Here is a 56223-nt window from a genome sequence, read left to right as displayed (position 1 = left end):
GCACAAACAGCTTTTTCATTGGATAGCACCGCTAAATCAATCAATTAAGAACCCGGCTTTACTTCGTCAGCCCTGCGTGGACATCCATATCACCACAGGAACGAAGAAGGTTGATGATACACTTTCTTCGGAAACAGAGGGAGCAAAGTGAACAGCACGATTATGCGGAATAGTTAAATTTAAAGGGCAATGTCGTAAAAAAGCCTGCATTTTGCAGGCATTAATAATGATGGATTGTAATTTTTCTCATTCTGAGTGAAATAAATGCTGTGTTGTTAACCGGACTAGTGACAGAAAATATTATAAATATTGTTTGGCAGCATCAGATATTTCCTGAGAGGTAAGTTCCCTGTCTGAAGCAACATAGATAGAATTATGATCTCCCGTCAACGACGGAAAGCTTGCAGTCATGATCTGAAGATTAATTTCTTCACCATCCGGATATGTCTGGCGTACAGACGTTATGCCCTTAAGCACGATAATGACTTTGCTGGGGTTGGCATTAAAAAAAATGATCACCTTTTTCATATATCACTCTATATCTCTTTGTGATTGTGCAAGGTAAGAATGTTCCATAAGCGTGGCTCCTTTCTATTTTTTGCTCTCTTTGGGAAATAAAAGCAAGCAATATCCTGCCTTAACGTGTATGGTGGCAATCCTTTTCATTCAGGAGCAGCCTATGTCGGGACGTAAAAACTCGCAACTTCGTCGCAATTATTTAGTCAAATGTTCATGTCCAAACTGCGCTAAAGAGTCAGAGCACAGTTTCACTCGCATACAAAAGGGGGCCCAACTTGTCTGTCCCTACTGTAGCGCTTTGTTTAAATCCTCTCAGCGTCTCTGAAGAAATACTCATACAAGAAGTGGAAGAGACGATGTTTTTCGCGGTCGCCTGACCTCAATAACACTTTGCTGATTTACAAGCAGTTAGCATCGGATTGTAGACTGCTTGTGCAGTCCACGAGCCAGAAGCAACATCATCGTCAACGCGGCTGTGTGCTGATATTATTTATCGCAAAGCGTTACATTCGCAGCAGCAGGGCCTTTATCGCCGCTTACGATGATAAATTCGACTTTCTGACCTTCAAAAAGTGTTTTGAAGTTCTCTCCCTGAAGGGCAGAGAAATGCACGAAAACATCTTTGCTGCCATCTACAGGGGAGATAAAACCAAAGCCTTTATCTTCCTTAAACCACTTAACCAGACCTAAAATTTTTGATGACATAAAGACTCCATTTGAACATTTCCGAAGTGATATAAAAGCTAATAAACATATAATGCTAAGGTGTGGACTCAAAAGGAGGGGATATCAGCGATAGCGCCTGGTTATGAGAATTGTCATGCAACTTGTCCAACTATTATTGGATCGGACTAACGAGACCATTAATGCACGGGCAGGGTTAATTAGCAATTTTTATTTTAGCCTTCCGGATGGCTTGCTTAAAATTGCACAATAAAAATTAATTTGGTACAAGAAGCCAGAGTTGCCAGGCGTGACTACAGCCCAAATGTCCCCACAGGAGCATTTGGGCTGTAGTCACGGAGATTTATCCGGACAAAGGCGGTGCAGCAGAAATATTAATTATCTTGATCTAAATATTTCCGATTTTCGCTAATGTCTGGATTTACCTGTGCTGACAATCAGTGGGTTGGTGGCAAACCCATGCGGGCATTTCCGCGCGTTGCAATGCACCGCGTAAGTGCATATCTCCTCGTGCTGGTTTCGATTGTATGGGCAGGCCATCTTGTTTTTAATTTCACTCCACAACATTTCGTTGTAAGGTGATATGTTGTATATCGATATAGGCTTGAAAACACCATTTATGAAGACGCCATTTTTTGTCGGATATATCCTGTCACCGGGGTACAAATAGACATCGCTTTCATACCAAATGATGAGTTTCAAGAACTTGAGTCCCAAGATGCTTGAATAAACGATTCCCGTGTTAGGACAAATTACCGAGCTAATGACTCTCCATGACATTGCTATACCTCTTTCATTAAATAATTGAGAGAGTATAAGGTTTAGCATGAGAATTAGATTTCTGCAAACACGTAAGCTATTGAAAAAGATCGATATTATTTATATGTTCGCCATTATCCCCTTTGTTTTCATAAGGATAAGATAATGATTAAGTCAATTGTAAAGATCATTTTTAGCCTAATGTGCATTTAAGTGACGGATTTTTGATCGATGATGGTGCCTGCTCTGCTGAATATATATTGTACTATAGCAATCAAATACATTAGCGCTACTTTTGTTTACGCGAAAAATGCACATCGAATAGAACTGGAGAGAGGAATCAGACCAGAGGATATGTCATAACTGACGATGCATATAATCGATAACTTTCGACGAATACCGATAACAATTCCGATGCATCGTCAGTTATTTTTTGAATATTCCAGTTGGCTCCTTTTTCAGGTTTCCCAGGCGTGCGGTGCAAACAGATAGCCCTTGTTGCGTACGGTTTTGATGCGGTAAGGTTCCGTGGCGTTATCCAACAGTTTTTTACGCAGTCGTGAAATCGCCACATCAACGCTACGATCCATTCCGTCGTAACTTACGCCGCGCAGATTTTTCAGCAATGCATCCCGGTCCATAATTTGTCCGGCATGGGTTGCAAGCTCCCACAGCAGGTCAAAATCTGCGGTTGAGAGCGCAATCAGCTCCCCGGAAAGCATAACCTGTCGGTTGACCGGGTCGATAGAAAGTGTGCCGAAACGCATCGCTTTATGCGGCGTTAAGGAGGGCGCAGGCGCTTCACGCTCAGCGCTGGCACGCTGACGCAGATGGAGGCGTAAACGGGCTAGCAGAACCGCCGGCGGCGTGGTTTTCAGGATGTAGTCGTTTGCGCCCATCTCAAGCGACAGAATATGATTCATATCGCTGTCGAGAGAGGTCAGCAGCACGATCGGGCCGTCCCATTTCGCGCGCAGATCCCGGCAGAGTGTCATACCATCTTTCCCGGGCAGCATGATGTCCAGCAACACCAGATCCGGATTTTCGCGGTTGACGACGTCTTCAGCGCGATCGCCACGAGGCTCGACAACCACTTCCATATCATGTTTACCCAGATAAGCGGCGATTAATTGCCCCACCTCGGGTTCATCTTCAACATAAACAATCTTATTCATACAACGTCTGTCATCGCGAAAAACGTCAACATACACCGCGCAACCTTAACCTTCCATTAATCTTTCAAAATTAGCCGGAGTTCCGTTATCCTGCACGGGAATGTTATTTGATTGTTAAGGGAAAAGAATGGGGCTGGTGATAAAAGCCGCGCTGGGTGCGCTGGTCGTGCTGCTGATTGGGGTGCTGGCTAAAACGAAGAACTACTACATTGCCGGGCTGATCCCGCTGTTTCCCACCTTTGCGTTAATCGCGCACTATATTGTGGCCTCTGAGCGGGGTATTGAGGCGCTGCGCGCCACCATTGTGTTCGGGATGTGGTCGATCATCCCGTATTTTATTTACCTGCTGTCGCTGTGGTACTTCACCGGTTTTCTGCGTCTGCCCATGGCGCTGGGCGGGGCGGTGGTCTGCTGGAGCCTCAGCGCCTGGGTGCTCATCTTCTTCTGGAGCCGCTTTCACTAGCGCAGGGGGCGGCCACCGTCCACGGCAAACGTTCGGCCCGTGACGTAACAGCTGGTCAGCAGATAATCGATCAGGTCGATCACCTCTTTCTCGCCGGGCGCAATTTTCATTAACGACTTGTTGAGCGCCTGCTGACGATACTCGGCATCATCGCCTTCGTTAAATAAAATCATCGCCGGAGCAATCGCGTTGACCTTTACCTCGGGCGCCAGCTTGCGTGCGAAAGAGCGGGTCATATTATCCAGCGCGGCTTTGCTGGCCGCATAGGCGATGTGTTTGTCGCTTCCTCGCTCCACCACGTAATCGGTGAAATGGATAATGTCTCCTGCGGCATGGCCGTGTCCGCGCAGCAAATCCTGTAGGGCATGGTTGAGCAGATAAGGCGCATTAACGTGGATCTGCATCATGCAGGCGAGCGTTTCGCTGAGTGAATGTCCTGCTTTTTCGGGAAGCCAGGTACTGGCGTTGTGAATAACCGCCCGCAGTCCGTGGGTGGTCGACTTCACTTTGTCCGCGAAGGCGAGAATACCTTCATCTGTGGAGAAATCCGCCTGAATGCAGACTGCTCCGGCATTTCGTAGCCCTTCAATGGAAGGATATTCTGTGCGGTAACTGACGATAACCGGATGGCGAAGATTGAGAAAGTGATGGGCGAGGGCGAGGCCAATGCGACGGCCAGCGCCAGTGATCAATATTGGGCGTTGCTGCGTGTGTCCCATCGTAATCTCCTTTTCAGTTCAACAATGGGACAGGCGGCGCTATCCCATTAACATCCACGTTGCCGGTACGGCAGCGACTAACAGCAAACCTATCAATGCCATTTCGCGGCGCTTAAGGGCATTATCAAGCTGATGTGTACGGCGAGCGTAGATAAACACCAGCAGGCCCGGCGCGTAGAGCACCACGGACAGCAGCAGATGCATCGGTCCGGAAGCATACAACAACCATAGACCGTAAATACAGGCGCCGACGCCTACCGCATAGTGTGCCGGGCGGGTCGCAATTTTTAACAGATATGCGCCCACTAAGAAATAGGGTACCAGAATCATCTCGGAGGCGATGGTCAGCAGCGTGTTATAGTCCGATCCTGTGAGCCAGATCAGCACCAGACAGACCTGCACGCTGATGTTGGTGAGCCACAGAGAGGCCGATGGCGCACTGTTTTTGTTCTGACGGGCAAACAGGCGCGGGAACGCTTTGTGCGTGGCGGCCAGGAACGGGACTTCCGCTGCCATAATGGTCCAGCTCAGATAGGCGCCGCAAACGGAAACAATCAGACCCGCCGCGATAATCACGTCCCCCCAGGGGCCCAACATTTTCACCATCAGCCCGGCCATGGACGGGTTACGCATTTCCGCCAGTTCAGGGCGGGCCACCACGCCGAGCGACAGCAGCGTCACCAGCAGATAAACGCCCAGCGCCGCCAGTACGGCCAGCAGCGTGGCGCGTCCCACATCGCGCTTGTTACGCGCGCGGGCAGAGACCACGACGGCACCTTCAACGCCGATGAACACCCACAGGGTGATCAGCATGGTATTTTTCACCTGTTCCCAGACGGGAACGCCCAGCGCAATGCCGCTGAAATCGAGCGTAAAGACATCAAGACGGAAGGCGAGGAAGGCCAGCACGACGAACAGGCCAAGCGGCACCAGCTTGGCCAGCGTCGCCACCAGGTTAATGCTGGCCGCGGTCTGAACGCCACGCAAAATCAGCCAGTGAACTATCCACAGCAGCACCGAGGCGCCGACGATGGACTGCCAGGTATTGCCGTCGCCAAACAGGCGCAGTTCGGGCGTGTCGGTAAAGAAGCTGAGCGCCGAGAAGACGATAACCAGATAGGAGACGTTGGCGATCACCGCGCACAGCCAGTAACCCCAGGCGGAGCAGAAGCCGATCAGCTCGCCGAAACCTTCCCGGGCGTAAGTGAATATTCCGCCGTCCAGATCCGGTCGGATACGGGTCAGCAGCAGCATGGCGAACGCCAGCAGCAAAATCCCGACACCGGTAATGCCCCAGCCAATCAGTAATGCGGCCGGGCTGGCGACGGCCGCCATGTTCTGCGGCAAACTGAATACGCCCGCGCCCAGCATTGAGCTCAATACAAGTGCAGTTAAAGCACTCAGGCCAAGTTTCTTTTCCATTGGCTTCCTGTTATGAAAAGTCCAAATCCAGAATAATTATTTCGCTAAGGCGCATAAAAATGGTGGATCACGCTAAGGCGCGGGATTTTACGGAGTGTGAAGGATGCATGCAATGACGTGTGGCAGAAATCAGAAAAAAAGTAACAAAAAAGGCGGCACTGCGCCGCCTTTATGAAACCGTTTTGTTACTTGTACAGATCGGCGCTGATGGTCAGGTTGTTACCACGTTCCTGCCACTGGCGGGTGATGTGGTAATACTTCGCGCCTTTCTTCGCAGCACGCTTCGCCACCTGATAGGAGATTTCCGTCATATTGCCATAGTTGCCCGTAAACTTGATGCTGTCGAACGGAACCATCTGCGCGGCAGTGGCTTTGTTCAGCTCTTCAATTTTCGTGCCGTCTGGTAACGTAACGGTATAACGTCCGCCTTTGGTGGATTGGGTTTCAAAGAAACGACCCACTTCAGCGCTTGGTGCCGCCGAGGTTGCAACGCCCGGAATTTCCACTTTCTTCGCTTCTTCACCGCCTTTCGCTAACGCGGCACGTCCCGCATCTGAATCCGCTGGAATGGCATCCGGGCTTTGTACTACGCGTTTTTTCGCATCTTGCTTATAGATGAAGGCGGTGATGCGCTGGTTTCCGCCCTGGTTGGCATCAACCTGACGCACGATATAGAACGCGTAAGCGCCTTTTTCTCTCGCGGCTTTGGTGATGGCATCGTTAACTTCAGGCTGGCTGCGGTAGAAGCCCTGAACGGTCACGGTGTCATACGGTTCCAGCTGAACAGCCTGATCTTTCGGCAGTTCAACAATGCCGTTAATCACGCGGTTTTTCTGTTCGTCTGCTTTTGGGGCATTCTCTTTGTACAGCGCAATCGTCACGCGCTGGTTGCCGCTGTTGCCCTGATCGGACTGGTCAACAACGTAAAACGAGGCAGCGCCGTTTTTATCGGCGGCTTTTGATGCGGCGGCGACGGCATCGCCAATAGAGTTATAGCGACCCACAATGACCGTATGGTCAAAAGGTTTTAACGCTGCCGCTTGCTCCGGCGTCAACTCTGTCGCGGCATTCGCAGACAGGGCGGTCGCGGAAAGAAGTGCGGACGCCAGGAGTGTGTTCTTAAGCTTCATAAAAATAATCCTTCGCCTTGCGCAAACCATGTACTGGTGTTGTTGTTAATTTGAGACGGTCCCGATTATGGCATTTAACACCCGTCGCTGTCTGCGGCATTTTTCACAGCCTGTGCTCACCAAAGGACCTGATTCGATAACATTTTGTGATATGTGGAAAAAACAGGCGTTTCACAAGCAAAACTGATTAAGCATATGACTTTTACAAGTTAATTTAATGTTAATGAGTTGTTCTTTTATGGCGCTATATCATGTTTTTACCGCTTCGCTTGCGCGATTTATCGGTCCTGAAGGCGAATTTAAGGTAAATATCTCTGTCAGTGACCCCGATCGCTTATTTTTCACAGATAAAGTAAGAAATAGTGTTTTCTGGCGGTAGATCACGGGCGCTATTTTCAGTAGGTTATAGAAAGTTTGTTACTGTTTTATTTTCCGGGGTTAATCATTCTCCGTCGATATCTCGATGGTGAAAATTGATACAAACCGTGGGCAATTATCGACAAACCATCATCAAAAACCGATGGAAGGGAAAACTATGCGTATTGGGGTACCAAAAGAACGGTTAGCCAATGAAACCCGCGTAGCGGCGACACCAAAAACGGTGGAGCAACTGCTTAAACTGGGTTTTACCGTCGCGATTGAAAGCGGCGCGGGCAAACTGGCGAGTTTCGATGACGAGGCCTTTACTCAGGCTGGCGCGGACGTAGTGGACGGTGCTGAGGTCTGGCAATCACCCATCATTCTGAAGGTCAACGCACCGGAAGAGAGTGAAATTGAACTGCTGAACGCGGGCACGACGCTTGTGAGCTTTGTCTGGCCAGCCCAAAACCCGGAGCTGATGGAGAAGCTGGCAGCACGCGGTGTCACCGTGATGGCGATGGACTCCGTGCCGCGTATTTCGCGCGCGCAGTCTCTGGATGCGCTGAGCTCCATGGCGAACATTGCCGGCTATCGCGCCATTGTCGAGGCTGCGCATGAGTTTGGTCGCTTCTTTACCGGTCAGATTACGGCGGCAGGTAAAGTACCACCCGCGAAGGTGATGGTGATTGGTGCCGGTGTGGCAGGTCTTGCCGCTATCGGGGCCGCAAACAGCCTGGGCGCTATTGTTCGCGCGTTTGATACCCGGCCGGAAGTGAAGGAGCAGGTGCAGAGTATGGGCGCCGAATTCCTTGAGCTGGACTTCAAGGAAGAAGCGGGCAGCGGTGATGGTTACGCAAAGGTCATGTCTGAAGCCTTTATTAAGGCGGAAATGGCGCTCTTTGCGGCGCAGGCAAAAGAGGTGGACATCATTGTCACCACCGCGCTTATTCCGGGTAAACCGGCGCCGAAGCTGATCACCCGTGAGATGGTGGATTCCATGCAGCCGGGCAGCGTTATTGTCGATCTGGCGGCGCAAAACGGCGGTAACTGTGAGTATACCGTGCCAAACCAGGTCACGACGACCGCGAACGGCGTGAAGGTGATCGGTTATACCGACCTGCCAGGGCGTCTGCCAACCCAGTCCTCTCAGCTGTACGGCACGAACCTCGTTAACCTGCTGAAGCTGCTCTGCAAAGAGAAAGACGGCAACATTACCGTTGATTTTGATGATGTGGTGGTGCGTGGCGTTACCGTGGTGCGTGAAGGGGAAATCACCTGGCCTGCACCGCCGATTCAGGTTTCCGCTCAACCTCAGGCTGCGCCGAAAGCGGCGCCAGAGCCCGCGGAGCCAGCAAAACCTGCGTCGCCGTGGCGCAAATACGCCATCATGGCGCTGGTTATTATCCTGTTTGGCTGGCTGGCGGATGTCGCGCCAAAAGAGTTCCTTGGCCACTTCACCGTCTTCGCGCTCTCCTGCGTGGTGGGTTACTACGTCGTGTGGAACGTTTCTCATGCGCTGCATACCCCGCTGATGTCGGTCACCAATGCCATCTCCGGGATTATCGTGGTCGGGGCATTGCTGCAAATTGGTCATGGCGGCTGGATCAGCTTCCTGAGCTTCATTGCGGTGCTGATCGCCAGTATCAATATTTTCGGTGGTTTCACCGTGACTCAGCGCATGCTGAAAATGTTTCGTAAAGGCTAAGGGGTAGCATATGTCTGGAGGATTAGTTACAGCCGCATACATTGTTGCTGCAATCCTGTTTATTTTCAGTCTGGCGGGGCTTTCCAAACACGAAACGTCTCAGCAGGGAAATAACTTTGGTATCGCCGGGATGGCGATTGCGCTGATTGCCACCATCTTTGGGCCGGACACCGGCAACGTGGCGTGGATCCTGGTGGCGATGATCATCGGCGGCGCGATTGGTATTCGTCTGGCGAAACGCGTTGAAATGACCGAGATGCCGGAGCTGGTTGCCATTCTGCACAGCTTCGTGGGTCTGGCGGCGGTGCTGGTAGGCTTCAACAGCTACCTGTACCACGAACCGGGCCTGGAGCCGATTCTGGTGAACATCCACCTGACCGAAGTGTTCCTCGGCATCTTCATCGGTGCGGTGACCTTCACCGGGTCGATTGTGGCGTTCGGCAAGCTGCGCGGGAAGATTTCTTCCAAACCGCTGATGCTGCCTAACCGCCACAAGCTGAACCTGGCGGCGCTGGTCGTTTCCTTTGTGCTGCTGGTGGTCTTCGTACGTACCGAAAGCGTAGGCTTGCAGGTGCTGGCGTTACTGGTGATGACCATCATCGCGCTGGCCTTCGGCTGGCATCTGGTGGCGTCTATCGGCGGGGCAGATATGCCGGTGGTGGTTTCCATGCTGAACTCCTACTCCGGTTGGGCGGCTGCGGCGGCAGGCTTTATGCTGAGCAACGACTTGCTGATTGTCACCGGTGCGCTGGTCGGTTCTTCCGGTGCGATCCTGTCTTACATCATGTGTAAGGCGATGAACCGTTCGTTTATCAGCGTCATCGCGGGTGGCTTCGGTTCTGACGGTTCATCAACCGGTTCTGATGAGGAAGTGGGTGAACACCGTGAAATCAGCGCGGAAGACACCGCAGAGATGCTGAAAAACTCGCATTCCGTCATCATCACCCCAGGCTATGGCATGGCGGTGGCGCAGGCGCAGTACCCGGTGGCGGAAATCACCGAGAAACTCCGCGCGCGCGGCATCAAGGTTCGCTTTGGTATTCACCCGGTGGCGGGGCGTCTGCCAGGCCACATGAACGTGCTGCTGGCGGAAGCGAAGGTGCCTTACGACATTGTGCTGGAAATGGACGAGATCAACGATGATTTCGCCGATACCGACACCGTGCTGGTGATTGGCGCGAACGACACCGTTAACCCGGCGGCGCAGGACGACCCGCGTAGTCCGATTGCGGGTATGCCTGTTCTCGAAGTGTGGAAGGCGCAGAACGTCATTGTCTTCAAACGCTCTATGAACACCGGCTATGCTGGCGTGCAGAACCCGCTGTTCTTTAAAGATAACACCCACATGCTGTTTGGCGACGCCAAGGCCAGCGTGGATGCGATCCTGAAAGCGCTGTAATTGCGCTTCATCCTGACAAACCGCCCCCTGGGGCGGTTTTCTTATTTCTGCGGCCAGCTTTTCTCCTCTGTCTATACTTTACCCTTTGTGTAATACGAGGAGGTGTAATGCGATTTTTGTCCCGCTTCGACATCATCGAGCTGATGATGACGCCATCTTTCTGGATCGGCGTCGCCACGGTGGTTTTTGTGACTCTGCTGGTGTACTGGCTGCTGACGCGTCTGATCGCCTTCGTTAAGAAAGGGATCACTACCTGGGGCGACAAGCACCCCACCACCAACCGGATGCGTTTTATCCTGACGGATATGCTTAACCGCACCAGCCGCTTCCTGCTTTTTGTCGTGGCGCTGTTGTTCAGCCTGCGTTTCGTCGACTTACCGGATCATCTCTTTGGTACCGTGAGCCACGCCTGGTTCCTGGTCTTCGCTATCCAGGTGGCGCTGTGGATGGATCAGGGGGTGGTGTCGTGGCTTCGTCACGTCATGCTGGCGCCGGGAAGCCATAAAAACCCGGTGACGCTGGTGATCACGGGGCTTATCCTCCGTGCCATAGTCTGGTCAGTGATGCTGCTGTCTATTCTTGCTAACGCGGGCGTCAACATCACTGCTCTGGTTGCCAGCCTTGGGGTAGGGGGTATTGCTATCGCCCTCGCGGTGCAAACGATCCTGAGCGACGTGTTTGCATCGCTTTCCATCGGTTTTGATAAGCCGTTCGAAATTGGCGATTTTGTGGTGTTTAACGATGTCGCCGGGACGGTAGAGCACATTGGCCTGAAAACCACCCGTATCCGCAGCCTGAGCGGGGAGCAGATTGTCTGCGGGAACGCCATTCTGCTGCAACAGACGCTGCATAACTACAAACGGATGCAAACGCGCCGGATCGTCTTTACCTTCGGGGTTGCCAGCGACACGGCGCCGGACAAACTGCGTTCAGTGGGTGATATGGTCAAACAGATCATTACCGACGTCGGGGAAACGAAGTTTGACCGCGCCCATTTCCTGGGCTTCGATCGCGATCGCCTGACCTTCGAGGTGGTCCATATCGTTAATACGGCGGACTACAACAAGTACATGGATATTCAGCAGGAGATCAATATCCGTATTCTGGAGGGGCTGAACCAGCAGGAGATCAAGCTGGCGCTGCCGAGCATGGTTCTGCACGCGCCCTGGATGAATGCTGGCGACGAGGCACCGACGCAGCGGTTGAGCGAAGCGTAACAAAAAAAGCCCGCCGTTACCGGCGGGCTTTTATTTTGGGGGTCAATCGTCTTCCTCATCGTCCAGTTCAACCGGCGTTTGATACTGATCCGGTTTGATGACCAGAAGGTCGCAGCGCAGATGGTCGATCACCTGCTCGGCGGTATTTCCCAGGAACGCGGCAGAAATACCGGTCCGGCCAATGGTGCCCAGCACCACAATCCCGGCCTGCAAATGCTCCGCCAGATCCGGAATAACCTCTTCCGGTAACCCTTTTTCTACGTGCGTCATATTCTCATCGATACTGAATTTCTGGCGCAGCGCTTTCATGGCCAGCAGATGCTGACCGCGAATCGCGTCGTTATACACGCTCGGGTCAAATTCAGGCAACTCGATGGCGATATTGATTGGCGTAACCGGATAGGCACCCACCAGATGGACTTCGGTGTGGTTAACCTGGTCGGCAAGCTGGATGGTTTCCTTCACCAGCTTCTCGTTCAGCGAATTGTGATAATCCTCTTCGCTGGCCAGATTCACCGCCACGACGGCTTTCCCGCCCTCAGGCCATGGCTGATCTTTCACCATCCATACCGGGCAAGGGCATTTGCGTAGCAGGTGCCAGTCGGTTGGAGTGAAAATCACAGATTCCAGTTTGTCATGCTGGTGCGCCATTTTCAGCAGCAGGTCATGCCCACCGGCCACCACTTCCTGAATAATGGCTTCGAAAGGTCGGTTGTGCCAGACCACTTTGATATCAATCGGTACGCCCGCTTCCAGGTAATATTTCGCCTGCTCGCGGATCCACGCGGTACGCTGGCTGATCACTCCCTGACGCATAGCGGTGCGCTCGTCAGGCGACAGAAGGGTGGTCATCTCGTATGAGAAGTCATAAATCGGCAAAAAGGCTTTAATTTTGCCACCAATCCGTTGATGTAAATACACAGCACGTCGTAATGCCGGCTGATCGTCCTGATTAGGATCGATAGCCACCAGCATGTTTTGATACTTTGCCATACAGGTCTCCTTACTACTGTCACCACAGTCTGTAAGTAAAAGAGTAACCTATATATCTTAAATGAAACAGGGGGGAAGTTTTTGCCAGATCAATAATCATGAAAATTTATCGACCTGGCATAAGATATCCGGGAGAGTTATGCCACGTTACGTGAGTGACCCGCCAGAATGGCCAGCGCTTCACCGTTTTCGATGGTGATGTACTTACCTTTAACCGCCAGCATTCCGCTCTTCTGGAAGCGACCCAGCAGACGGCTGATGGTTTCCACGGTCAGGCCCAGATAGTTGCCAATATCGCCGCGCGTCATGGTCAGACGGAATTCACGCGGGGAGAAGCCACGCTCCGCGAAACGGCGGGAGAGGTTATAGATAAAGGCGGCCAGACGCTCTTCGGCATTCTTTTTGGAAAGCAGCAGGATCATATCCTGATCGCCTTTGATCTCACCGCTCATCAGACGCATCATCTGCTGACGCAGGTTCGGCATCTTACCGGACAGATCGTCCAGCGTCTCAAACGGGATTTCGCAGACCATAGAGGTTTCCAGCGCCTGAGCAAAGCTCGGGTGATGGCCACTGCCGATGGCGTCAAAGCCGACTAAATCGCCTGCCAGATGGAAGCCGGTGATCTGCTCGTCGCCCTGTTCGGTAATGGTGTAGCTTTTGATAGTGCCAGAACGGATAGCATAGAGCGATTTCAGTTCGTCTCCCGCCTTAAACAGCGTCTGCCCTTTCTGAATAGGCTTTTTGCGCTCGATGATATTGTCAAGCTGATCGAGTTCGTGCTCATTCAGAGTAAACGGGATACAGAGCTGGCTGATGCTGCAATCCTGGCAATGGATAGCACAACCGCCAGACTGAATGCGTCGTATAATTCGCTTTTCCGGGATCATAGGTTTGCTCAAGCCTTAATTGATATTGGTCAATTTTAACATCTTTTTGGTAAGGACGTAAGTCTGGCAAACCCCCAATAAAGACAAGAGACGGCAGCGTGTTGCCATCTCCTTGAAATTCCACAGAATGATTAAGGATTATCAGCCTAACAGGAAGAAAATTAAGCACAAAAAGCCTGGGAATTACAGCAGAAAATACCCTTCGTGACGCAGCAGCCACTCTTTGCGCTGTACGCCCCCGGCATAGCCGGTGAGGGTGCCGTTGCGCCCGATAACGCGATGGCAAGGCACCACAATGCTGACGGGGTTAGAGCCATTTGCCGCACCGACCGCGCGCGCCGCGCCGGCACGGCCAAGCTGTTCTGCCAGCTGACCGTAGTGCATCACCTGCCCGCAGGGAATATTACGCAGCGCCTGCCACACCTCGCGCTGGAAAGGGGTGCCCGCCGTGGCGGTTGGCAGGGTATTAATAATGCTGAGATCGCCCTCGAAGTAGGCCGTCAGTTTATCGCTCAGCCCGCCAGGATTACGGGCAGTAATACGCTCGTAACCCTCGGCGCGATAATGGATGTTGAGCAGCTCAACCATCCGGTCGCTGTGCTCTTCCCATTCAACCGCGCGCAGATTGAACGCTTCATCCGCGATAACCCACAGCGGCCCCAGCGGCGTCGCAATCTTATCTTCGAGTAATCTCAGCATCAGTACTCCTTAGTTCAGCCTCGGGTAAACACCCGGTCCAATCGGCAGGCCGACAAGATACCACGCCACCAGCATCACCAGCCATACCCCTAAGAAGATAAGCGGATAGGGCAGAACCAGCGAATAGTAGGTACCCAGCTTAGCCTCCGGTCTGTAGCGTTGCAGGAAGCCTAAAAACAGCGGAACGAAGGGTGACACGGGCGCCAGCGGGATCACCGAGGAATCGGCGACACGGAACAGGATCTGGGCGAACGCAGGATGGAAGCCGAGCATCATAAACATGGGGACAAAGATGGGCGCCAGAATCGACCAGATGGCCGACCCGCTGGCAATAAACATGCACAGCAGGGACGACAGCAGCGCCAGGCCGACAAACGCCGGAACACCGCTCAACCCCGCCGCCTCCAGCGCGTCCGTCAGGCTCACGGCCATAAACTTGCCCATGTTGCTCCAGTTAAACATGGCGACAAACTGCGCCAGCGGGAACACCATCACGATAAAACCCGCCATCTCCTTCATCGGCTCGATCATCAGGTGCGGCAGATCTCCCTGACGGCGGATTTTGCCGGTGGCAATGCCGTACGCGAGCGAAACGACGAAGAAGAAGAGAATTATCAGCGGCACAATGCCCTGAATAAACGGCGAGGGCAGTACGGTGTGTTTGATCGGATCGCGCAGCACGCCATTCTCCGGCACCACCATCAGCGCCACCACCGCAATGAACGCCAGCGAGACGATCCCGGCTACGCGCAGGCCGAACTGCTGCTCTTTGCTCAGCGTCTCCAGCTTTTCATCGCTCCGGCCTTCCCATTTACCCAGGCGCGGCTCAATGATCTTATCGGTAATCAGCCCCCCGACAATCGTCAGGACAATCACCGAACTGGCCATAAAGTACCAGTTGTCGATCACGCTGACGTGCATAGTCGCATCGATGGTGCTGGCTGCCTCCGTACTGATGCCGGAGAGCAGCACATCGGTGGTCACGATAAGCAGGTTAGCGGTAAACCCACAGCCGACGCCCGCAATCGCCGACAGCAGACCCGCAACAGGATGACGGCCAACGGCGAGGAAAATCAGCGCCCCCATCGGCGGCATGATCACCAGCGCCGCGTCGGACGAGATATGGCTGAAGAAGGCAATAAATAGCACCATATAGCTGGCATAACGCGCGCTGACGTGCGAGGCCATTTTCACCATCAGCGCGGGCAGCAGACCCACGCGTTCGGCCAGTCCCGCGCCCAACACCAGCGCCAGGATGGCGCCCAGCGGCGCAAAACCGCTGAAGTTTTTAATCACGTTCGGCAAAAACCAGTGCAACCCTTCAACGCTGAGCAGGTTTTTCACTGCTACCATACTGCCGTCGGCCGGGCTGCGCACGCTCACCTCAAAGGCGGACAGCACGGCCGTCGCGACCATCAGGATGACAATTAAATAGATAAAAAGCAGGAAAGGGTGCGGCACTTTATTGCCGATCCTTTCAACCCAGCCATAGAGCTTACCGGATGGGGAATGCGAAGGTATGGAAGACATACTCATGGGCGTTCCTCGGGACTGTTGTTGTGTTGTTGTGTTGTGTTTTTTTATTTTAAAGGTGACGGTGTCACGCCCTGCGGGGTCGGACACTCGTACGGTTTTTCTGTTATGTGTTGTTCGAACTCTTCCCGGCATTTTCGCAACAGGTCGGCATCCTGAAGCAGATGCAGCGCGGTCGCGCCCATCACTTTTCCGGCCAGCAACATGCCCTTATGGGCAATTGAGGTACGCCCCTGCGCCACTAATTGCCAGGTATGCAGTGGGGTGCCGACGGTAAAACAGGGGCTAAAGCACTGTGCAACAGGCATCTTCCAGCTGACATCCCCCACATCGGTGGAGCCTGCCAGCACGTTATCGGTGATGGCGTAAGGGGCAACTTCATCCACCAGCAGCGTCTCCTGATGGCGTCGGGCAAACGCTTTTCCCTCTTCGCCCCCCGTTGCGGCAATGTTTTTCAGGCTGTTTTGCAGGTCGTTTGCCGTGAGCGTGGCGCGGATTTCACGGGCAAATTCGCGTTCCTCTTCCGTCCAGGCCGGCGTGCCATAATGCTGCAATGCGCGGTACATCGCCGCTTCGAGCGTACGGTTCGGCAGATAGCTGGAGCAGGCTTTATCAAAGCGGCACTCGACGGTGGTTTCGGTCATCATCGCCGCACCCTGGGCGATTTTCTCGATGCGCGCGTAGATCTGCTGCGCTTCGGCCATCTCCGGGGCGCGGATCAGGTACAGCACCTCGGCCTGGGCCTGTACCACGTTGGGCGAAATCCCGCCGGTATCGGTGATGGCGTAATGAACGCGCGCTTTTTCAATGATGTGTTCGTTGAGGAAGTTTGTACCGGTGGTCATCAGCGTCACGGCATCCAGCGCGCTGCGCCCCAGATGTGGGGAGTTTGCGGCATGAGCGGCGATCCCCTTAAACCGCCAGGCGGCCTGAATATTGGCCAGCGTGCTGACGTTAAACATCCCGGCAAAGGCCTCCGGGTGCCATGTCACGGCAGCGTCCACGTCGTCAAACAGCCCTTCACGTACCATAAAGGTTTTACCGGAGCCGCCTTCCTCGCCGGGGCAGCCGTAAAATCGTACCGTTCCGCTGCCGCCGTGTTGTTCCAGCCAGCTTTTCACCGCCACCGCCCCGGCGAAGGCAGCAGTGCCTAACAGGTTATGCCCGCAGCCGTGGCCGTTCGCCCCCGGGGTGGCGGATTGCGCCGTCGCGCAGTGCGCCTGCTGGCTTAGCCCGGCCAGGGCATCGTATTCGCCCAGAAGGGCGATAACGGGCTTGCCGCTGCCGTAGCTGGCAATAAAGGCATTGGGAATGCCTCCGGCTTCCCGCGTCAGGGCAAAGCCCTCGGCTTCCAGCGCACTGGCGAGCCGTTCGGCGGACCAGAACTCTTCGAAGCGCGTTTCGGGATGATCCCAGATGTCGTCGGCAATATCGGTAAACGTCTGACATCGCGTGTCGATGGCATCGGCGATAAAAGCGTAGTTCTCCTGCATTACACACCTCGCGTCCACGGGAAATTAAGCGCAGTTCGCGCCAGCGTTTCGATGGCAACGTTCATCACCTGCTCATCAAAATCGAATTTTTCGTTATGATGTCCGGCGCTCAGTTCCGTGCCGAAGACCATATACGAGGCCATGCCGCCGTTCTGCTGTACGCGGGCCATCATCAGCGTGGCGTCTTCGGAGCCCGCAGGCGCTTTGACTTTATCAATGGCCTGAGTCACGCCGGGCACCTGGCTTGCCTGCTCGCGCAGATAATCGACCCAGGCCGGGGAAGGGGCGCTGGAGGTCGCTGCCCCCATCAGGTTTACCCCGGCTGTTACGCCGTAGAGCGCCGCCGCGCCGGTAATTACCGCCTGCGCGCGTTCAAAGACATACTGATTAATGGCCTCGCTTTCGCCGCGGGTTTCAACCTTCAGCAACGCATCAGCCGGAACCACGTTGCGTCCGCTGCCCGCCTGCATGACCCCGACGTTAACCCGGGACGCGCCTTCGCTGTGTGGCGCGATGCCATGCAGTGCGATGGCGGCCTGGGCAGCCGCGAGCAGGGCGTTACGGCCCTCTTCTGGTTTACCGCCAGCGTGTGCGGCGACCCCGGTAAAGCGCACGTCAAATTTGGTGGTCGCCATGAAGTTATCGCTGCCGCAGATCACCGTCCCTTCCGGAACGCCGGTCCCAATATGAATGGCGGTAAAGTAGTCCACGCCGTCCAGCGCGCCTGCGGCGACCATAGCCCGCGCGCCGCGGGTGCCTTCTTCGGCAGGCTGGAAAATTAGCTTGATGGTGCCGTTGAGCTGCGCTTCATGCTGCTTAAGCACCTGCGCGAGCCCCAGACCAATGGTGGTATGGCCGTCGTGCGCGCAAGCATGCATCATTCCCGCATTGCAGGAGGCAAAACCGTCGCGGAAGGGGCGATGACTTTCGTCAAGCGCTTCGCTTAAATCAAGTGCATCCATGTCTACCCGAAACGCCAGCGTCGGGCCGGGGCGGCCGGTATTCAGGGTCGCGACAATGCCGGTGAACCCGCCCTCAAACGGCGCCAGCCATTTCTCCGGCGCACCCTGCGCCCGGGCGCGGGCAAACTCTCGTGAAAGGGTGGCGTCATCGGGCAGTCCCATACGGCTTTCGGCATCGACCACGTCGCGCCCCATCGCCAGTTCGTAGCCCAGCGAGTCGAGGATCTCCGCGACTTTCGCGGCTGTTCGAAACTCCACCCAACCGGATTCCGCGAAATGGTGGAAATCGCGACGCCATGCGCTCAGTTGTGGAGCTAATGTCTGAATGTACTGCGCCAGTGCGTTCATATCTTTTCCTGTCATCATTAAAATATGTGAACTGCTTCACGCTGTGATAGTTTTTACTTATCACTAATCGTTTTTTCACAGTTTTAACCGTTCAGGAATTACCCTCGCACATCCGTTTCCATTAAAGTAGATGACAGTTTCTTTACTCTGATAAACAACGGTTATCGGTCTCGTTATGTCATTTCAGATTAAATTTCATCAAATCAGGGCGTTTGTCGAAGTGGCGCGACAGGGCAGTATTCGCGGCGCCAGCCGGACGCTTAATCTTTCGCAGCCCGCGCTGACCAAATCCATTAAAGAACTGGAGGAGGGTATGGCGGCCCAGCTGTTTGTGCGCCGGAGTAAAGGCGTCGCGCTGACCGAGTGCGGAGAAGGGTTTTATCACCGCGCTAATTTGATTCTGGAAGAGCTACGCGCGGCGCAGGATGACATCCGCCAGCGGCAGGGCGAACTTGCCGGGCAGATCAATATTGGGATGGGAGCCAGCATTTCACGCAGCCTGATGCCGGCCGTCATTACGCGTTTTCATGCGCAGCATCCTCAGGTCAACGTCCGGATTATGGAAGGCCAGCTGGTGTCGATGATTAATGAATTACGTCAGGGTGAGCTGGACTTTACCATCAATACCTATTATCAGGGGCCGTACGATCATGAATTTACCTTTGAAAAGCTGTTCGAAAAGCCTTTTGCCGTATTTTGTCGGGCAGGTCATCCGGCGACAGGGGTGACCTCAATTAATGAGCTTCTGCAATATAACTGGACGATGCCTACGCCCCGGGGAAGTTATTATAAGCAGTTGCAGGATACTTTTAGCCATCGATCTCAAATACCGCGAATTGGCGTTGTCTGTGAGACCTTTTCCTCCTGTATTAGCCTCGTCGCACAAAGCGATTTCATCAGCATTTTACCGCAGGAGCTGGGCTGCGATCCGCTTCTGGCGCACCGTCTGATAATGCTGCCGGTTGTCGAAACCCTGCCTAAAGCAGCATATTATTTAATTCAGCGTCGTGATTCTCGCCAGACACCGCTTGCCGAATCATTAATCACGCAGTTTCGAAGGGAAGCCAGGAAATTAATTTAATAAAAATAACAACAATAAAAAAATAGAGTCTGCCCGACATCAGACAGACTCCACAGTACACACAGTCGTGCGTCCTTTCGCGGATCCTACATGCATTATCCATTGGGCAGGTTTATTAAGTTATAACAGCTTTTTCTTAAAAGAGAAGGACGTTGAGTGATTGATTTCACGATTTTTTAACGTAAATTATTTAATTAATTACGGCTGAAATTTAAGTTAAGGTTAGATTAAATTTATTGCGTCTGCGATTATCTGTTCCTTAAGCCATTATTTGAACCTGGGCCTGGATGATTGAGACCCGCAACGGGCGCAGGTATAGTACATCACTCAGATGTAGCCGGAGGATTTCCATGAACCCTGACGACAAATCACTTTTTCTTGACGCCATGGAGGATGTCCAGCCGCTCAAACGCTGCGCGGATATTCACTGGCAGCAGAGCCGCAATACGCGGGCGCGTCAGGAAATAGATACTGAGCAGCTCGATAACTTTCTGACGCTGGGGTTTCTGGAACTATTGCCCCTTGCCGAGCCGCTCATGTACCAGCGCGAAGGGGTACAGCAGGGGGTATTTGATAAGCTGCGTTCCGGCAAATATTCCCGTCAGGCCAGCTTAACGCTGTTACGCCAGCCTGCGGAGCAATGCCGCCAGCTGGTCTATTCCTTTATTCGCCAGGCCGGACGTGACGGGCTACGCAACCTGATCATCGTGCATGGTAAAGGGCGTGAACAGCAGTCGCATCCTAACGTGGTGCGCAGCTATCTTGCGCGCTGGCTGACCGAGTTCGACGAAGTACAGGCCTTTTGCGAAGCGCAGCCGCATCACGGCGGCAGCGGAGCATGCTATGTCTCGTTGCGTAAGTCAGAGGATGCGAAGCGAGATAACTGGGAGCGCCACGCCAAGCGCAGCCGCTAATCAGGAAGGCGGGCGAGATGCCCGCCTGTCACTCAGAAGGTTTCCCAGTTCGCGTCAGCTGTATTCGCGCCTGCCGCTGACGGGCGCAGCAGTACGGGCGTTTTCACGTTTTTAGGGCGAGCCGCCAGCGATGCCTGAGCGTTCAGCCGGAATGCCGCCACGGCCTGACGCAGCTGTTCAGACTGATCTTCCAGCGCTGCCGCCGCCGTTGCCGACTCCTGTACCAGCGCGGCGTTTTGCTGCGTGACGCTGTCCATCTGCGAGACCGCCAGGCTGACCTGCTCTATACCGCGGCTCTGCTCGTCAGACGCCGAGGAAATCTCAGCCATAATATCGGTCACGCGCGTCACGGCCGCGACGATCTCTTTCATGGTCGCACCCGCCTCGCTTACCTGTTCCGAGCCGGTATTCACCCGGCTGACAGAGTTCTCGATAAGCCCTTTGATCTCTTTTGCCGCCTGCGCGCTGCGGCTGGCTAGCGTCCGCACTTCACCTGCCACGACCGCAAAGCCGCGACCTTGTTCCCCGGCACGGGCGGCTTCAACCGCCGCGTTGAGCGCCAGAATGTTGGTCTGGAAGGCAATGCTATCGATAACGCCGGTGATATGCGCAATTTGCTGAGAACTGTCGGCAATGTCATTCATGGTACGCACCACGTTATCCACCACCTGACCGCCGCGTGCGGCGGTTTCAGACGCATTCTTTGCCAGCAGCGTCGCCTGACGGGCGTTATCCGAGTTCTGTTTCACCGTGGCAGTCAGCTCTTCCATGCTGGCGGCGGTCTCTTCCAGCGAGGCTGCCTGCTGCTCGGTTCGCGCGGAAAGGTCGTTACTCCCGGCGGCAATTTCTCCTGCGCCCGTGTAGATCGAATCGGTGCTGCCGCGTACGGCGCTGACGGTACTCACCAGCGACTGCTGCATCTCGTGCAGACCGGCAGCCAGCTGGCCCATCTCGTTGCGCCCGGTAATCGCGACATTTTGCGTCAGATCGCCGCTCGCGATGGTGCGAATATGGTTCATGATGGCGTTGAGCGGTTTCAGGAGCAGGTGCTGTAAACCCTGCCAGATCACCACCAGCACGGCGATCACAGTCAGGCAGATCGCCGCCAGCGTCCACTGCATCTGGGTAAAGCTGCTCTGATTCTCTTCGGCGGCGGCTTTCAGCAGCACGTTGTTTTCAGCGCGCCAGCGGGTATAGACCGCCTCCATCTCATCCTGCGCCTGCTGGGCGTCCAGGTCGCCATAGGCCTGATAGTTATCGGCGCGCAGATACTCAATGGACAAGCGCATCACCTCGTGCATTTGCTTCCAGGCTTTCTGCATCTCTTCGGTGAGCGCGGCATTCTGGCCCTTCACCTGCGAAATCGCCTGCCAGTTTTTGTAATAGTCTTCGGCTTTGGTCAGCGAACCGTTCGCGGTGCCCAACAGCGTGTTGATTGCTGCGAGAGAGGCCGGATCGCGCTGGTTTTTCAGGTAGCGGATCGCCACGCGGGTGACGGTAACGCGCGTTTTCACCAGCGTGTTCACGCTGTCGCTCAGGCTCTCCTGTTGGGCATTGAGTAACCCGGAGTTCTGAAAGTTGTGACGATCGTTGTTAACGGCAGAGTAGAACAACCCTCCCGTGACAACTTGCAGCAGACAGAATATGGTGAGGGCAAAGATAATACCGGTAATCACGTGCAGATTTTTCAGCATGGCGGTCATCCGTAAGAGAAGAGGCAGGGTTACATCAATACTATCGTCGTAGCGAATTTAAACTTTAATTTTACTATTGCTTAACTAATGGTTTCGTTGCGGAACCTATTGTAAATCCGGATCATTTTTTATGAGGAAGGTCAGCATGAGCAGCATAGATAAAAGCGGAACGTTCACGCTCGGAACGCGTACGGTTAAACGATTTGGCTATGGCGCGATGCAGCTTGCCGGGCCTGGCGTTTTTGGTCCGCCAAAAGACAAAAATGCGGCGCTGGCGGTGCTGCGTGAAGCGGTGGCGTCGGGTGTGAATCACATTGATACCAGCGATTTTTACGGACCTCATGTGACCAACCAGCTTATCTGCGAGGCGCTTCATCCGTACCGGGACGACCTTACGATTGTGACCAAGATCGGAGCCCGACGCGGCGAGGATGCCTCCTGGCTGCCGGCGTTTTCCGCGCAGGAGCTGACGCAGGCGGTGCATGACAACCTGCGTAACCTGAAGCGGGATGTGCTGGACGTGGTTAACCTGCGGATCATGTTTAGCACCCACGGACCGGCGGAAGGTTCGATTGCCGCGCCGCTGAGCACCCTTGCGGAGCTGCAACAGCAGGGGCTGGTTCGCCATATTGGGCTGAGCAACGTCACCGCTTCGCAGGTCGCTGAAGCGCAGAAGATGGTTTCCGTGGTGTGCGTACAGAATATGTACAACGTTGTGAATCGCGGTGACGATGCGCTGGTCGATTCGCTGGCGCAGCAGGGGATTGCCTGGGTGCCGTTCTTCCCGCTGGGAGGTTTCACGCCACTGCAATCTTCCGGACTACAGGCGGTGGCGGATTCACTGGGCGCGACGCCGATGCAGGTGGCGCTGGCATGGCTGCTGCAACGCTCGCCAAATATCCTCTTGATCCCGGGAACCTCGTCGGTGGCGCATCTGCGTGAAAACCTGGCGGCAGCCGATCTGGTATTGCCGCCTGAGGCGCTGGAGACGTTAAATTCGCTGGTGGGGTAATCCCGATGGCAGCAAAAGCCCGGAGGATTTTTCGGGCTTTTGCTGTTTATGATCCAATCTGACTTCTTTGGCGGTGAAGCGCTAATGCTTCCGCCACGATTTCCTGCTTACTTTTCCGTGTTTCATACGCAGTAATGCGGATGTACTCCATCAGCGCAGGATCGATGCGCGCGCTTAACATCCTGAGTTCGGCCTCCTTTGCGACACCGCGAGCAACACGCTTATCGGGATAATCACGGGCGGGCATAGAAAACGTCCTCCAAAAATTGTCTTGTTAATTTGTGCTGTAAAATATGCGCCAGTCTAAATGGAAAGTCAATGGATAGTGATTGTGCAGTGAAGCTAAGTTGTGTTTTTTGTATTTAGAAGTCATTAGTAAGTGATTTAATAGTGATGTTTTATGACGCGTTAAGCTTGCCCATACGTAAAAATTTACAAAGCAAATAATCTTCATTGCTATAGGGGGTTATAAGCGAAGCGGTTAAGGCGTAGCCAGCCGCTTACGCTGACATGGCTTGATCGATACCTCAGTTAAAACTACTGTATATAAAAACAGTATGGAGGTATTTATCATGATCTTTTTCAGACCCGCAGAGTTGCGTGAAATCGTTGCTATTCCACTTTTCAGCGACTTAGTACAGTGCGGCTTCCCCAGCCCGGCAGCGGATTATGTAGAGCGGCGTATCGATTTAAACGAGTTATTAGTCGCCCATCCCAGCTCCACTTACTTTGTCAAAGCCGCCGGTGACTCGATGATAGAAGGGGGGATCAATAACGGTGATTTGCTGGTGGTGGACAGTTCCCGCAAGCCTGAGCATGGCGATATCGTGATTGCGGCGGTAGAGGGCGAATTTACCGTGAAGCGCCTCCAGTTGCGTCCCAATATTCAACTCAACCCCATGAACAGCGCCTATTCACCGATTATTGTCGGCAGCGACGATACGCTCGATATCTTTGGTGTAGTGACGTATATCGTGAAATCCGCGAGCTGATCGTGTTTGTGAAGCTTAATTAATAGGCAATAAGTTAATTCTCATCATGCAAAAATCTTACGTTATCGGGGCTGTCTTGTCGGCAAACCTGATATTCATCGCATAAGCCGGAACTGACTGGTCAAATATTCTGGTATTGGCGAATTACAGAGTGATATCCCATTTTTTTATTTTGTTATGTTCCTGCACTTTAGTGAGTTTTCTTTTCTTCCGACAGAATACATTTTGTCTACATTATAATTTTAATTTATGATTCGCACACGAACAATTGATGTTATGCAGGGTTTTAGCATCGTGGCAGTCAATAAAACCCTGCTGTTATAAAGTAATCAGGAGATTCATTTTTATGTCAGACAATAATCCCCGCCCATCCGGCTGGTTAGGCCCGTGGTGCCTGCTGGTGGGTGTGATACTTCTTGTAACGGGGCTCTTTTTTGCCATCGGCGGTTTTAAACTGGTTTCCCTGGGGGGGAGTTGGTATTTTCTCATCGCCGGGGTTATCACTCTGCTCTCTGCGATTCAGTTCTTCCGCCGCAAGTCCTCTGCCGTGGGGCTGTTTGCCCTGGTGTTTCTTGGCACCCTGATTTGGGCATTTTTCGATGCCGGGCTCGACTTCTGGCCGCTGGTTTCCCGTTTAATGGTACCCGCCGGGCTGATGGTGCTGGCAGCCGCCACCTGGCCTGCATTGCGTAAACGTGAAGGAAAACCGTCCTGCGCAAAAGGGGCCCTGGGGGTCTGCGCGGTCCTTATTATCGCCATGGGCGTCACCTTTGTTCAGATGTTTCAACCCCATCCGACCGTGCCGTTTAGCGGTGAAAAACGCCCGCTGGTGCCGGTAAAAGATGATGCGAAACAGCAGAACTGGGATCACTACGGTAATACGGCTGGCGGTAGTCGCTTTGTGGCGCTGGACCAGATAACCCGTGACAACGTGAAAAACCTGAAACCGGTCTGGACCTACCATACCGGTGACGTACCGGAAAGTCCGGACGGCAATGGCGCAGAAGATCAGCAAACGCCGCTACAGGTTGGTGATCGTGTCTTCCTCTGTACGCCGCATAACAACGTGATCGCCGTGGATGCCGATAGCGGGAAAGAGATCTGGAAAGCGGAAATCAACGCCAAGTCTGCAATCTGGATGCGCTGCCGTGGTCTGGCGTACTTTGATGCCACCAAACCGCTGGCGCAGCCAACGGTAGCCGGCTCCACGCCGGTTCTGCCAGCGCAGGTGGCACCGGGCGCTGCATGCCAGCGCCGTATCCTGATGAACACCATCGACGGTAAGCTGATCGCGTTAGACGCCGATAACGGCAAGTTCTGCCCGGACTTCGGTACTAACGGCAGCGTTAACCTGCATGAAGGGATGGGCGACGCGTCAGATCCCACCTACGTGCTGACGTCGGCCCCGACGCTGGCGGGTACGACGGTTGTCGTTGGCGGCCGCGTTGCGGATAACGTCAGCACCGATATGCCGGGAGGCGTTATACGTGGTTATGACGTGATCACCGGCCAGCTGCGCTGGGCGTTCGACCCGCGTAATCCGGATCCGAACTATGTTCTGAAGCCGGGTGAACACTACAAACGTAGCTCTGCAAACTCCTGGGCCCCTATGTCCTGGGATGCGTCGATGAATACCGTGTTTATCCCGATGGGAAGTTCCTCTGTCGACCTGTGGGGCGCTGACCGTATTCCGGAAGATCATAAATACGCCACCTCAATCCTCGCGCTGGATGCGACTACCGGGAAAGAGAAGTGGGTATACCAGACCGTGCATAACGACCTCTGGGATTTCGATATCCCGATGCAGCCGAGCCTGGTTGATTTCCCGACGAAAGAGGGCAACAAGCCCGCGGTGGTGGTGGGCACCAAAGCGGGGCAAATTTACGTTCTTGATCGCCTGACGGGTAAACCGCTCACTGAAGTGAAAGAGGTTCCGGTAAAACCAGCGGATATTCCACGTGAACAGTACCCGGCAACGCAGCCGCGCTCTGTGGGAATGCCGCAGATTGGCGCGGAAACCCTGAAAGAATCGGATATGTGGGGGGCGACACCGTTTGACCAGCTGGCCTGCCGTATCAGCTTCAAATCAATGCGTTATGACGGTCTGTACACGATGCCGGGAACCGATATTTCCCTGAGCTTCCCGGGCTCGCTGGGGGGAATGAACTGGGGCAGCTTGTCCACCGATCCGAACAACCAGTACATCTTCGTCAACGACATGCGTCTGGGTCTGTGGGTCCAGCTGATTAAACAAGATCCGCAGAGCGCGGTGGCAAACACAGGCGGTGAAGCCGTGAACGCCGGGATGGGCGCTGTTCCGATGAAAGGGACGCCGTATTCGGTCAACAAAAACCGTTTCATGTCACCGCTGGGCATTCCGTGCCAGAAACCACCGTTTGGCTCCCTCTCCGCAATTGACCTGAAAACGCAGAAAATCGTCTGGCAGGTGCCGGTCGGTACCGTTCAGGATACCGGTCCGTTTGGGATAAAAATGCGCATGCCAATGCCTGTCGGTATGCCGACGCTGGGCGGTACGCTGGCCACGCAGGGCGGTCTGGTCTTCATTGCGGGAACCCAGGATTACTACCTGCGCGCCTTTGATTCCTCCACGGGGGAAGAAGTGTGGAAAGCGCGTCTCCCGGTGGGTAGCCAGGGCGGACCTGTCAGCTATGTATCACCGAAAACCGGCAAACAGTACATTCTGATCTCTGCCGGCGGTGCACGCCAGTCGCCGGATCGTGGTGACTACGTGATTGCCTACGCGCTGGATAAATAACAGCGAAATAAGCAGCCCGGCCCCGTCGTAGTACGGGGCTTTTTTTTTGACTAAAAACTACGCACAGGAAGAAAGCGCCGGTTCCGGTCAGCCCGTGAAAAGCACCCGCCAGCGTCGGCGACGGCGAGTCATCTCGCGCCATAGCGCGACTATCTCGTCAGGTTGCAGGGCATCAATAGCCTGCGGCGTTAACACCGGCAAACCATAGCGCTGGCGCAGGGCGGCCACTGCCGTGGCGCTGGCATCCATCGGTGAGCGGATCTGCGTTGCCAGCTGCTGTCGCAACACGCTGAACGCTGCCTTATCGCACGGCGTCAGCTCACGCAAAAATCGTTTGCAGCAACCCAACAGGTTCACGGGAGAACGGTCAGGCGACTGTAACGCCAGCAGCAGGCCATCGCGATCGGCAATACGCTGATAACGACAGCTGACCACGTAGCCAATCTGCTGTTCCACGCGCAGGCGCTGGAAAAATTGCGGTTCGCAGCATAACGCCAGCATCCGCAGCGCGGCGAGCGACGCGCCCGGCGGCAGGGGAATAAACACCAGCAGCGCCGAATCCGCGCTGGCGTGCGGGATGTGTTCGATCCCGCCGGGACAACCGCTTAACGGCAACGGCTTAGCGTTAACCGGCGTCCGGAGCAGGCCAAGCTGCCGGGCTAACCCGTGCGCGTGTCCGGCGCTGCCGCCAACTAACGCCGCCAGCCAGCCGTCCCGTGGCGGGTCCGATGCCAGACGTTCAGGCAATTGCTGAAGCAGCTCACGGATGGCAATGCCTTCTGGCACTGGCGTAATCGCCGGAGCGGGGTGGGAGAGGCGATCGATTATCGCCCCGATGATGGGTTCCGCCGTCACCACGGCGTCAGGAAGCCGCAGGGTGAGCTGCCAGCTACCGTCAACCGTTTGCCACTCGCCGCTGCCGTCGATATGGCGCAGCTCAGCAAGAAGAGGGCGTAACTGTTTGCCCATCGCCACCCCCTGTGACCTGTCCACGCGCGAATAAAAAGGCCTGCGCAGGATCAGCGTCGGCGGTTGTGTCTGCGCCGACAAATGCAGCAGTGGAGCGGCTTCTGACGTCGGGGCTGGCGCAGCATACCTGGCAGTCTGCGGGTAGAAGGAAAACGCGATGGGGCTATCATCTGCAACCGGCTGGCGACGCCAATGGCTAAGCGGCAGGGCAAAACCCTGGCTGGCAATAATTTCAGCGGTTTCCATTTTTTTGCAGGCCAGATACGAGACTGGCGCCGCCAGTAAGTCAGCACAGAAGGCGGAAAAACCTACGGGCGCCGCGCCGGGCGCAAAACCAAATGCCCGCTGGCGCAGCTGCTCCAGCGTCGGCAGGGCGCTGAAACGCTGCTGTGCCAGCCGATAATAATGCCGCTGCTGCTCATCCGTCGTTTGCTGTAGCGCCCGTAGCCAGTGGGTAATATGCGGGTCAATGTCCTCGGGCCGTTCGCTATCAACCGTTAGCGCCACCCAGCCGTAATCGTCATCCTGATAAAGCCAGTTCAGGGCTACCTCTTCTGCCAGCCCGCGCGCCCGTAGCCCGGTAATCAGGCTTCCGGGGGCGTCGTCCAGTAAAAACTCCCGAAATAAAGTGACGTTGTCACTTTTTCGGATTAACGGACAACGCCACAGTGCGGGTCGCTCCGTTACCGCCAGCTGATAATCTGCTTCAGCGCTAAGACGCAACGGGGGAGCGGTTTCAGGCATGCCTCCTGACGCAAAACCTGACGCAAACGTATGGGCAAGCTCGGCCAGCGCATCCAGCGTTTGCGGCCCTTGCAGCCACAATTGCAGGTGTCCTGCCACATAATAGCGACGATGAAAGTCGCGCAACGCGGCTTGCAGCGATCCCGGGTCCTGCCCGAGAGACTCCTTGCTACCCACCTGAAAACGGCGAAAAACCGCGGGTTCTTCCATCGCGTGGCGCGCCGCCGCTTCGCGCCTGGCGGAATCATGTTGCTGGATGAGCCGGTTTTCCGCATCAATGACCGCCACTTCGCGCTGTATGTCATGCGGTGAAAGCAGCGGCGCCAGCAACATATCCCGCAGCCGCGCGACGCCGTCGGACAGGTTATCGGCGGCAACGTCGAAGAAAAAAGCGCTATGGCGAGCCAGCGTGGTGGCATTGACGCTGCCGCCCTGGCGCTGGACCCAGGCCATGAGTCGATCATCGCCCTGATAGCGCTGGCTACCGCGGAACAGCAGGTGCTCAAGCAAATGCGCCAGACCGGCGAAGCGCGGTGGCTCGTGATGGCTTCCGGCACTCACGCGCGCCAGCGCCGCCGCGCGTGTCGCCTGCGGCTGATGCACCAGCGTTGCGCGCAAACCGCCTGCCAGTTCCACGATGCGGGTGGTCATTATCGTTACAGTTCCCGAGTTTTATAGATAAGCTGAGAACGGGTACGGTTGCGGAACTGAAGCTGACCGATCTTCATATCACTACAGGCTGCTTCGCGGCGCGCCTCGAGGATTTTATGATGATGCGGCGATTTGCTGCACACCGGATCGGCGTTATCCGCATTCCCGGTGAGCATAAAGGCCTGGCAGCGGCAGCCGCCGAAGTCCTTCTCCTTTTCATCGCAGGAGCGGCACGGCTCCGGCATCCAGTCAAACCCGCGATAGCGGTTGAAGCCGAAAGAGTCATACCAGATGGATTCCAGACTCTGCTCAAGCACCGACGGGAAATCCACCGGCAGCTGGCGCGCGCTGTGGCAGGGCAGCGCCGTGCCTTCCGGGGTCACGCTGAGGAAAATCGACCCCCAGCCGCCCATACAGCCTTTTGGCCGCTCTTCGTAATAATCGGGGGTGACGAACAGCAGGTTAGTCAGATTGCCGCTGGCGGCCATTTTTTGCCGATATTCGGCAACCACGCGTTCCGCGCGGGCAATCTGTTCCCGCGTCGGCAGAAGCCCCTGACGATTAAGGAACGCCCAACCGTAGAACTGGCAGGTGGCAAGTTCGACATCGTCGGCGTCCAGTTCGATGCACAGCTCGATGATTTTATCGATCTGATCGATATTATGCCGGTGCAGGACGAAATTCAGCACCATCGGGTAATCACGGGCTTTGACCGCTTTGGCCATCGCCAGCTTCTGCTGGAAGGCTTTTTTATTCCCCGCCAGCGCAGCGTTGAGCACTTCATCGCTGGCCTGGAAGCTAATCTGGATATGGTCCAGACCGGCCTCGCTGAACGCGTCGAGTTTGCTTTCCGTCAGGCCAATTCCCGAGGTGATCAGATTGGTATAAAAACCGAGATCGCGGGCGGCGCGGATCAGCTCCGGCAGATCTTTACGCGTCAACGGTTCGCCGCCGGAAAAACCTATCTGCACGCTGCCCATCGCCCGCGCCTGGCGAAAAACCTCAATCCACTGTTCGGTGGTCAGCTCCTGATCCTGCCGGGCGAAGTCCAGCGGGTTAGAGCAGTAAGGACACTGTAGCGGACAGCGATAGGTCAGCTCCGCCAGCAGCCACAGCGGTGGGTTGACAGCGGGTTTATTCTGGCTCACGGAAAATAATCCACTTCTGTTGATAAGCGATTTGCAGGAATTCTACGACGTCGTCATCCACGCCGCCGGCTTCCGGGAACCGTTCGTTGAGTATGGCAATGATGGCCGCCGCGTCGCGTTGGCCATCGACCAGTTCGAGGATCGCGGCCGCGGTCTCATTGAGTTTGGCCATGCCTTCCGGATAGAGGATGACATGGCTGTCCTGAGCGGCTTCCCATTGCAGGCGATAGCCGCGACGAAAGGCGACGATGGAGTTTTTTTGCATGCTTATACCAGTCGGGTTGTGTGCCAGGCCGCTTTGTCGGTGACCGTGTGATAAGGCGGACGCTGTAGCGCGTAGGCCATGGTCATCGCGTCGAGCATCGACCACAGGATATCGAGTTTGAACTGAAGGATCTCCAGCATCCGATTCTGCTTTTCCGCGCTATCGCAGTAACGCTTCGCCAGCTCCAGACCGTGTTCAACGTCGCGGCTGGCCTGGCTGAGGCGGCTGCGGAAATAAAAATAGCCTTCCTCTTTGATCCACGGGTAGTGCTGTGGCCAGCTGTCGAGACGCGACTGATGGATTTGCGGGGCGAACAGTTCGGTGAGCGAGCTGCATGCCGCCTCCTGCCAGTTGGCGCGGCGGGCGAAGTTAACGTAAGCGTCGACGGCGAAACGGACGCCGGGCAACACGTGGCGTTCGCTGATTAAGTCCTCGCGGCTGAGCCCCACGGCTTCGCCCAGCTGTAGCCAGGCTTCGATACCGCCGTCATGACCGTTGCTGCCGTCGTGATCGAGGATCCGCTGCACCCATTTGCGACGCGTGTGCGGATCCGGGCAATTCGCCATAATTGCCGCGTCTTTCAGCGGGATCGTCGTCTGGTAGTAAAACCGGTTCGCCACCCAGCCCTGGATCTGCTCGCGGCTGGCCTCGCCGTTATGCATCGCGATATGGTACGGATGGTGAATATGATAGTAGGCGCCTTTCGCCCGGAGGGCGTGCTCAAACTCTTGCGGTGAGAGCGTTTCGCGAATGTGCATAGTTAGTCCTGAAGCGTGATGTTCATCCCGTCCCAGCTCACTTCTATTCCCTGCTGCGCAAGGGCGTGACGCTGCGGCGACTGCTCGTTAAGGATCGGGTTGGTGTTATTAATGTGGATCAGAATCTTGCGCTTTGCCGGCAGCGAGGCCAGCAGCGCCATCATGCCGTGTTCATCGCCGAGTGCCAGATGGCCCATGTCGCGGCCGGTATTGCGTCCGACGCCGGTGGCCTGGAGTTCATCGTCCTGCCAGACGGTGCCGTCAATCAGCAGACAGTCCGCTTTTTTAAGCCACGGCAGGATGGTGTCATCGGGTTCACCGAGACCCGGTGCGTAGAACAGCGTCTGACCGTTGCGGCGGTTTTCGATAAACAGCGCCACGTTATGCCCCGGCAGCGGGCGGTCGCGCCACGGCGAATAGGGCGGTGCGTTACTGGCGATGGGGACAGCGGTAAACTGCAAATCAGGGCAGGCTTCCACGCTAAAGGCGGTGAGCGGCGCGATCGGGTGGTGAATCAGGCCACCGTTCCAGTGCCGGAGCATGGTAAAAATCGGGAATCCGCTGGAAAGATCTTCATGCACCTCCGGCGTACACCATACCTGATGCGGGCACCCTTCGCGCAGGCTGAGCAGCCCGGTGGTGTGGTCAATCTGGCTATCGGTGAGAATAATGCCGCCAATATGCGTGCCGCGCAGAACCTCTTTCTTATTCAGTTCTGGCGTATGGGCAATCTGCTGGCTGATATCGGGGGAGGCGTTACACAGCACCCACTCTTTGCCGTTATCGCTGACGATGATCGACGACTGGGTGCGAGGGGTCGCCTGAAGGGTACCGTCGCGCAAACCCTGACAGTTGGCGCAGTTACAGTTCCACTGGGGGAAACCACCGCCGGCGGCGGAACCGAGGACTTTAATAAACATGAAGATGGGCCAGGTAGTCAAACAAAAATGCCCGCACGGATGGCGGGCAGAGCGATTAGCGGTTGGAAATGTACAGGGTCACTTCCAGGCCAAGACGTAAATCAATAAAAGCAGGTTTCTTCCACATCGTTTTTTCCTCTTTAAAAAAGCAGCACCAACGCCATTGTTTGTGCCAGTTTTGTGATGGTCATCAAATAATGCGTCACAGGAGGGCAAAGCTCAACCCGAAAGATGTAAGGAATTAACTTAATGTTTACAACGTAACCTATTGTTGCCAAACATTTTGCAATACCTTTTGCCAGTTGCCCCACAGCAGCTTATTCAGCACAAATTGATCATAGCCGCTGTCACGCAATGCGCTGATTAGCCGTGGTAAACCACTCACATCGTGTAAATCATCAGGCAACGTAATGCCGTCAAAATCGGAGCCCAGCGCGACATGATCGTCACCCATGATGTTAATAAGATAGTCGATATGACGAACGATTGTGCTCAGCGGGGTATCGCTATCGCGTTTACCGTCGGCGCGCAAAAACGCGTTGCCGAAATTGACGCCTGCCACGCCGCCGCTGTCGCGGATAGCCAGCAGCTGCCGATCGGTCAGATTGCGCGGTTGCGGGCACAGCGTATGGGCGTTGGAATGGGTGGCGACCAGCGGTGAAGAGGAATGACGAGCGGTATCCCAGAACGCTTTTTCATTCATATGCGAAACATCAATCAGCATGTTCAGGGCGTTAGCGTGCTTAATGAGGGCGATACCCTCAGCGGTAAGCCCAGGGCCGCTGTCCGGGCTGCCGGGAAACGCCCCGTTAACGCCGGTGCCGAAACGGTTAGCAATGTTCCAGAAAGGCCCAATGCTGCGCACCCCGGCGGCATAGAAAGCCTGTAGATCGTCTCCCTCGCCGTCAAAACCGCCCGCGCCCTCAATATGCGCCACCATCGCCAGCACCTTATCCTGACGGCAACGTTCGATATCCGCCGCGCTCAGGCACAATCGCGCCCGGCCATCGGAGTGGGCGACAAGCTGCTTAAGGATCGTCAGCTGCTGCCAGAGAATGTCGACCGGCTGCCACGGCTCGCTGGCGTATTGTGGCGCCATGCGGGCGATATACTCCTGCGGCGGCACGAACAGCGCGAACAGCCCGCCGGAAAATCCGCCTTGCTGCATGCGTGGATAATCGAGGTGTCCCTTCTCAATGCCGGAGAAGAAGGCCGTTACCGGATCCTGGCGATGGTGAAGCCATAAATTAAGCAACAGGTCATTGTGACCATCAAAAATCGCCATAGCGCATCCCACTGTCTTTTATTGCTGCGAAAGTTGCCTGGTACGATAACCGATTTGTCCGGTCCGGCAAGGGGAAAATTACAACTTAGCAGCAATTGTTAATATCACTTAACAGTGAGGAGATCCGCAAAGCGGGTGGTGTAGCGGGGTGAAAGCATTTCCCGTTTCATCTGCCACGGCTGCTGTATACCCTGTCCCGCGAAGTAAAGCGTGCCACGGCCATTTTCAGCATTCAGATGGTCTAATACATCCATTAACTTTTGGCTGTTTTTCCTGGGTGCGTTGTCGTCAAACAGATTAAGTTGCGCGACGCCCTGGCTATAAAAATCTCCCAGCATCACTCCGGCTTTCTGGTACCGATGGCCGTTCTTCCAGACCGCATCCAGACAACGAACTGATGCGCCGATAATATCCCGGCTATCCTGGGTTGGGGTGAGCAGTTTTACCGACGCGCTATTGCCATAATATGGCTCGTTAAGCGCGAAGGGCGAGGTTTTAACAAATACGGAGATAAAGCGGCAATGCTGATGCTCATTGCGAAGTTTTTCTGCTGCCCGGGCGGCATAACTACAGATGGCCTGGCGTACATCGTCATATTCCGTGATGCGTTCGCCAAACGAGCGCGAACAGACGATTTCTTGCTTTACCGGGGCAAACTCTTCCAGTTCAAGACACGATTCGCCCCGTAATTCACGCACCGTTCTCTCCAGCACGACATTGAAATGTTTTCTTATGAACCGGATATCGGTGTCTGCCAGTTGCAGGACTGTCTTAATCCCCATCATCTCAAGCTTCTTCGCTATGCGACGTCCTACACCCCAAACGTCTTCGACGGGTAGCGCCGCCATCAGCTTTCTCTGACGATCCACATTGGATAAATCAACAACGCCTCCCGTCTGGCGCTGCCAGCGTTTCGCCGCGTGATTTGCCAGTTTCGCCAGCGTCTTTGTGGGTGCGATGCCCACTCCGACGGTCAGATGGGTGCGTTGCAGTACGGTCGCTCTCATTTCATGCCCAAAGTCGGAAAGATCGCGACAATTACGCACGCCGGTAAGATCGCAAAAGATCTCATCAATTGAGTATATTTCGCTACGAGGCGACATCTCTTCAAGCGTGTTCATTACCCGGTTGGACATATCCGCGTAAAGTTCATAATTACTGCTGAAACAAACCACGCCATGATGCCTGAAGAGATCTTTCTGTTTGAAGTACGGTTCACCCATTTTCACAAAGGGTTTGGCTTCAGCGGAGCGAGAGATGACGCACCCATCGTTATTGGACAACACGACCACCGGTCGTCCCTTCAGGTCCGGGCGAAAAACCGTTTCACAGGAAGCATAGAAAGCGTTCACATCACACAGTGCAAACATGGTCAGCTCGCAGATGTCACGATACAGGTCACTACGCCGCGAGCCTTCGTGGGCGCGCTTATACGTTCATTCAGAACGTAAGGAACAGGGTCATTGAATAGGGGAAGGGCCACGCTCCGGCGTCGCTCTGATGGCGTGAAAAACTGCATGATGATCACCGTCAATTAATACTGTATTTATATACATTATTGTATGTCGATAGCAAAGATCAAGGGTAACAAGGCATCATGGCGTACGGGCGTAGAAGGGCAATTATCACGACCAGACTATTTGGGTATACTTCTTCACTTATAACTATGCATGTCAGGTAACGAAATATGCGGGAGAGCATTAACGTTCTTTTTGTGGTGCTGTCTTTTGTGGCACTGATTATGCTGATACGCTTTTTCGTCAGGCGTATTCGGCATCCAACGCGCATCGTTGCCGACAGCCGGGGAATGAAAAAAATCTCAACCCATCCTGTCTGGTTTGGCGGCTCGTCAGGTAAAACCTACTTTTATGATGAGCAGTATTTATACGAGGTTATAAAGAGCAGCACCCGTAAAATTGAGCTGGCGGCTATCATAAAAATTAAACCAGGCTCGATAGTGATAAATAACAGGCGGATCTGGTCTGTGAGTTATCTTGAGGGAACCCGTGAAAAACAGGTGCAATTTTATAATAATCTGACGGTGTTTAATCAAAACTTCGCTGCGTTTTTAGAGGCAGTAAAACGCGTGAACCCTGAGGCAGATATTAAAGCCGTGTCATTGTTCAACCTGTGACTGGAATACAACATATGTGGCTTTCTGACTGCCCATACGACAGGTATGGGCAGTGAAGCCGTCGATATTACTTCTTCTTGTTCATCATCGCCTTGAGATCGGCAAAGGGGTTAAACGTGGCGACACCCACGTCTTTTTGCGCATCCTCACCCGCAACAACGGTGGTGCCATACTGATCCGCTTCGGTGTACTTTGAGTGTTCGTGATCGTGACAAAACAGGCACAACAGCTCCCAGTTACTGCCATCTTCCGGGTTATTGGTGTGATCGTGGTCGATATGGTGAACCGTGAGTTCACGAAGATTTGAATAAACAAACTCACGCGAGCAGCGTCCACAAACCCAGGGGTAGATTTTTAGCGCTTTTTCACGGTAGCCGCTTTCCAGCCGTGCGTAGTTTTTAGGGATCAGAGCCATTGCTGATGTTACCTGTTAAAAAGAGAATAGTTCACACTATATCCCATTATGAGATGTCAGGAGAATGCCTCCTCTGCGGGAAGGCAGCGTGCGATTTGCGTATTTCTGTCAGTTTATTTGAAGCATTCCGTTAAATAATCACCATTTATTCTCATCCGTTAATGCGTAGAGTAGGGATAACGCAATGCTTTATCAGGATACTCCACTATGAAAAAGATCGGATTTTTGTCGTTTGGTCACTGGACGCCGTCACCCCAGTCCGGCACGCGAACCGCGGCTGACACACTGCTACAGTCCATCGATCTGGCGGTCGCCGCCGAAGAGCTGGGCGCGGACGGGGCTTATTTCCGTGTGCATCACTTTGCCCGCCAGCTCAGTTCGCCATTCCCCTTGCTGGCTGCAATAGGCGCGAAAACCAAACGCATCGAAATCGGGACGGGCGTGATCGACATGCGGTATGAAAATCCGCTGTATATGGCGGAAGATGCTGGCGCGGCAGATCTCATCTCCGGCGGGCGATTACAGCTTGGTATCAGCCGGGGTTCCCCGGAGCAGGTGATTGATGGCTGGCGTTATTTTGGTTACGTGCCGCAGGAAGGGGAAAACGAATCAGATATGGCGCGCCGCCACACTGAGGTACTGCTTGATGTATTACGCGGTGAAGGGTTTGCAAAGCCTAACCCACAGCCGATGTTCCCAAACCCGCCGGGATTGTTGCGTCTGGAGCCGCATTCAGAAGGCTTACGCGATCGTATCTGGTGGGGGGCTGGCTCTAATGCAACGGCAGTATGGGCGGCAACACTGGGGATGAACCTGCAAAGCTCAACGCTGAAAGATGATGAAACCGGCGAGCCGTTCCATATTCAGCAGGCAAAACAGATCCGTGCCTACCGACAGGCCTGGGCTGAGGCAGGGCATACCCGTCAGCCACGCGTTTCGGTCAGCCGCAGTATTTTTGCCCTGATGGACGATCGCGACCGGATGTATTTCGGCTCAAGCCGCAATGAAAGCGACAGCGTGGGCTATCTGGATGAGAAAACGCGGGCCATTTTCGGACGCAGCTATGCCGCAGAGCCAGACAAGCTGATTGAACAGTTGAAAAAGGATGAAGCGATCGCGGAAGCGGATACGCTGTTACTTACCGTGCCGAATCAGCTGGGCGTGGAATACAACGCACATGTGATCGAGTCCATCCTGAAACATGTCGCACCGGAAATGGGATGGCGCGATCGCAATGCTTAATCTGGCTCTCTGGTATCGCCGGTTTGGTGAGCCTGAATCGGTACTGCAAGCGGAAACTACACCATTGTCGCCGCGACAGCCGGGAGAGATACGTGTGCGCATGCTTTTTTCCCCGGTGAACGCCTCCGATCTCATCCCCATCACCGGAGCATATCGCCATCGCACGCCGCTGCCTGCGATAGCCGGTTATGAAGGGGTCGGAATAGTGACCGAAACGCCCGCCGCTTATCCGGCGCTGCTGGGCAAGCGGGTCCTGCCGTTACGGGGGCAGGGAACCTGGCAGCGCTATGTCGACTGCCCGACGGCGTATGCGGTTCCCGTCCCGGACGACGTCGACTCGCTACTTGCCGCGCGGGCGTATATCAACCCGCTTGCCGCACAGATGATGCTGGACCGCTATCCACCGGTCGGGAAAACGGTGCTGCTCACCGCTGCCGGTTCTGACTGCGCCGTTCTGCTCGGGCAATGGGCACGCCAGGCGGGTGCGGAGGCGGTTTACGGGATCCATCGTTCGCCCGTGCACGCTCAACGTCTGGCTGAAATGGGGATCGTCCCGATTGCGCAACATGATACGGCCGCCGTCAACGCTGCCGCCGCGCAAGCGGAGGTGGTGTACGACGCCACGGGCGGCAGCCTGGCGGAGACGATCCTGAGCGTGATGCCCGAAACCGACACCTTTGTCTGCTACGGGCTACTCTCCGGGCAGACCTTCCGGCAGCAGCGGCCGTTGCCGCGCGTGGCGTGGTTTCACATTCGTAACTATCTGGACGCGCTGAGCGCTGAGGCGTGGCAGGCGGAGTTTCGGCGCATCTGGCCTAAACTGCGCGCCAGCCAGTGCAGCGATGTCACCCTCTACCCGCTGTCGGAATGGCAGCGGGCAGTGGGCAACTATCGCGAAGCGGGAAGAACGGGCAAGCCCATGCTGTCGATGGACAATTAATCGGCCTTATGGCTCATGTCGCTCAGCAGCACAGCGATACTTTGTCCACCGGCAGTCTGCTCCAGGCCAATTTTGACAATAATTGTCAGCGGAACGGAGAGCAGCATGCCGACAGGCCCGAGCAGCCAGCCCCAGAAAATCAGGGACAGGAACACAACAAGGGTTGAAAGCCCCAGCCCGCGTCCCATTATCCGTGGTTCGAGAATGTTCCCGAAGACAAGGTTAATCACCAGATAGCCTGCCAGCAGAATCAGGGCATCATACAAACCGCTGAAAACCAGCACCTGAAGGATAGGGGGGATCGCCGCCAGCACGGAGCCGATGTTAGGAATATAGTTGAGCGCAAAGGCCAGCAGCCCCCAGACAAAGGCAAAACGCACATCCAGCGCGGCGAGCATCCCCCAGACCACTAATCCCGTCACCAGGCTGATGGCCGTTTTCAGCACCAGATAGCGTGAAACGCTGTCGAGCGCGCGCTGAATGGCGCCCATTCCCTCTACCGGACGCACCATGATGTGCTGGAGCTTTGCAGGTAGCTGTGGAACTTCCAGCAGCATAAACACAACCGTCAGGAACAGCAGGAAAATCGAGGTCATGGCGTTGGAGAGTTGTGCCAGCAGGCTGGTGACAATCGTCATGGCGGCATTCGGATCGATGTATTTAAGCAGTTCCTCAACCGAGACTTCGATACCCGCGCGTTGCAGCCAGGGTTCAATTTGCAGCAGCGGGGTCGCCAGGGAAGAGCGGTATGTCGGTAGCGTCCGCGCCAGCTCGTTCAGGGAGGTTCCCAGATAGGCGACTAACAGCACCATCGCAACGATAATAATACTGATAAGCAGGCTTATCGCCAGCACACGCGGGATGCGCAGCCGCACCATTCGCTGCACCAGTGGATTGAGGATCACCGCGATAAAAAGCGCCAGGATAAAAGGCACGATGATATCGGCCGCAAAACGAACGCCGGTCAGAATGATCACCAGCATGCCCAGCATGATGACGATCTTAAGCCCGTTGAGGGTGATAATAGGTTTGGCCATGGACGTTCCTGAACAGTTTTTTATTTATAATAGAGGGGAAAGCGGATTAAAAAAACTAACCAAAATCAAACAGACTGGGTAAAGAAATGAAAAGGCTTTGAGTAAATTCCTGGCTTATGATACAAATCAGGCGTGTTCAACTACCGAGGACAATTTTCATCCGCAAAGACGAGAAGCAACACCGCGGATAATTGTAATTTTATGGACAATTTGTTCAGGACGTATTTTTCAAACAACTCTGCTCTGTTTTCAACCTCCCTCTGCCTGCTTTCTGGTGAGCAACACTGGCGTTCCGCGCTATAGTCACGTCTTCTGCCTGAGCTGGCGCTATGCGCTTAGCTAACTGATTTAATTCCCAATTTTTTGGTTTGCTGTCCGCAGCGAGCCTCGATGGATTATATTCTCAAGCAGGAGAAAAAACATGTTTTACTGGATTTTATTAGCTCTGGCGATCGTCGCTGAAATTACCGGCACCTTGTCGATGAAATGGGCAAGCGTGAGTGATGGCAGCACCGGTTTTATTTTGATGCTGGTCATGATTACGCTTTCCTATATTTTCCTCTCTTTTGCGGTTAAAAAAATCGCGCTGGGCGTGGCATACGCATTGTGGGAAGGTATTGGTATTTTATTGATTACGCTGTTTAGCGTCATGTTATTTGATGAAACCCTGACGACAATGAAAATTGCCGGGCTGACGACCCTGGTCGCAGGTATCGTGCTGATTAAATCGGGTACACGCAAACCGGCAAAACAGCAGAAGGAGCAGACCCATGCAGCAGTTTGAATGGATCCACGCGGCCTGGCTGGCTTTCGCCATCGTTCTGGAAATTATTGCCAACGTCTTTCTGAAGTTCTCCGACGGTTTTCGTCGCAAAGCCTACGGCCTGTTATCGATTGCCGCGGTTCTGGGGGCGTTTAGCGCCCTGTCGCAGGCGGTGAAAGGCATCGATCTGTCCGTGGCCTATGCGCTGTGGGGGGGCTTCGGTATTGCCGCCACCCTGGCGGCAGGCTGGATTATGTTCGGGCAGCGTTTAAACAATAAAGGCTGGATAGGGCTGGTATTACTGCTCGCCGGCATGATCATGATTAAACTGGCCTGAGTGACCTACTGCTGCGCCAGGGCTTCCAGCCGGTCGCGAAAACCGGTCACCGACAACGCCCGGTTATCGGCGCGCCAGCGGTCTTTCGCCGCTGGCGCAGAACTCTGAACGCCAATCAGCTGCCAGCCGTTATCGGTTTTTAACATCAGGGGCGATCCGCTATCACCCGGTAGCGTATCGCACTGATGCGACAGTACGCTGTTTTGCGCCCAGCCCGTCACCACGCAGTCCGTATGGGTGTACAGCGAATCGAGGTGATCAACAGGATAACCTGATTGCGTCACTTTTCGATCGGCGGCTTTCAGGGCGGCGGTGAGCGCGGCTTTATCGCCATCAAAGAGCGGCAGCGGGGTGATCCCGGACGGCGGATAACGTAAAACGATCAGCCCGAAATCCCAGGAGGCCGCCCCGGGCGGCACAATCCAGCCATCGCCATCCGGTTTCAGGCGTTTGCCAAGCGACGGATCCACCCGCCCCTCAATACCGTGAATTTCGTAGCGCCATATTCCTTTTTGCGACACAAAGCGCAGGGCGATCGCTTTATCCGGTTTGCCTTCAGGCGGCATTAACAGGCAATGACCCGCCGTCAGCGCAAGGCGTGGCGTAATGAGGGTTGCGGTACATAAATTGCCGCTGGCGGTTTCCAGTTGCCCGATGGCATCCCAGGGCGATTCGGTAGGATCGGTGACACGCGTACGATCGTCATGACCAAAAAACAGCGTCTTTACCTCTTTGGCGCTAATGGCGTCATCGTCGCCATCATCCGCATGTGAAAAGCCAGCAAAAAGGCTAAACGTTCCCAGTAACAACACAACAGATTTACGCATATCACACTCTGGTGGGGGTAATTATGATTATTAAAAGTGAACCCTATGAAAATACTATAGACGCGACGGCGAGAAAGTGGGAGTAAAATCAGCGTGCTACATTCAGGAAAGATAAAAGTGGCTGGCGATGAGCGCGCATAAAATTAGCAGGATAAGAATGAACTCAAACCGATAGCGCCGCAGCATACGCCCTCCGGATAAAAAAACGGCGCTGACCGCAAACCCGTTCAGCGCCGGTTTACCAACGTGCCCCGAAGGGCACGGTTAAGCTTGTACTCTTACGCTGCTGGCTGTGCAGCAGGTTTAGTCGCTTCGTGTTTTGCTGCTTTTTTGTGATGCTTTTTAGCCGCCTGGGCTTTCTGCTCTACCGCAGGTTTTGCCGCTTTTTTGTGGTGCTTTTTCGCGGCCTGCGCTTTCTGTTCTGCCGCTGGTTTAGCCGCTTTGTGATGTTTTTTATGGTGAACCGTTTTGGCCGGAGCAGCGGTGGATGCCGCAGGCGCTGCGGTGGCGGTAGTTTCAGCCGCGAATGCAGCGGAAGACAGACCCATAGCAGCGGCAACAACCAGAGCTAATACTTTTTTCATTTTCATACCCTCGAATTTGGTTTCTCATTTAACCCCACTGCGGGGCCGTTGAAATAACTATATCCCTGTAAATTCGGGGTTTCCGTGAGTGATTGGTATCGGCGTGTAACCATATGTACAACGCCGGGGCGGCCCCCGGCGCGTTCGGTTACAGGTAGCGGGACGTCAGGTGTTCGCGGAAGTAGCGGATATTCAGATCTTCACCTGTAGCCTGGGTGATGAGCTGCGACGTGCTGAAACGGCTGCCGTGCTGCCAGATATTCTGACGCAGCCAGTCAAACAGCGCCGAGAAATCGCCCCCGGCAATGGATGCCTGCAACCCGGGCAGCGCAGTTTTGGCGGCATGGAACAGCTGTGCCGCATACATTGCCCCCAGCGTGTAAGACGGGAAGTAGCCAAAACCGCCGTCGGTCCAGTGGATATCCTGCATACAGCCGTTGCGGTAGTTATCTTTGGTGGATAACCCAAGCCACGCCTGCATTTTCTCATCCCATAACGCGGGAATATCATCGACTTCAATTTCGCCATTGATCAGCGCACGCTCGATCTCATAGCGCAGCACCACATGCGCCGGATAGCTCACTTCATCCGCATCAACGCGGATGTAGCCCGGCTTCACGCGCTGGTTCCAGGCAATAAAATTCTCTTCGCTGAATGCCGCCTGGCTACCGAAACGGGCATGAACCGCCGGAAGCAGATGCTTCAGGAAAGCGTCGCTGCGGCCCAGCTGCATTTCAAAGAACAAGCTCTGGGATTCATGGATCGCCGTAGAGCGCGCCAGCGCAACGGGCTGGCCGGCCCACGCTCGCGGAAGGTTTTGCTCGTAGCGGGCATGTCCGGTTTCGTGGATCACGCCGAAAAGCGCGCTGAGCAGTTCATCTTCATCGTAACGCGTGGTGATACGCACATCTTCCGGCACGCCGCCGCAGAACGGGTGAGCGCTAACGTCCAGACGACCGCCATTAAAATCGAAGCCAAGCATTTTCATCGCTTCCAGGCCCAGCTCGCGCTGCGTGGCGGTCGGGAAGGGACCCTGTGGCGGAACGAACGATCGTTGAGCCTGTTTTTCCACAACCTTTGCCAGCAGCTCCGGCAGCCAGGACTTCAGATCGCCGAACAGCACATCCAGGCGAGCGCTGGTCATGTCGGGTTCAAAGATATCCAGCAGCGCGTCGTAAGGCGTGCAGCCTTTAGCCTCAGCGCGCAGGCGGGCCTCTTCACGACTGAGTTTCACCACCTCTTTCAGGTTGGCTGAAAAGCCCTGCCAGTCGTTGGCCGGACGCTGAGTGCGCCAGGCGTGTTCACACCTGCTGCCCGCCAGCGATTTGGCCTCCACCAGCGATTCCGGCAGTAAAGTGGCCTGCTGGTAGTGGCGTGTCATTTCACGCAGGTTGGCTTGCTCAACGTCATTCAGATCTTCGTCTGCCGCCGCCGCCAGCCATTCACCCATTTTTTTATCGGTCAGGATCTGATGTTGCAGGACGCTCATCTCCGCCAGCGCTTCACCGCGCGCGGCGCTGCCGCCTGGCGGCATCATGGTGAACATGTCCCAGCTGGCGATGGAGGAGAGGTGCGAGAAGCGGGAGAGGCGCTGGAAGGTGCGGGTGAGTTGTTGATAGTTATTGTTTTTCATGAAGTCCTCGTGTCTGAATCAGCCGATGACAAAAATTAGCATCGGCTCGATTTAAACACGAAGAGGGCTGAATGTTAATGCAGTCGTTTATGCAGGCTCGCGCCCACCAGCAGCGCCGCGCACAGCATCAGCGCGATAAATCCGCCCACGCCGTTCCAGCCGTAGTTATGCCAGAACACCCCGCCGAGCGTACCGGCTATGCTGGAACCGAGATAGTAACTGAACAGATACAGTGACGAAGCCTGACCTTTAGCGCGGCGCGCGCGTGGGCCAATCCAGCTGCTGGCAACGGAATGCGCGGCAAAGAAGCCCGCAGAGAAGAGCAGCATTCCGGCAAAAATCAGCCACAGGGAAGAGAAAAGCGTCATCAGCAGTCCGAACAGCATCACGGCGGTGGAAACCAGCATCACCGGACCACGGCCGAAGCGCGCGGTCATGGCACCCGCTTTTGGCGAACTCCATGTCCCGGTGAGATATGCCACAGAGAGCAAACCCACCAATGCCTGACTAAGATGCCACGGTGAAAGCATCAGACGATAGCCGATGTAGTTAAACAGCGTCACGAACGAGCCCATCAGCAGGAAACCGGTCAGGAACAAACGGGGCAGCCCTTGATCGCGCCAGTGCAGACGAAAGTTGATAAATAACGTTTTCGGACGCAGGGAGGTCGGGCGGAAATGGCGCGATTCCGGCAGGATTTTCCAGAACATCAGCGCCGAAGCGAGGGCGAAGCAGCCGATAACGGCCAGCGCAATGCGCCAGTTAAAGAAATCAGTAAACACACCGCTGAGCAGGCGTCCGCTCATCCCGCCGATAGAGTTCCCGCTAATGTATAGCCCCATGGAGAAGGCCACGAAGCTCGGGTGGATCTCCTCGCTGAGATAGGTCATCCCGACCGCCGCCACGCCGCTGAGGGATAACCCAATCAGCGCGCGCATGACCAGAATGCCGTGCCAGCTGGTCATCATGGTGGACAGCAAGGTACACACGGAGGCCAGCATTAACGCCGTTACCATGACCTGCTTACGTCCGATGGCATCCGAAAGTGGCCCGGTGAACAGCAGACCGATCGCCAGCATCCCGGTTGAAATGGAGAGCGAAATACTGCTGCTGGCTGGCGACACGCCAAATTCATGCGACAGGACCGGCAGGATCGGCTGAACGCAGTAGAGCAGGGCAAAAGTGGCGAGACCCGCTGAGAAGAGCGCCAGCGTGACGCGCATAAACTGGGGGGTACCACGTTTAATAAACTGAACCGGCTGCGGTGCTGCGGGTAAATCATCAATGTCGCTGGCCGGCGCGATATCAACGGTCGTTGTACGGCTCACACATAATCCTTGCTTAAACATCCCCGTTGTTTCTGGTGACGGGTATGACCACAAGATTAGGGTAGGAAAATGTAAATATTCTGTCTAATATATTAATAATCTCAAATGATACTTTATAAATATGAATATTGAGCTGCGCCATCTGCGCTATTTTGTCGCCGTCGCCGAAGAGCTGCATTTTGGTCGTGCGGCGGCAAGGCTGAATATCTCTCAGCCACCGCTAAGCCAGCAGATCCAGATCCTGGAGCAGCAGGTCGGGGCGCGTCTGCTGGCGCGAACCAACCGCAGCGTGAGCCTGACGGCGGCGGGAAAACAGTTTCTCGCCGATAGCCGGCAGATCCTGAGTATGGTGGAGGAGGCTGCCGCCAGAGCGGAACGGCTTTATCTTGGGGAGACGGGGGAGCTGCGCATCGGGTTTACCTCATCGGCCCCCTTTATCAGCGCTGTTTCACAAACGCTATCCTCGTTTCGCCGTAACTTTCCGGATGTGCATATTCAGACGCGCGAAATAAATACCCGGGAGCAGATATCGCCGCTTAACGAAGGATCGCTCGACCTGGGGCTGATGCGTAACACGCAGTTGCCTGATACCCTGGCGTGGCAGGTGATCCTCCGCGAACCGCTGATGGCGATGATCCCCCGGGATCATCCGCTCGCCGCGCAGCACAGCGTCTCGCTGGCTGAACTGGCGAAAGAGCCGTTTGTCTTTTTTGACCCACAGGTGGGTACCGGGTTGTATGACGATATTCTTGGTCTGATGCGGCGATATGGCCTTGTCCCGACTATCGCGCAGGAGGTGGGGGAAGCCATGACGATCATTGGTCTCGTTGCCGCAGGGCTTGGCGTATCGATTCTCCCGGCCTCATTTAAACGGGTACAACTGGCGGAAATGCGCTGGGTGAAGATAGCCGAGCAGGATGCAGTCTCAGAGATGTGGCTGGTGTGGTCTAAACATCATGAACAGAGCCATGCGGCACAACGTTTCAAAGAACAATTAATTACCGCTTCTCGCGGGCATTATTTATAGGGAAAAGTGGGCGAAAATGTGCAGTAAATCACATGGCTAAGTAAAAATTTGACGTCAGCCATTGAAGTGCTTCACCATAGCCCTCAGTTTATTTCGAAGCTCGAAAATAAGGGAGTACGAGGTGGTTGCTGATAGTCAGCCAGGGCATATCGATCAGATCAAGCAGACCAACGCGGGTGCCGTTTATCGCCTGATTGATCAGCTTGGTCCGGTTTCGCGTATCGATCTTTCGCGCCTGGCACAACTGGCACCCGCCAGTATTACCAAGATTGTCCGCGAAATGCTGGAAGCCCATCTGGTTCAGGAGACAGAAATTCAGGAGCCGGGCAGCCGTGGCCGTCCGGCGGTAGGGCTGGTGGTGGAAACGGAAGCCTGGCACTACCTGTCGCTGCGGATTAGCCGCGGGGAAATCTTCCTCGCGCTGCGCGACCTCAGCAGCAAGCTGGTGGTGGAAGACCGGCTGGAACTCCCGCTTAATGCAGAGCAACCACTTCTCGATGCCATTCTGACCCACATCGACCAGTTCTTTATTCGTCACCAGCAGCGTCTTGAACGTTTAACGGCGATTGCGATCACCCTGCCGGGAATTATTGATACTGAAAATGGCATTGTGCACCGCATGCCGTTTTATGAAAACGTCAAAGAGATGCCGCTGGGCGACGTGCTGGAAAACCACACCGGTGTGCCGGTCTACATTCAGCATGATATCAGCGCCTGGACGATGGCGGAGGCATTGTTTGGTGCCTCCCGGGGCGCGCGCGACGTAATTCAGGTGGTGATTGATCATAACGTTGGCGCAGGTGTGATCACCGACGGGCGTCTGTTGCATGCTGGCAGCAGTAGCCTGGTGGAGATCGGCCATACGCAGGTCGATCCGTACGGAAAACGCTGCTACTGCGGTAACCATGGCTGTCTGGAGACGATTGCCAGCGTCGAAAGCGTGCTGGAGCTGGCGCAGGTGCGGCTCAGCCAGTCGATGAGCTCCACGCTGCACGGTCAACCGTTAAGCGTCGAGGCACTGTGCGCTGCGGCAAGGCAGGGCGATCTGCTGGCGAAGGACATTATTACCGGCGTGGGCAATAATGTCGGGCGCATTCTGGCCATTATGGTGAACCTGTTTAACCCGCAAAAAATACTGATCGGCTCCCCGCTCAGCCAGGCGGCGGATATCCTCTTTCCGGCGATTTCCGCCTGCATCAATCAGCAGGCGCTTCCCGCGTACAGTAAAAACATCGTGGTCGAAAGTACGCAATTTTCCAACCAGGGTACGATGGCCGGCGCCGCGCTGGTAAAAGATGCGATGTACAACGGCTCGTTACTGATTCGTTTGCTACAGGGCTAACTCTTTTCCAGAGATGTACGAAAAATTGCGCTATCTCAAGCCCGGTAGCGCACGCATCCCGTAGACTTTCCCCACTGAATTATTTACCTGGTTTATATTTGAAGCATACCCAAGAGGTGGAATGAGTCATGCTTAAGCGTTTCTTTATTACTGGTACGGATACGTCTGTCGGGAAGACAGTCGTATCCCGCGCGTTACTTCAGGCCCTGGCGGCAAGCGGTAAACGCGTTGCAGGATACAAGCCGGTTGCAAAAGGCAGTAAAGAGACGCCAGAAGGGCTGCGCAATAAGGATGCCCTGGTTCTGCAAAGCGTCTCGTCTCTGGAACTGCCTTATGATGCCGTTAATCCTATCGCCTTAAGCGAAGAGGAAAGCAGCGTCGCTCACAGTGGGCTTATCAACTACAGCCTGCTTTCTGATGGCCTGGCAAATCTGAGTGAAAAGGTTGACCACGTTGTCGTTGAAGGGACCGGCGGCTGGCGCAGCCTGATGAACGATTTACGTCCCCTTTCCGAATGGGTGTTGCAGGAGCAGTTGCCGGTGATTATGGTCGTGGGCATTCAGGAAGGGTGCATCAACCATGCCTTGCTGACGGCGCAGGCTATCGCTAATGACGGCCTGCCGCTGATTGGTTGGGTGGCGAACCGTATTAACCCGGGCCTTGCGCACTACGCTGAAATCATCGATGTGCTGAGCAAAAAGCTGCCTGGCCCGCTGGTGGGCGAACTGCCTTATCTGCCCCGCGCCGAGCAGCGCGAATTAGCGCACTACATCGATCTCTCGGCTTTCGGCGGTATGCTGGCCGTAGATCGAGTCGTGGCGTAGCGTTCTCGACAATACCGACGCCACAACACAGGCAACCAGCAAACCGGGAAGTAAAAAATACTGCCCGGTCATCTCACATACCATCAAGGCCGACATGATTGGCGCATGCGTTGTGGCGGCGAGCAGCGTCGCCATACCCGCCAGTCCGAGCAGGATCGCCGTCTCAGAGCCAGGAAACCACAGCGCAAAGATCTGCGCAAACAGCATTCCCGTTGCCATACCGACAAACAAGGTTGGCGTGAACACGCCTCCCGGCGCGCCGGACCCGCTGCTTGCCAGCACCGCCAGCAGCTTGCAAATAAAGACGCCAGCAATCACCGACAGCAGCGGCGGTGACTGCAAAAACGCCTGAACCACGCTATAGCCATTCCCCCATACCTTCGGCGTTAGCAGCGACAGCAGCCCGACGATCAGACCACCCAGCGCCAGCTGCCACGGCGGTGAAAGTTTGAGACGCAGAAACAGCCTGTGGCTGGCCGCCATCAGCCACATCAGCAGCGGGCCGCAAACGCCAGCCAGCAGACCCACGCCAACGATCAGGAAATAATCCACCGCCGTAAGCATCTCGCTGAGATGGACATCATATAGCGTATTCGCGCCGGGACTTAACAGGCGCGTGGTCAGCAGGGCCACTACAGCAGCAATCACCACCGGGCCGAGGGAGGCCAGCATCAGCGTGCCAAACAGGATCTCTGCGATAAACAGGCTGCCCGCCAGCGGCGCATGATAGGCGCTGGCCATCCCGGCGGCGGCACCGCAGGCGATCCACAGTTTCCATTCGGATTTCGGCGTACAACGTTGTGCAAAAAAGGAGGCGGCGAGGGCGGCAAGCAGGATCATGGCGCCTTCACGGCCGATGGCGCTGCCGCTGGCGACCACCAGCAACGACGCGAGGGATTTCACCAGGCTGGCGCCGTAATCAAACTGGCCGTCACCCGTCTCAAGCGCTTCCATATAATCGGTGGGGGCGTGGGGACGTTGTGCCGTCATGCGCTGCCATCCCCACAGTAGCATTCCCGCGGCCAGACCACCCAGCGCAGGCGTCAGCGCCCGCCGCCAGGGCGATAACGCGGCTGCGGCGTTCACCAGACTTCCGCTTTCGTTGCTGAGAAATAGCCACTCCAGCAGATACATGCTGTGGCGGAACACCGCAACGGCCAGCGCCGCCAGCACGCCGGTGACGGTAGCAATCAGGAGACGACGAAACATCGCGCGGATGTCGGGGTAAGCGTGAAGACGTTGCATGAAGTCGTGATTTAACGGGGACGATACAATATTGTGGCGGTAAATCGGGAGGTTAGCAAAAGGTATGCGTGCGGAAAAGGCCGGGCAGTACCCGGCCTGAATGCTTAACTCTCGCTATGAATATTTAATGCCCGGCGCGTACGCCCTGAACTCAAATATTCCGCAATATAATCCTGGGATATCTCGCCGTTATAGCGTCCGTCCTCGTCCACAATCGGCATCCAGCTGGTGTTGCTCTCATACAGGCGAGAAAGCACCACGCGCAGGTTATCCTCGGCCTTACCGGTCATGCGGAACGGATGCAGAATATCCCCGCAGCTGCCGCTGGCGTTACGCGCTTCGCGGCGCTTCACAAAGCCGAGCGGTTTGCCGTGCTCATCAACCACGGTAATGGCGCGAATATCGTTGTCATCCATGGTGGCGAAGGCCTCCGGCAGCGGCGTCGATTCGCGTACCGTAATGGTAGGCTGCTGGTCGGTGACGTCGCCCGCCGATACCAGCAGCAGGCGTTTCAACGTCCGGTCCTGGCCAACAAACGAGCCAACAAACTCATTCGCGGGTTTCGCCAGCAGCTCGTCCGGGCTGGCGCACTGCACGATACGTCCCTGACGGAAGACGGCAATACGGTCGCCCAGCTTCAGCGCTTCGTCAATATCGTGGCTCACCAGCATCACGGTCTTTTTCAGCTTGCGCTGCATCTCCAGGAACTGGTTCTGGATCACCTCACGGTTAATCGGGTCGACCGCGCCGAACGGTTCATCCATCAGCAGGACCGGAGGATCCGCTGCCAGCGCGCGGATGACGCCGATACGCTGCTGCTGACCGCCGGACATTTCGCGCGGATAGCGGTGAAGGAATTTATGCGGATCCATTGCCACCATATCCATCAGCTCCTCGGCACGGGATTTACAGCGCGCTTTATCCCAACCCAGCATGCGCGGCACGACGGTAATGTTCTCTTCGATGGTCATGTTGGGGAACAGGCCAATTTGCTGGATCACGTAGCCAATGTTGCGACGCAGGGTCACGGTGTCCATTCCGCTGGTGTCTTCGCCGTTAATCAGGATCGTCCCGCTGCTTGGCGTAATGAGACGGTTGATCATCTTTAGGGTAGTGGTTTTCCCGCAGCCGGACGGGCCGAGCAGCACGCACATTTCCCCTTCAGGCACGTTCAGGTTGACGTTGTCGACGGCCTTAAACGTCTGGCCGTGTTTCTGTGAAAATTGTTTGGTGAGGTTTTCCAGTTTTATCATTATCGAATCCCCTTCGGAGTCAGTACCACCTGCAAACGGTGCAGCAACCAGTCGAGCACAATCGCTAAAAGACAAATCATCAGCGCGCCCGCAATCAACATACGAATATCACTCCCGCCAATACCGTTAAGCAGCAGCAGGCCCAGCCCGCCCGCGCCGATCACGGCGGCAATCGCCATGACGCCGATGTTCATCACCACGGCGGTGCGGATGCCGCCAAAAATCACCGGCAACGCCATCGGGATTTCCACCCAGCGCAGACGCTGCCAGAAGGTCATGCCGATGCCGCGTCCCGCTTCACGCAAGCCCGGCGGCAGGCTGTCGAGCGCCGTGTGGGTGTTACGCACAATCGGCAGCAGTGAATAGAGGAACACCGCCGTAATCGCGGGCAGGGCGCCAATGCCCTGACCGATCAGCGAAAAGAGCGGGATCATCAGGCCGAAAAGCGCAATTGACGGGATGGTGAGCACAATGGTGGCAATTCCCAGCACCGGCGTTGCCAGCCATTTATGGCGGACAATTAAAATGCCCAGCGGCACGCCAATAATAATCGCCAGGCCCACGGCGAGCGCCACCAGCCACAGGTGTTGCAGCGTCAGGGTTAAGAGATAGTCCCAGTTGTCGAGAATATAGTGAATCGTCTCCATAGCGCCTCCTACAGCAACTGTTTGCTACGCAGGAAATCACGGGCGACCTGCTGCGGTGACTGATGGTCGATATCCACCTTCTTATTCAGTTCGGTGATAACGTCGTTATTGAGCTGGGCTGATAGAGTGTTCAGCGCCTCCTCCAGCCCCGGATTAGCCTCCAGCGTGTCTTTTCGAACAACTGGCGTCACGGCGTAACTCGGGAAGAAGCCTCTATCATCTTCCAGCACTTTAAGATCGAAGCCCTTTACGCGCCCGTCGGTGGTGTAGATCAGCCCCGCATCGACAAACCCGTCGCGCACCGCGTTATAGACCAGGCCCGGATCCATCTGGCGGATCTGCGGGCGGTCCAGCTCCATGTTGTAGGCCGCCTGCAACGGTTTCATCCCGTCGCTGCGCCCGGCAAATTCCAGGTCAAGGCCCAGCAGCCAGTTGTTATCCGGATCGGTTTTACGGATCTGCTCAATCTTTGCCACCATCTCAGACATGGTATTGATATGTTCAGCCTCGGCGCGCTTGCGCTGCATGGCAAAGGCATAGGTATTGTTCATATCGGCAGGTTTAAGCCACACCAGACCGTGCTTCGCATCGAGGCGTTTCACCGTCTCGTACGATTCCTGCGGCGACATGCGTTTGTTGATATGGTTGAAGATGATCAGCGAGGTGCCGGTATACTCCCAGGTCATATCAATCTGCTTGTTGATCATCGCGTTACGGGAAATCACCGTTGCAATATTGGTCTGAGGCTGTACCTGAAACCCTTTCTTTTGCAGATACTGCACGGTCATGGCCGAGAGAATGTGCTGCTCGGTAAAGCTCTTGGTGGCCAGGATCAGCGGCGCGGCGAGCGCCTGGCTGGTGAAGAGCGCGGCGGCGCATAGCGCCGTCAGCCCGGAAAACAGTCTCATAGAAGCTCCTTGTTATAATTATCGCGCGAGATGCGGGCTCAGTAATCGGCCCAGTGCCGCCAGCAGCGTATCCAGAATCAGGGCGAACAGAGCGGTGGCCGCCGCGCCCAGGATCAGCGTCGGGAAATCATTCAGATAGATCCCCGGGAAAATCAGCTCGCCGTAGCTGCTGGCGCCAATCAGGAATGCCAGCGGTGCGGTACCGACGTTAATCGCAGTGGCAATGCGAATACCAGAAAGCATCACCGGCCAAGCGTTTGGGATCTCAACCTGACTCAGGCGCTGCCATTTGGTCATGCCGATACCGTTTGCCGCTTCCAGCAACGACGCGGGAACAGAGCACAGCCCGGCATAGGTGTTACGCACAATCGGCAGCAGAGAGGCCAGAAAGAGGGCGATAATGGCCGGTTTATCACCGATGCCAATCACCACCATCGCCAGTGCCAGAACGGCCAGCGGCGGCAGGGTGTTGCCCACGTTAAAGATTTGCATCACATATTCGGCGATACCACGCGCGGCCGGACGGCTCAGCAGAATACCGCTTGGAATGCCCACCAGCAGGGCAAAGAACATTGATGAAAAGACCAGAATCAGGTGCTGTTGCCCGAGGTAAATCAGGTCAACCTGGCGCGCCTTAATCGTTTCCAGTCCTATTCCCCAGGTGAGGAGAGCGAGAACCACGATAATCGCGCCGACAAAAAGCAGCGAACGTTTAAGTAATGGGTGCATTGCGGTGTGTCTCCCTGTGCGCATGCGTTATAGCAACCACCGGTTGCCTGTTGTTATGCCATGTTTCGGCAGGGGTACTTCACCTATAGCAAGCGAAACGGAAGGGTTCCAGCGAAGGGGGTAAATCAGTAACCCTATGAAATTAGTGACAACCTGAGTGAAGCCTTATGGCATAAGGGCTGTCAGTGGGCAGGCAGAATAGTCTTAAAGAAGTACGCCTTACGTGACAACGTCACATAAAGCGTGCTGATTATACTTGTCGACTGAGCGCGGCGCGCACCTTGCGTACGCGCCACGAGATGCGGACGATAGAGAAGGCGGCGACGATTACCAGCAACAGGCCCAGCGCCAGCATCGCGTGGAATCCAAACTCTCTGAACAGGATCAGCCCCGCGATCCCGCCGCTGATAAAGGAGAAAAGGGTAGTTAAATGGGTTTTGAGCTGACTCTTTTGCGCGGCCGTATCTTTGGAGTAATCCCGGCGCAGCATGGCGACCATAACGGAGGCCAGCGAAATGCCCGCATCGGTCAGCGTGCCGGTGATGTGCGTGGATCTCACCCGACCGCCGGATAGTTGAGTAGAGGTAGAATTATGAATTCCCATCAACCCGCACAGGAAAATAATAATCTCCTGATTCGTGGCGAAGGAGTGAAAATACATTTCGTACAGGGATACCCCGGCCAGTAATAGCCCTTCAACAAACAGAACCTGGCTGAATACCAGCCTGACGTTATGGATAATCCCCCAGATAACAATAATCCGCGCAGCGATGGCGCCTGAGACAAACGAAAGAATAATGGCGCCAAAGAAAAGAATATCGCTGAGATCGGTGGAGGAAACTTCGCTGGATAGCTGCGAGGTATTGCCCGTCATATGCGAGGGAAAAAAACCGAACGCGCCCAGCGCAATGGCATTCAGCAGTCCCGCGGAGGTCGCCAGCCAGAGGGCAAGACGACGATCCTCCTGATGCGTTCGTTCTTTCTTTAATTTAATCAGCAAAGAATACCTCCGGTTTGAGCTTTGCCTGAATGCTCAAGCTAACAAAGCGATGTCGCTGGCTGACCAGGATATTGCTTAATTATTATTTCAACGGGAGGTGAGCGAGGTTTTGTAATTAAATAAAACAACCCTGTTAATATAATGCCTTATTTCCGATGGCGCGACGTCGTAAAAGTCAGCATTTTCCGGTAGCTTACGGGCAGGCGATCCATGTCCACCAGCCCGTGAGAGCCGTCTGTGCCCCCAGCCTGGCGAGGGAGTGAGCAAGCTAACGGACACTCAGATTGCGTTTCTAACTGTGGCCGAGAGGCTGATACAGGCGGCAGAGTGTGCTACTCTCACCGAGGAGTTCGCAACCATAACGTTTTATGCCCGGATAACTCATCCAAGGTTAATAAATGACAAAAATAACGCCAGAATATAAGGTAGTTGACTTATCACGTTGGGCAAGAAAGGAACACTTTGAAGTATTTCAGGGCTTTGCTCAATCTACATTTAACCAAACGGTTCAGCTGGACATTACCGTGCTGCTAAAGCATATCAAAGAGGTTGGCTGGAAATTTTATCCTGCGATTATTTCCCTTATTTCTGACGTCGTAAACCGGCATCCGGAATTCCGTATGGCCATGAAGGATGATGAGCTTGTAATATGGAATGAGGTTCATCCAAGCTATACCCTTTTCCATAAAGATACGGAGACATTTTCATCGTTATGGAGTCATTACGATGGAAATATTCACCATTTTCAGCGCGTTTATGCAGAAGATGTTGCCCGCTATGGCAATATCCTTGCTTACTGGCCTAAAGAAGAGTCCCGGGAGAATATATTCTTCATATCGGATATTCCGTGGGTCAGTTTTAGCAGTTTTAACGTCAACGTCGCTAACATGCGGAATTTTTTTGCGCCCATGTTCACGTTTGGAAAATACTATAACCAGGATGGAAAGGTCTTGTTGCCTTTCGCCGTTCAGGTCCATCATTCTGTCTGTGACGGTTTCCATGTGGCCAGGCTGATCAACGAGTTACAAGAGTTGTGTGATAATTTACCGCACCATTCAGAGGCGCTCAACGTGTGATTCACGTGTTTTTAACATAGGCCTGACGAGGGGAAATAATGGAACCGAATTTTACGCCAGAACAGATTGAAATGATTAACCGCATTGTTTTCGAGCAGATCGAAATGATGCATGAGAAAGTAGCTGAAATAATCGCAGATACAGAGACGGTGGCGCATCAGCGCCTGAAGGATAACGGGATCACTACGACAGATTTCTATCCTGCAAATAAAAACTTCCTGATGATGACCCTTGTACAGGATCTGATAGATAAAGTGCACGGGGGCGATAAGGACCTGGCCAAAACAATGATAACCATGGAAGCAAAAAGGCTGAATATCAGCGTAAACGTTGAGGCGGACAAATCAAGATAACAGGACGTATTTTCAGGGTTACGGTTGATGAATATAAGGTTCAGCCGACCTTAATAAAGCCGCGAGCCGTTTCCGGCCCGCGGCGGCAGGACAGGTGATGAGACGTTCTGACGATCAGGCGGCTTTGACGGCCCGGATTTTTTTGCTGCTGTCCGCATCTGATGCTGTTTTATCCGTTTCAGCATTGAGCTCGGGAAGCTTGCTGGTACGCAGGATATGCTGCACGGACTCTTTCTGCTCGGCGAGATAAAGACCAAGGTTCTCCGCCTGCGTTTCATCCATCTGCATTCCGCTTTGCAACAGCCAGTCGGTAAACGCTTCTGCCATATCGAGCAGTTTGTCGTGAGCGTCAGCCTCTTTCTTACTGGCAAATGTCATTTTTTCTTCACCTTTTCTTACGACAACAAATTTTGTTTCAACAGCCATTGTGCACCCCCCCGTATACTGTAATTATATACAGTATAGCAGTTGTGACGTTGTGTTGCAGCAAAAATGTGCGAGCCTGGCCTGCACAACGGGTGGACAAGCCAGGTGCTGTTATCGGTACAGCGTTTTTTCGGCAATCGGGATCAGCAAAGTGGACTGCCATTCCGCCAGCGTCAGCTGGGCAAGTTTACCCAGCGCGGTGTAGAACGGATGGGCCGCGTTTTCAACGAATACGCTAAGGAAACGCGTGCTCCATGGCAGCAGATGCCAGGCAAGAAGCTGGTCGCGTTCTGTTTCGCGACCGTTCTCGGCAAGCCATGCCGCCAGCATCAGCAACGTTCCGAAATGATCTTCGGGCTCCTTCTGCTGCATCTCAAAGGCGATATGGTTTTCACGCATCCACTGACGCAACGCGAGGGTCGAATCGCCAAACAGCACGGACTCGCGATCAAGCCAGACCGAGCCCCACGGGGG

General features: G+C 54.8%; 58 protein-coding genes. 20 read left to right on the top strand and 38 right to left on the bottom strand.

The window, feature by feature from the left end; translation table 11 throughout:
• Positions 1–300: 300 nt before the first annotated feature.
• Positions 301–528 carry a hypothetical protein gene (locus tag IM290_RS19885; protein WP_017384578.1) on the bottom strand — a complete coding sequence of 76 codons (228 nt, stop codon included), beginning with the start codon at positions 526–528 and terminating at the stop codon, positions 301–303.
• Between the two features lie 118 nt (positions 529–646).
• Between IM290_RS19885 and IM290_RS21685 the strand changes: the two genes are divergently transcribed.
• Positions 647–844 carry a YnfU family zinc-binding protein gene (locus tag IM290_RS21685; RefSeq protein ID WP_306414190.1) on the top strand — a complete coding sequence of 66 codons (198 nt, stop codon included), beginning with the start codon at positions 647–649 and terminating at the stop codon, positions 842–844.
• 161 nt (positions 845–1005) lie between these two features.
• Here IM290_RS21685 and IM290_RS19880 read toward each other — a convergent pair whose 3' ends face one another.
• From IM290_RS19880 to rstA, 3 genes are all read right to left on the bottom strand, one after another.
• Positions 1006–1224, bottom strand: a complete 219-nt coding sequence (locus tag IM290_RS19880; RefSeq protein ID WP_017384577.1) for a cold shock domain-containing protein — start codon at positions 1222–1224, stop codon at positions 1006–1008.
• 387 nt (positions 1225–1611) lie between these two features.
• Positions 1612–1983: an anti-adapter protein IraM gene (iraM, locus tag IM290_RS19875; protein ID WP_023296508.1), complete on the bottom strand. Its 372-nt coding sequence runs from the start codon at positions 1981–1983 to the stop codon at positions 1612–1614.
• A 437-nt stretch (positions 1984–2420) separates the two neighbouring features.
• Positions 2421–3137 carry a two-component system response regulator RstA gene (gene rstA / locus IM290_RS19870; protein WP_015570649.1) on the bottom strand — a complete coding sequence of 239 codons (717 nt, stop codon included), beginning with the start codon at positions 3135–3137 and terminating at the stop codon, positions 2421–2423.
• Positions 3138–3264: 127 nt separating this feature from the next.
• On the opposite strand from rstA, the gene IM290_RS19865 reads away from it, so the two are divergent.
• A complete protein-coding gene (locus tag IM290_RS19865) occupies positions 3265–3600 on the top strand; it encodes a GlpM family protein (protein ID WP_015570648.1) in 336 nt (111 codons plus the stop codon).
• On the opposite strand, the gene folM is transcribed toward IM290_RS19865, so the two are convergent.
• The 3 genes from folM to ydgH all read right to left on the bottom strand — a co-directional run bounded on the left by folM (position 3597) and on the right by ydgH (position 6871).
• Positions 3597–4319, bottom strand: coding sequence for a dihydromonapterin reductase (folM, locus tag IM290_RS19860; protein ID WP_003857550.1), 723 nt, complete (start codon positions 4317–4319; stop codon positions 3597–3599). The two genes, IM290_RS19865 and folM, sit on opposite strands and share 4 nt — an antisense overlap.
• 39 nt (positions 4320–4358) lie before the next feature.
• The gene (locus IM290_RS19855) at positions 4359–5741 is read right to left on the bottom strand and encodes an amino acid permease (RefSeq protein ID WP_003857548.1); all 1383 of its coding nucleotides are present in this window, start codon (positions 5739–5741) and stop codon (positions 4359–4361) included.
• A gap of 185 nt (positions 5742–5926) precedes the next feature.
• Positions 5927–6871 (bottom strand): DUF1471 family protein YdgH, encoded by a 945-nt coding sequence (ydgH, locus tag IM290_RS19850; RefSeq protein ID WP_000769339.1) that lies wholly within the window; start codon positions 6869–6871, stop codon positions 5927–5929.
• 535 nt (positions 6872–7406) lie between these two features.
• Between ydgH and pntA the strand changes: the two genes are divergently transcribed.
• From pntA to IM290_RS19835, 3 genes are all read left to right on the top strand, one after another.
• Entirely contained in the window at positions 7407–8936 is a 1530-nt protein-coding gene (gene pntA / locus IM290_RS19845) for a Re/Si-specific NAD(P)(+) transhydrogenase subunit alpha (protein ID WP_017384575.1), read from the top strand.
• 10 nt (positions 8937–8946) lie between these two features.
• A complete protein-coding gene (gene pntB / locus IM290_RS19840) occupies positions 8947–10335 on the top strand; it encodes a Re/Si-specific NAD(P)(+) transhydrogenase subunit beta (protein WP_003857541.1) in 1389 nt (462 codons plus the stop codon).
• A 107-nt stretch (positions 10336–10442) separates the two neighbouring features.
• The gene (locus tag IM290_RS19835; protein ID WP_017694101.1) at positions 10443–11552 is read left to right on the top strand and encodes a mechanosensitive ion channel family protein; all 1110 of its coding nucleotides are present in this window, start codon (positions 10443–10445) and stop codon (positions 11550–11552) included.
• Between the two features lie 42 nt (positions 11553–11594).
• Here IM290_RS19835 and uspE read toward each other — a convergent pair whose 3' ends face one another.
• The 6 genes from uspE to IM290_RS19805 form a co-directional block, all read right to left on the bottom strand.
• The gene (gene uspE, locus IM290_RS19830; RefSeq protein ID WP_006808916.1) at positions 11595–12545 is read right to left on the bottom strand and encodes a universal stress protein UspE; all 951 of its coding nucleotides are present in this window, start codon (positions 12543–12545) and stop codon (positions 11595–11597) included.
• Between the two features lie 137 nt (positions 12546–12682).
• Complete coding sequence (gene fnr / locus IM290_RS19825) at positions 12683–13435, bottom strand: fumarate/nitrate reduction transcriptional regulator Fnr (protein ID WP_000611906.1); 753 nt, start codon at positions 13433–13435, stop codon at positions 12683–12685.
• Positions 13436–13618: 183 nt separating this feature from the next.
• Positions 13619–14134 (bottom strand): methylated-DNA--[protein]-cysteine S-methyltransferase, encoded by a 516-nt coding sequence (gene ogt, locus IM290_RS19820; RefSeq protein WP_015570643.1) that lies wholly within the window; start codon positions 14132–14134, stop codon positions 13619–13621.
• A 9-nt stretch (positions 14135–14143) separates the two neighbouring features.
• Complete coding sequence (abgT, locus tag IM290_RS19815; RefSeq protein WP_022651040.1) at positions 14144–15670, bottom strand: p-aminobenzoyl-glutamate transporter; 1527 nt, start codon at positions 15668–15670, stop codon at positions 14144–14146.
• A gap of 44 nt (positions 15671–15714) precedes the next feature.
• A complete protein-coding gene (locus IM290_RS19810) occupies positions 15715–17160 on the bottom strand; it encodes a M20 family metallopeptidase (RefSeq protein WP_193041896.1) in 1446 nt (481 codons plus the stop codon).
• Positions 17160–18470 carry a M20 family metallo-hydrolase gene (locus IM290_RS19805; protein ID WP_193041897.1) on the bottom strand — a complete coding sequence of 437 codons (1311 nt, stop codon included), beginning with the start codon at positions 18468–18470 and terminating at the stop codon, positions 17160–17162. The genes IM290_RS19810 and IM290_RS19805 overlap by 1 nt, the downstream gene beginning before the upstream one ends.
• Before the next feature lie 175 nt (positions 18471–18645).
• Between IM290_RS19805 and IM290_RS19800 the strand changes: the two genes are divergently transcribed.
• Both IM290_RS19800 and smrA read left to right on the top strand, forming a co-directional pair.
• Positions 18646–19551 (top strand): LysR family transcriptional regulator, encoded by a 906-nt coding sequence (locus IM290_RS19800; protein WP_193041898.1) that lies wholly within the window; start codon positions 18646–18648, stop codon positions 19549–19551.
• Positions 19552–19901: 350 nt separating this feature from the next.
• The gene (gene smrA, locus IM290_RS19795; protein ID WP_015570640.1) at positions 19902–20465 is read left to right on the top strand and encodes a DNA endonuclease SmrA; all 564 of its coding nucleotides are present in this window, start codon (positions 19902–19904) and stop codon (positions 20463–20465) included.
• A 32-nt stretch (positions 20466–20497) separates the two neighbouring features.
• Here the strand turns inward: smrA and IM290_RS19790 are convergent, their stop codons facing one another.
• Positions 20498–22159, bottom strand: a complete 1662-nt coding sequence (locus tag IM290_RS19790) for a methyl-accepting chemotaxis protein (protein ID WP_193041899.1) — start codon at positions 22157–22159, stop codon at positions 20498–20500.
• Between the two features lie 145 nt (positions 22160–22304).
• Between IM290_RS19790 and IM290_RS19785 the strand changes: the two genes are divergently transcribed.
• Positions 22305–23171 carry an aldo/keto reductase family oxidoreductase gene (locus IM290_RS19785; protein WP_023296516.1) on the top strand — a complete coding sequence of 289 codons (867 nt, stop codon included), beginning with the start codon at positions 22305–22307 and terminating at the stop codon, positions 23169–23171.
• Between the two features lie 46 nt (positions 23172–23217).
• Here IM290_RS19785 and IM290_RS19780 read toward each other — a convergent pair whose 3' ends face one another.
• On the bottom strand, positions 23218–23418 hold the full coding sequence (locus tag IM290_RS19780; protein ID WP_003857516.1) for a hypothetical protein: 201 nt from the start codon (positions 23416–23418) through the stop codon (positions 23218–23220).
• A 325-nt stretch (positions 23419–23743) separates the two neighbouring features.
• Between IM290_RS19780 and IM290_RS19775 the strand changes: the two genes are divergently transcribed.
• Together IM290_RS19775 and IM290_RS19770 are read left to right on the top strand one after the other, a co-directional pair.
• Positions 23744–24163 (top strand): translesion error-prone DNA polymerase V autoproteolytic subunit, encoded by a 420-nt coding sequence (locus IM290_RS19775; RefSeq protein ID WP_003857514.1) that lies wholly within the window; start codon positions 23744–23746, stop codon positions 24161–24163.
• Between the two features lie 346 nt (positions 24164–24509).
• Entirely contained in the window at positions 24510–26939 is a 2430-nt protein-coding gene (locus IM290_RS19770) for a glucose/quinate/shikimate family membrane-bound PQQ-dependent dehydrogenase (RefSeq protein ID WP_193041900.1), read from the top strand.
• 87 nt (positions 26940–27026) lie between these two features.
• Here the strand turns inward: IM290_RS19770 and pqqF are convergent, their stop codons facing one another.
• The 8 genes from pqqF to IM290_RS19730 form a co-directional block, all read right to left on the bottom strand.
• The gene (gene pqqF, locus IM290_RS19765) at positions 27027–29303 is read right to left on the bottom strand and encodes a pyrroloquinoline quinone biosynthesis protein PqqF (protein ID WP_193041901.1); all 2277 of its coding nucleotides are present in this window, start codon (positions 29301–29303) and stop codon (positions 27027–27029) included.
• Between the two features lie 5 nt (positions 29304–29308).
• Complete coding sequence (gene pqqE / locus IM290_RS19760) at positions 29309–30451, bottom strand: pyrroloquinoline quinone biosynthesis protein PqqE (protein ID WP_022651046.1); 1143 nt, start codon at positions 30449–30451, stop codon at positions 29309–29311.
• Positions 30438–30716: a pyrroloquinoline quinone biosynthesis peptide chaperone PqqD gene (gene pqqD / locus IM290_RS19755; RefSeq protein WP_003857508.1), complete on the bottom strand. Its 279-nt coding sequence runs from the start codon at positions 30714–30716 to the stop codon at positions 30438–30440. The genes pqqE and pqqD overlap by 14 nt, the downstream gene beginning before the upstream one ends.
• 2 nt (positions 30717–30718) lie before the next feature.
• The gene (pqqC, locus tag IM290_RS19750; RefSeq protein ID WP_003857506.1) at positions 30719–31474 is read right to left on the bottom strand and encodes a pyrroloquinoline-quinone synthase PqqC; all 756 of its coding nucleotides are present in this window, start codon (positions 31472–31474) and stop codon (positions 30719–30721) included.
• A 2-nt stretch (positions 31475–31476) separates the two neighbouring features.
• Positions 31477–32394, bottom strand: coding sequence for a pyrroloquinoline quinone biosynthesis protein PqqB (pqqB, locus tag IM290_RS19745; protein ID WP_017384563.1), 918 nt, complete (start codon positions 32392–32394; stop codon positions 31477–31479).
• A 55-nt stretch (positions 32395–32449) separates the two neighbouring features.
• On the bottom strand, positions 32450–32521 hold the full coding sequence (gene pqqA / locus IM290_RS19740; protein ID WP_002905689.1) for a pyrroloquinoline quinone precursor peptide PqqA: 72 nt from the start codon (positions 32519–32521) through the stop codon (positions 32450–32452).
• 138 nt (positions 32522–32659) lie between these two features.
• Positions 32660–33679: a dipeptidase gene (locus IM290_RS19735; RefSeq protein ID WP_032653397.1), complete on the bottom strand. Its 1020-nt coding sequence runs from the start codon at positions 33677–33679 to the stop codon at positions 32660–32662.
• 104 nt (positions 33680–33783) lie between these two features.
• Positions 33784–35049: a Y-family DNA polymerase gene (locus tag IM290_RS19730; RefSeq protein ID WP_032609083.1), complete on the bottom strand. Its 1266-nt coding sequence runs from the start codon at positions 35047–35049 to the stop codon at positions 33784–33786.
• A gap of 317 nt (positions 35050–35366) precedes the next feature.
• Here IM290_RS19730 and IM290_RS19725 point away from each other — a divergent pair, with 317 nt between their 5' ends.
• The gene (locus tag IM290_RS19725) at positions 35367–35813 is read left to right on the top strand and encodes a hypothetical protein (RefSeq protein WP_193041902.1); all 447 of its coding nucleotides are present in this window, start codon (positions 35367–35369) and stop codon (positions 35811–35813) included.
• Positions 35814–35880: 67 nt separating this feature from the next.
• Here IM290_RS19725 and yajD read toward each other — a convergent pair whose 3' ends face one another.
• Positions 35881–36228, bottom strand: coding sequence for an HNH nuclease YajD (gene yajD / locus IM290_RS19720; RefSeq protein ID WP_006808895.1), 348 nt, complete (start codon positions 36226–36228; stop codon positions 35881–35883).
• A gap of 207 nt (positions 36229–36435) precedes the next feature.
• Here yajD and IM290_RS19715 point away from each other — a divergent pair, with 207 nt between their 5' ends.
• Together IM290_RS19715 and IM290_RS19710 are read left to right on the top strand one after the other, a co-directional pair.
• Complete coding sequence (locus tag IM290_RS19715; RefSeq protein ID WP_017384559.1) at positions 36436–37470, top strand: LLM class flavin-dependent oxidoreductase; 1035 nt, start codon at positions 36436–36438, stop codon at positions 37468–37470.
• Positions 37463–38410 carry a zinc-dependent alcohol dehydrogenase family protein gene (locus IM290_RS19710; RefSeq protein ID WP_193041903.1) on the top strand — a complete coding sequence of 316 codons (948 nt, stop codon included), beginning with the start codon at positions 37463–37465 and terminating at the stop codon, positions 38408–38410. Before IM290_RS19715 ends, IM290_RS19710 begins: the two co-directional genes overlap by 8 nt.
• On the opposite strand, the gene IM290_RS19705 is transcribed toward IM290_RS19710, so the two are convergent.
• The gene (locus IM290_RS19705; protein WP_003857467.1) at positions 38407–39447 is read right to left on the bottom strand and encodes an AI-2E family transporter; all 1041 of its coding nucleotides are present in this window, start codon (positions 39445–39447) and stop codon (positions 38407–38409) included. The genes IM290_RS19710 and IM290_RS19705 overlap by 4 nt on opposite strands.
• Positions 39448–39868: 421 nt before the next feature.
• Here IM290_RS19705 and mdtJ point away from each other — a divergent pair, with 421 nt between their 5' ends.
• Both mdtJ and mdtI read left to right on the top strand, forming a co-directional pair.
• Positions 39869–40231 (top strand): multidrug/spermidine efflux SMR transporter subunit MdtJ, encoded by a 363-nt coding sequence (gene mdtJ / locus IM290_RS19700; RefSeq protein WP_015570633.1) that lies wholly within the window; start codon positions 39869–39871, stop codon positions 40229–40231.
• On the top strand, positions 40218–40547 hold the full coding sequence (gene mdtI / locus IM290_RS19695; protein WP_003857463.1) for a multidrug/spermidine efflux SMR transporter subunit MdtI: 330 nt from the start codon (positions 40218–40220) through the stop codon (positions 40545–40547). The genes mdtJ and mdtI overlap by 14 nt, the downstream gene beginning before the upstream one ends.
• Positions 40548–40552: 5 nt before the next feature.
• Here mdtI and IM290_RS19690 read toward each other — a convergent pair whose 3' ends face one another.
• The 5 genes from IM290_RS19690 to IM290_RS19675 form a co-directional block, all read right to left on the bottom strand.
• A complete protein-coding gene (locus IM290_RS19690; RefSeq protein ID WP_003857461.1) occupies positions 40553–41374 on the bottom strand; it encodes a serine protease in 822 nt (273 codons plus the stop codon).
• A 102-nt stretch (positions 41375–41476) separates the two neighbouring features.
• Positions 41477–41560 (bottom strand): hypothetical protein, encoded by an 84-nt coding sequence (locus IM290_RS21830; protein ID WP_057979992.1) that lies wholly within the window; start codon positions 41558–41560, stop codon positions 41477–41479.
• A gap of 92 nt (positions 41561–41652) precedes the next feature.
• Complete coding sequence (gene asr, locus IM290_RS19685) at positions 41653–41958, bottom strand: acid resistance repetitive basic protein Asr (protein ID WP_017694089.1); 306 nt, start codon at positions 41956–41958, stop codon at positions 41653–41655.
• Positions 41959–42106: 148 nt separating this feature from the next.
• On the bottom strand, positions 42107–43591 hold the full coding sequence (locus tag IM290_RS19680) for a carboxypeptidase M32 (protein ID WP_032619769.1): 1485 nt from the start codon (positions 43589–43591) through the stop codon (positions 42107–42109).
• Between the two features lie 74 nt (positions 43592–43665).
• A complete protein-coding gene (locus tag IM290_RS19675; protein ID WP_017384556.1) occupies positions 43666–44919 on the bottom strand; it encodes an MFS transporter in 1254 nt (417 codons plus the stop codon).
• A gap of 121 nt (positions 44920–45040) precedes the next feature.
• Between IM290_RS19675 and IM290_RS19670 the strand changes: the two genes are divergently transcribed.
• The 3 genes from IM290_RS19670 to bioD all read left to right on the top strand — a co-directional run bounded on the left by IM290_RS19670 (position 45041) and on the right by bioD (position 48112).
• On the top strand, positions 45041–45946 hold the full coding sequence (locus tag IM290_RS19670) for a LysR family transcriptional regulator (RefSeq protein ID WP_193041904.1): 906 nt from the start codon (positions 45041–45043) through the stop codon (positions 45944–45946).
• Positions 45947–46067: 121 nt separating this feature from the next.
• The gene (mlc, locus tag IM290_RS19665; RefSeq protein WP_003857451.1) at positions 46068–47288 is read left to right on the top strand and encodes a sugar metabolism global transcriptional regulator Mlc; all 1221 of its coding nucleotides are present in this window, start codon (positions 46068–46070) and stop codon (positions 47286–47288) included.
• Between the two features lie 128 nt (positions 47289–47416).
• Entirely contained in the window at positions 47417–48112 is a 696-nt protein-coding gene (gene bioD, locus IM290_RS19660; protein ID WP_193041905.1) for a dethiobiotin synthase, read from the top strand.
• Here the strand turns inward: bioD and clcB are convergent.
• The 6 genes from clcB to IM290_RS19630 form a co-directional block, all read right to left on the bottom strand.
• On the bottom strand, positions 48047–49357 hold the full coding sequence (clcB, locus tag IM290_RS19655) for a voltage-gated ClC-type chloride channel ClcB (RefSeq protein WP_023296525.1): 1311 nt from the start codon (positions 49355–49357) through the stop codon (positions 48047–48049). The genes bioD and clcB overlap by 66 nt on opposite strands.
• A 104-nt stretch (positions 49358–49461) precedes the next feature.
• Complete coding sequence (gene osmV, locus IM290_RS19650; protein ID WP_003857446.1) at positions 49462–50610, bottom strand: osmoprotectant ABC transporter ATP-binding protein OsmV; 1149 nt, start codon at positions 50608–50610, stop codon at positions 49462–49464.
• Positions 50610–51257 (bottom strand): osmoprotectant ABC transporter permease OsmW, encoded by a 648-nt coding sequence (osmW, locus tag IM290_RS19645; RefSeq protein WP_006808875.1) that lies wholly within the window; start codon positions 51255–51257, stop codon positions 50610–50612. The genes osmV and osmW overlap by 1 nt, the downstream gene beginning before the upstream one ends.
• A gap of 8 nt (positions 51258–51265) precedes the next feature.
• A complete protein-coding gene (gene osmX / locus IM290_RS19640; RefSeq protein ID WP_017384554.1) occupies positions 51266–52165 on the bottom strand; it encodes an osmoprotectant ABC transporter substrate-binding protein OsmX in 900 nt (299 codons plus the stop codon).
• An 18-nt stretch (positions 52166–52183) separates the two neighbouring features.
• On the bottom strand, positions 52184–52894 hold the full coding sequence (gene osmY, locus IM290_RS19635) for an osmoprotectant ABC transporter permease OsmY (protein ID WP_032648184.1): 711 nt from the start codon (positions 52892–52894) through the stop codon (positions 52184–52186).
• Positions 52895–53144: 250 nt separating this feature from the next.
• On the bottom strand, positions 53145–53894 hold the full coding sequence (locus tag IM290_RS19630; protein ID WP_017384553.1) for a YoaK family protein: 750 nt from the start codon (positions 53892–53894) through the stop codon (positions 53145–53147).
• A gap of 398 nt (positions 53895–54292) precedes the next feature.
• Here IM290_RS19630 and catA point away from each other — a divergent pair, with 398 nt between their 5' ends.
• Positions 54293–54970: a type A chloramphenicol O-acetyltransferase gene (catA, locus tag IM290_RS19625; protein WP_193041906.1), complete on the top strand. Its 678-nt coding sequence runs from the start codon at positions 54293–54295 to the stop codon at positions 54968–54970.
• Positions 54971–55008: 38 nt separating this feature from the next.
• Positions 55009–55323 carry a nitroreductase gene (locus tag IM290_RS19620; RefSeq protein WP_193041907.1) on the top strand — a complete coding sequence of 105 codons (315 nt, stop codon included), beginning with the start codon at positions 55009–55011 and terminating at the stop codon, positions 55321–55323.
• Between the two features lie 114 nt (positions 55324–55437).
• Here IM290_RS19620 and IM290_RS19615 read toward each other — a convergent pair whose 3' ends face one another.
• A complete protein-coding gene (locus IM290_RS19615; protein ID WP_017384548.1) occupies positions 55438–55749 on the bottom strand; it encodes a YebG family protein in 312 nt (103 codons plus the stop codon).
• 111 nt (positions 55750–55860) lie between these two features.
• The coding region (gene dmsD, locus IM290_RS19610; protein WP_193354493.1) for a Tat proofreading chaperone DmsD at positions 55861–56223 on the bottom strand (363 nt) is incomplete at its 5' end.

The organism is Enterobacter cloacae complex sp. S1 (genome assembly GCF_014930525.1).
Taxonomy (GTDB): domain Bacteria; phylum Pseudomonadota; class Gammaproteobacteria; order Enterobacterales; family Enterobacteriaceae; genus Enterobacter; species Enterobacter hormaechei_C.
The sequence above is the reverse complement of the archived record's forward strand: the minus strand, read 5'-3'. Positions and strand labels throughout refer to the sequence as shown.

What these genes read in the sequence shown, in the direction of transcription:
- IM290_RS21830 (WP_057979992.1), bottom strand. Translation starts at nt 41,560, where the DNA reads ATGCTGCGGCGCTATCGGTTTGAGTTCATTCTTATCCTGCTAATTTTA.
- IM290_RS19800 (WP_193041898.1), top strand. Translation starts at nt 18,646, where the DNA reads ATGTCATTTCAGATTAAATTTCATCAAATCAGGGCGTTTGTCGAAGTG.
- pqqF (WP_193041901.1), bottom strand. Translation starts at nt 29,303, where the DNA reads ATGACCACCCGCATCGTGGAACTGGCAGGCGGTTTGCGCGCAACGCTG.
- IM290_RS19775 (WP_003857514.1), top strand. Translation starts at nt 23,744, where the DNA reads ATGATCTTTTTCAGACCCGCAGAGTTGCGTGAAATCGTTGCTATTCCA.
- abgT (WP_022651040.1), bottom strand. Translation starts at nt 15,670, where the DNA reads ATGAGTATGTCTTCCATACCTTCGCATTCCCCATCCGGTAAGCTCTAT.
- osmY (WP_032648184.1), bottom strand. Translation starts at nt 52,894, where the DNA reads ATGCACCCATTACTTAAACGTTCGCTGCTTTTTGTCGGCGCGATTATC.
- IM290_RS19735 (WP_032653397.1), bottom strand. Translation starts at nt 33,679, where the DNA reads ATGGCGATTTTTGATGGTCACAATGACCTGTTGCTTAATTTATGGCTT.
- mdtJ (WP_015570633.1), top strand. Translation starts at nt 39,869, where the DNA reads ATGTTTTACTGGATTTTATTAGCTCTGGCGATCGTCGCTGAAATTACC.
- asr (WP_017694089.1), bottom strand. Translation starts at nt 41,958, where the DNA reads ATGAAAAAAGTATTAGCTCTGGTTGTTGCCGCTGCTATGGGTCTGTCT.
- bioD (WP_193041905.1), top strand. Translation starts at nt 47,417, where the DNA reads ATGCTTAAGCGTTTCTTTATTACTGGTACGGATACGTCTGTCGGGAAG.
- IM290_RS19790 (WP_193041899.1), bottom strand. Translation starts at nt 22,159, where the DNA reads ATGCTGAAAAATCTGCACGTGATTACCGGTATTATCTTTGCCCTCACC.
- IM290_RS19690 (WP_003857461.1), bottom strand. Translation starts at nt 41,374, where the DNA reads ATGCGTAAATCTGTTGTGTTGTTACTGGGAACGTTTAGCCTTTTTGCT.
- IM290_RS19710 (WP_193041903.1), top strand. Translation starts at nt 37,463, where the DNA reads ATGCTTAATCTGGCTCTCTGGTATCGCCGGTTTGGTGAGCCTGAATCG.
- ogt (WP_015570643.1), bottom strand. Translation starts at nt 14,134, where the DNA reads ATGCTGAGATTACTCGAAGATAAGATTGCGACGCCGCTGGGGCCGCTG.
- rstA (WP_015570649.1), bottom strand. Translation starts at nt 3,137, where the DNA reads ATGAATAAGATTGTTTATGTTGAAGATGAACCCGAGGTGGGGCAATTA.
- IM290_RS19770 (WP_193041900.1), top strand. Translation starts at nt 24,510, where the DNA reads ATGTCAGACAATAATCCCCGCCCATCCGGCTGGTTAGGCCCGTGGTGC.
- IM290_RS21685 (WP_306414190.1), top strand. Translation starts at nt 647, where the DNA reads ATGGTGGCAATCCTTTTCATTCAGGAGCAGCCTATGTCGGGACGTAAA.
- IM290_RS19780 (WP_003857516.1), bottom strand. Translation starts at nt 23,418, where the DNA reads ATGCCCGCCCGTGATTATCCCGATAAGCGTGTTGCTCGCGGTGTCGCA.
- uspE (WP_006808916.1), bottom strand. Translation starts at nt 12,545, where the DNA reads ATGGCAAAGTATCAAAACATGCTGGTGGCTATCGATCCTAATCAGGAC.
- osmX (WP_017384554.1), bottom strand. Translation starts at nt 52,165, where the DNA reads ATGAGACTGTTTTCCGGGCTGACGGCGCTATGCGCCGCCGCGCTCTTC.
- IM290_RS19620 (WP_193041907.1), top strand. Translation starts at nt 55,009, where the DNA reads ATGGAACCGAATTTTACGCCAGAACAGATTGAAATGATTAACCGCATT.
- yajD (WP_006808895.1), bottom strand. Translation starts at nt 36,228, where the DNA reads ATGGCTCTGATCCCTAAAAACTACGCACGGCTGGAAAGCGGCTACCGT.
- iraM (WP_023296508.1), bottom strand. Translation starts at nt 1,983, where the DNA reads ATGTCATGGAGAGTCATTAGCTCGGTAATTTGTCCTAACACGGGAATC.
- pqqB (WP_017384563.1), bottom strand. Translation starts at nt 32,394, where the DNA reads ATGTTTATTAAAGTCCTCGGTTCCGCCGCCGGCGGTGGTTTCCCCCAG.
- IM290_RS19715 (WP_017384559.1), top strand. Translation starts at nt 36,436, where the DNA reads ATGAAAAAGATCGGATTTTTGTCGTTTGGTCACTGGACGCCGTCACCC.
- osmV (WP_003857446.1), bottom strand. Translation starts at nt 50,610, where the DNA reads ATGATAAAACTGGAAAACCTCACCAAACAATTTTCACAGAAACACGGC.
- IM290_RS19865 (WP_015570648.1), top strand. Translation starts at nt 3,265, where the DNA reads ATGGGGCTGGTGATAAAAGCCGCGCTGGGTGCGCTGGTCGTGCTGCTG.
- ydgH (WP_000769339.1), bottom strand. Translation starts at nt 6,871, where the DNA reads ATGAAGCTTAAGAACACACTCCTGGCGTCCGCACTTCTTTCCGCGACC.
- pntA (WP_017384575.1), top strand. Translation starts at nt 7,407, where the DNA reads ATGCGTATTGGGGTACCAAAAGAACGGTTAGCCAATGAAACCCGCGTA.
- mdtI (WP_003857463.1), top strand. Translation starts at nt 40,218, where the DNA reads ATGCAGCAGTTTGAATGGATCCACGCGGCCTGGCTGGCTTTCGCCATC.
- IM290_RS19705 (WP_003857467.1), bottom strand. Translation starts at nt 39,447, where the DNA reads ATGGCCAAACCTATTATCACCCTCAACGGGCTTAAGATCGTCATCATG.
- IM290_RS19855 (WP_003857548.1), bottom strand. Translation starts at nt 5,741, where the DNA reads ATGGAAAAGAAACTTGGCCTGAGTGCTTTAACTGCACTTGTATTGAGC.
- IM290_RS19805 (WP_193041897.1), bottom strand. Translation starts at nt 18,470, where the DNA reads ATGAACGCACTGGCGCAGTACATTCAGACATTAGCTCCACAACTGAGC.
- pqqC (WP_003857506.1), bottom strand. Translation starts at nt 31,474, where the DNA reads ATGCACATTCGCGAAACGCTCTCACCGCAAGAGTTTGAGCACGCCCTC.
- IM290_RS19810 (WP_193041896.1), bottom strand. Translation starts at nt 17,160, where the DNA reads ATGCAGGAGAACTACGCTTTTATCGCCGATGCCATCGACACGCGATGT.
- catA (WP_193041906.1), top strand. Translation starts at nt 54,293, where the DNA reads ATGACAAAAATAACGCCAGAATATAAGGTAGTTGACTTATCACGTTGG.
- smrA (WP_015570640.1), top strand. Translation starts at nt 19,902, where the DNA reads ATGAACCCTGACGACAAATCACTTTTTCTTGACGCCATGGAGGATGTC.
- pqqD (WP_003857508.1), bottom strand. Translation starts at nt 30,716, where the DNA reads ATGCAAAAAAACTCCATCGTCGCCTTTCGTCGCGGCTATCGCCTGCAA.
- IM290_RS19615 (WP_017384548.1), bottom strand. Translation starts at nt 55,749, where the DNA reads ATGGCTGTTGAAACAAAATTTGTTGTCGTAAGAAAAGGTGAAGAAAAA.
- IM290_RS19885 (WP_017384578.1), bottom strand. Translation starts at nt 528, where the DNA reads ATGAAAAAGGTGATCATTTTTTTTAATGCCAACCCCAGCAAAGTCATT.
- pntB (WP_003857541.1), top strand. Translation starts at nt 8,947, where the DNA reads ATGTCTGGAGGATTAGTTACAGCCGCATACATTGTTGCTGCAATCCTG.
- folM (WP_003857550.1), bottom strand. Translation starts at nt 4,319, where the DNA reads ATGGGACACACGCAGCAACGCCCAATATTGATCACTGGCGCTGGCCGT.
- fnr (WP_000611906.1), bottom strand. Translation starts at nt 13,435, where the DNA reads ATGATCCCGGAAAAGCGAATTATACGACGCATTCAGTCTGGCGGTTGT.
- IM290_RS19785 (WP_023296516.1), top strand. Translation starts at nt 22,305, where the DNA reads ATGAGCAGCATAGATAAAAGCGGAACGTTCACGCTCGGAACGCGTACG.
- clcB (WP_023296525.1), bottom strand. Translation starts at nt 49,357, where the DNA reads ATGCAACGTCTTCACGCTTACCCCGACATCCGCGCGATGTTTCGTCGT.
- IM290_RS19835 (WP_017694101.1), top strand. Translation starts at nt 10,443, where the DNA reads ATGCGATTTTTGTCCCGCTTCGACATCATCGAGCTGATGATGACGCCA.
- IM290_RS19670 (WP_193041904.1), top strand. Translation starts at nt 45,041, where the DNA reads ATGAATATTGAGCTGCGCCATCTGCGCTATTTTGTCGCCGTCGCCGAA.
- IM290_RS19725 (WP_193041902.1), top strand. Translation starts at nt 35,367, where the DNA reads ATGCGGGAGAGCATTAACGTTCTTTTTGTGGTGCTGTCTTTTGTGGCA.
- osmW (WP_006808875.1), bottom strand. Translation starts at nt 51,257, where the DNA reads ATGGAGACGATTCACTATATTCTCGACAACTGGGACTATCTCTTAACC.
- IM290_RS19880 (WP_017384577.1), bottom strand. Translation starts at nt 1,224, where the DNA reads ATGTCATCAAAAATTTTAGGTCTGGTTAAGTGGTTTAAGGAAGATAAA.
- IM290_RS19730 (WP_032609083.1), bottom strand. Translation starts at nt 35,049, where the DNA reads ATGTTTGCACTGTGTGATGTGAACGCTTTCTATGCTTCCTGTGAAACG.
- IM290_RS19680 (WP_032619769.1), bottom strand. Translation starts at nt 43,591, where the DNA reads ATGAAAAACAATAACTATCAACAACTCACCCGCACCTTCCAGCGCCTC.